A 56,673-nucleotide genomic window follows, 5' to 3' on the forward strand; every position below is an offset into this window, starting at 1 on the left:
CCAGCATGCGCTGATGAACATGCCGCATGCGCCGAGGGTGCTGGCGGAGTGGCAGCGACTGCTCGTTCCCGCTGGCCGAATACTGCTGCACGAGCTGGTAGCCGGCGACAATCGCGAGCCGCTGGCGCTGCCGGTACCCTGGGCGCGTACCCAGGCCACCAGTCACCTGCGTAGCCGGGAGCAGCTCGAGCGCGTCATGGAGCTGGCCGGCTTTGAGCGACTCGAGGTGGAAGACGTTACCGACACTGCCTTGGCCTGGCGACAGGAGCACAGCCGACGCGAGAGCCAACCCGACGGGATGACTCAGGAATCGACGCCACTGCCGGGGCCGGCGTTGATCTTCGGCAGCGCGTTTGTCCGCATGGGGCGTAATCTGCGCGACAACCTGGCCGCCGGCAAAGTACGTGTGCTTGCCGGGAGCTGGCAGCGAAGGCAACGATAAATTCGAATCGGCTAGACGAAATGCTTCGCTTTTCTTGGTCGCGCTCCTTCCTATGCTGTAGTCACTTGCCGGCTGGGCCGGCGTTCGGATGGCAACGACGAAAGGAGGCGCAAGATGATCAAGGTACTCGTGCTCTACCACTCCATGTATGGCCATATCGACACCCTGGCCAAGGCCGTGGCCAAAGGCGTGCGCCAAGTGGAGGGCGCCGAAGCCTGGGTGAAGCGCGTGCCCGAGACCATGGATCCCGAGGCCTTCGCCAAGGCAGGCGGCAAGACGTTCGATACCCCCGAGGCCAAGCCTAAGGAGCTGGCCGACTACGATGCGGTGATCTTCGGTACGCCTACGCGCTACGGCAACATGACCGGGCAGATGCGCACCTTCCTCGACCAGACCGGCGGCCTGTGGGCCAAGGGGGCGCTACGCGGCAAGGTGGGCAGCGTATTCACTTCGACCGGTACCGGTGGCGGCAACGAGACCACCATCCTCACCTCGTGGACTACCCTGGCGCACCATGGCATGTTGATTCTGCCGATCGGTTATGGCCTGGAGTCGCAGTTCGACATATCGAGCGTGCAGGGCGGCTCGCCTTATGGAGCCTCGACGCTTGCCGGCCCCGATGGCTCACGCCAGCCCACCGAGCATGAACTGGAACTGGCAAGGATGCAGGGGCGCAGTGTCGCCGAGGTGGCAGTCAAGCTGGCGGCCTGACAGCCCTACTTCCGCTGGATCGCAGGAGAACGGCGAGAAGCTTCCGTTTCATCCATCGTCGTGTGCGCACTGATGGAAGACGAGTCATACCAAGGCCGGCCCTGGCTAACCAGGGCCGGCCTTGGCAGGGAAACATTGCGCAGGAGAGCGTGAGCCTGATCAGGCGAGGCGCTGCGCAACTGCCTGGCCTAGCGTCCCGGTGCTTCCCTTGCCGCCGACATCCGGCGTCAGAACGTTCGGGTCGGCCTCTTCCAGCACCGCTTCGAAGGCATCGACGATAGCCTTGGCGGCTTCCTTGTGGCCCAGATGCTCCAGCATCATCGCGCCGGACCAGATCTGGCCGATGGGGTTGGCGATGCCCTTGCCGGCGATGTCCGGGGCGCTGCCATGGACCGGCTCGAACAGGCTGGGGAAGGTGCCCTCGGGATTGATGTTGGCCGAGGGAGCTACGCCGATGGTGCCGGTGCAGGCCGGGCCCAGGTCGGAGAGGATGTCGCCGAACAGGTTGCTCGCCACCACCACGTCGAACCAGTCGGGGTGCATGACGAAGTTGGCGGTGAGGATGTCGATGTGGAACTTGTCGACGTTGACCTCGGGGTAGTTGCCCGACATGGCCACGACACGCTCGTCCCACCACGGCATGGTGATGGCGATGCCGTTGGACTTGGTGGCCGAGGTGAGCTTCTTGCGCGGCCGGCTCTGGGCCAGGTCGAAGGCGAACTTCAGCACCCGATCGGTGCCGTAGCGGGTCATTACCGTCTCCTGGATCACCACTTCGCGCTCGGTGCCCTCGAACATCTTGCCGCCGACGCTGGAGTACTCGCCCTCGGTGTTTTCGCGCACCACATAGAAATCGATGTCTCCGGGCTTGCGGCCGGCCAGCGGGCTCTTGATGCCGGGCAGCAGCTTGCACGGGCGCAGGTTGATGTACTGGTCGAACTGGCGGCGGAACTGCAGCAGTGAGCCCCACAGCGAGATGTGGTCCGGCACCGTGTCAGGCCAGCCCACGGCACCGTAGAAGATGGCGTCGAAGTCCTTGAGCTGGTCGAACCAGTCGTCGGGCATCATCTGGCCATGCTTCTCGTAGTAGTCGCAGCAAGCGAAGTCGAAGTGAGTCAGCTCCAGGTCGATACCGAAGCGCTTGGCGGCGGCTTCGAGTACGCGCACCCCTTCGGGCATCACTTCGTTGCCGATACCGTCGCCGGGGATGACGGCGATGCGATGGGTCATGGTCGAATCCTCAGGTGGTGGTCGTGAATTGGGCGACGCGAGTTCTTGCCTCCCGGTTTACCTGCTCGCAGTCTAGCCCTTGGCATTTCAGGAATAATCAGGCTGAATGGAAAGGTATTGTTGATTCTAAGTGGAGAGTGCCTTGGCTCAGCTCGACGATCTCGCCTTCTTCCAGCAGTTGGCCCAGGCGGGCAGCCTGACGGCCACGGCGCGCGAACTGGGTCTGTCGCTGTCGGCGGTGAGCAAGCGGCTCAAGCAGCTCGAGGCACGCCTGGGGGTGGAACTGGCCAGCCGCACGACCCGGCGCCTCTCGCTGACGGCGGAAGGCGAGCGCTATTTGGAGAGAGGGGCGGCCATCCTCGAGGAACTGGCCGAACTGGAGGAGGCGTTGGGCGAGCAACAGGCGGCGCTTTCGGGGCCGCTGCGGGTCAACGCCACCTTCGGTTTCGGGCGGCGCCACGTGGCACCGTTGCTGTCAGCCTTCTGCGCCCGGCACCCCGGCCTCGAAGGCGTGCTCGAGCTCTCCAACTATCCCCTCAGCCTGGGTGAGCAGGGCTTCGATATCGGCATTCGCATCGGAGAGCCGCCGGACTCCCGTCTGATAGCCCGTCGCATTCTCTCCAATCGCCGGCTGCTGTGCGCTTCCCCCGGCTACCTGGCGCAAATGGCGCCGCTCGTCTCACCGGCGGACCTCGCCGCCCACGCCTGTCTGATACTGCGCGAAAACGACAGCGACTATGGTGTCTGGCGCTTCTGCCGCCGTGACGACACCTCGACCGAGCAGGCGGTGAAGGTGGCCGGCCCTCTGGCCAGCAACGACGGAGAAGTGATCGTGCAGTTGGCTCTCGATGGCCACGGTATTGCGCTGCGCTCCTGGTGGGACGTTCACCCGCACCTGATGGAGGGGAGGTTGGTCGAGCTGCTGCCCGAATGGCAGGGCGTGCGCGCGGATTTCCATGCCGTGTACCAGCAGCGGCGTCACGTGCCGGCGCGTATTCGAGCCTTCGTGGCGTTCCTCGAGGAACAGATGCCGGGCCGAGTGCCGTCCATGACGGGCGGAGCCTGATGGCCGGCGCGTTCAGCCTCGGTGTCGACGCCGCTGGCGAGCGTCGGCATAGCGCTTGAGCCCGTACAGCAAGGCCAAGCCCACGACGATACCGCCGCCCGCCAAGGCCAGCTCCCGGCGGTCCTCGGCGGTCAGCAGCGTGCCGAGCTGGCTGCTCAGCAGGATGATGCCAGCCAGCCCCGGCGTGGCGCCGATCAGGGTTCCCAGCATGTAGTCGCGAAAGCGGATGTGAAAGGCGCCGGCGAGCAGGTTGGTCAACGTGTAGGGCGCCAGGGGCAAGAGGTTGAGTATGGTCATGGTGCGCACGCCGCGCCCGGCGAGGAAGCGCGAGAGCTTTTGCAGCCGCGTGCCGCCGTAGCGCAGCAGGGCGTCGCGCCCCAGCCAGCGCCCCAGCCAGAAGGTGGCGACCGCACCTACCAGCGTGCCGATGAAGGAATAGATGAACCCCCACACCGGGCCGAAGATCAGGCCTGCCAGCACCACCAGCACGCTCAACGGGAACAGCACCAGCGAGGCAGCCACGAAGGCCGCGACCACCACGGCGCCGGCCCAGGGCTGGTCACGCCAGGCCAGCGAACCCTGTAGCAGGGAAAACAGGGTGTTGGCATCGAACAGGTCGCGTGCGGCCAGCCAGTGCACCAGGAAACCCACAAAAGCGAGCGCCGTGAGGAGAGCGAGCACGAGGAGGACCTTGCGGGACATGCGGGCGGCCTGCGCAGGAACGTGGCTTCAGCATAGGAGGGTCGCGCGCCGGGGCCAAATATGCCGAAGCCGGTATCAGGTGCTCTCGCCGATCAGCAGCTCGAAGCCGACATCGTGCTGGCGGTGTCGCACGCGCTTGCCTTCGAGCTTTCGGATCACTTCAGTCGCGGCGAGCTGCCCCATGTGCTGGCGTGGTGAACGAATGGTGGTCAGGCGGGGCGTCACGTGCTGTCCGAGAGGCAGGCCGTTGAAGCCGGCGATGGCGATGTCATGGGGCACGCTGAGGCCTAACCGCTGTGCGTGCAGCAGCGCCCCGGTGGCCAGGTCGTCATTGGCGAAGTGGATCGCGCTGACGCCGGGATGGTCGGCAAGCGCCCGTTCCAGCCCGGCGGCGCCAGCGTCCAGGCTGCCGAGCCGGTCGAGTTCGAGCAGTGGCGCCTCGAGCCCGGCTCGTTCCAGCACCTCGCGGTGGCCCTGGTAGCGCATGCCGGCGCGGTAGTCGCTGGTCAGACGAGCACCGACGAAGAGCAACCGGCGGTGGCCTCGCTCCAGCAGGTGGCGAGCCATGCAGCGGCCGGCTTCGGTATGGTCCAGCCCGACATTGAGATCCAGTGCCTCGCCCAATTCCATGACTTCCATGATCGGCTTGTCCCAGTTGTCGAGCAGGGTATGGCAGGCAGAACTGTGGCGCAGGCCGGCGGTCACCAGTGCCGAGCAGGACCAGCCGAGAAAGGTGCGGATCAGCTGATACTCGCGTTCGATGTCGTAGTCGGTATTGCCCAGCAGGATCTGGTAGCCCTGAGCCTCGAAGGTTTCCTGCAGCCCCTGGATCACCTCGATGAACACGGCATTGGCCAGCGAGGGCACGATGACGGCGATGAATCGCGAGCGTGCGGAAGCCAGGCTGCCCGCCACCAGGTTCGGCACGTAGCCCAGTTGCTCCACGGCTTCGAGCACTCGCGCGCGGGTCCGTTCGTTGACCTGGTCCGGATTGTTCAGGGCACGCGAGACGGTGATCGGCGAGACCCCGGCGGCATCCGCCACTTCCTTGAGCGTAAGCTGCTCCGAGCTGCGACGTCGGCGGGGCGGTTGGGCTTCGTTAGACATTGGTCGCGTCCTGTTGGCGGCTCCTTGCTGGAGCCCATTGAATCATCTACAACGATGATAGCGCTATCATGATAGCGCTATCATGCCAATGAATTTACCGCGGGAAGACAGGCGCTGTAGCCATCATTCAGCCGCAGGCAGGTCAGGGGAGGCTCAGGTGAGCGACGACACGGCAACACCGCGAGTGGGCGTCATCGGCCTTGGGGCGATGGGATTGGGGACGGCAACGACACTGCACGAGCGTGGCCTGCCGGTGATCGGCTGCGACGTCTCCGAGTCGGCCTGCCGTGCCTTCGAAAGCGTCGGCGGGCGCTGCGTGGCAAGCCCTGCCGAGCTGGCCGGCCAGTGCGACGTGGCGCTGCTCGTGGTGGTCAATGCCGAGCAGGTCGAGCAGGTGCTGTTCGGTGAGCATGGTCTCGTCGACACCTTCGCTCCGGGTGGACTGGTGATGCAGTGCGCCACCGTGGCGCCGAGCCTGGCCGAGCGGTTGGGTGAGCGCCTGGCCGAACGTGGCATCGCCATGCTCGATGCGCCGATCAGCGGTGGGGCAGCCAAGGCGCGGGCGGGGCAGCTCTCGGTGATGGCCTCGGGTAACGCAGATGCCTTCGCCAAGGCGGGCCCGGTGCTCGATGCCATGGCGGCCACCGTCTATCGCCTGGGCGATGCGCCGGGCATCGGCTCGAGCATGAAACTGGTCAATCAGCTGTTGGCCGGGGTGCATATCGCCGCGGCGGCTGAGGCCATGGCGCTGGGCATCCGCATGGGGCTCGAACCGCGCACCGTCTACGAGGTGATCACCCACTCCGCCGGCAACTCCTGGATGTTCGAGAATCGTGTGCCGCACATCGTCGATGGCGACTATACCCCGCTCTCGGCGGTGGACATCTTCGTCAAGGACCTCAACATCGTGCACGAGACCGGGCGCGAGCTGGCCATGCCCACACCGATTGCCGCCAGTGCCTTGCAGCAATTCACTGCCGCCAAGGGGGCGGGCTTCGGCCGCCAGGACGACGCGGCGGTGATCAAGGTCTACCAGCGACTCTCCGGCATCGCCCTGCCAGAGGCTGCCAACGACGGAGGAGAGTGAACATGCCGATCGTGTTGGGCGCCATCGCCGACGACTTCACCGGGGCCACCGATCTGGCCAACAACCTGGTGCGTGGCGGCATGCGCTGCGTGCAGTTGATCGGCGTACCCGAGCATGGTCTGGATGAGCTGATCGAAGGTGCGGACGAGATCGACGCGGTGGTGATTGCGCTGAAGTCGCGTTCGTGCCCGGTACGGGAGGCCATGCGCGATTCCATGCATGCCCTCGAGTGGCTTCGCGAGGCGGGGGCGCGCCAGCTCTTCTTCAAGTACTGCTCCACCTTCGATTCCACCGCCGAAGGCAATATCGGCCCCGTCAGCGACACCTTGCTGCAGCGCCTGTCGGCGCCCTTTACGGTGATGGTGCCGGCGTTTCCGGTGAACGGCCGCACCGTCTACCAGGGACATCTGTTCGTTGGTGATCGCCTGCTCAACGAGAGCGGTATGCAGCACCATCCGCTGACCCCCATGCGCGATGCCGATCTGGTACGAGTGCTGGCGCGGCAGAGCGAGCATCCGGTTGGCCTGCTGGCCTGGCACGAGCTGCAGAGGGGCGCGCAGGCGGTTCGAGCTCGGCTCGATGCGCTGGCCTCACGGGGCATGCGCCAGGTGATTTGCGATACCTTGACCGAGTCTGACCTCGATGTCCTTGCCGAAGCGGTGGTCGACCTGCCGTTGGTCACTGGCGGCTCGGGACTGGGGCAGGCCTTGCCGGTACAGTACCGCCGCCTTGGCTGGCTTGCCACGGAAGCCGAGGCGGGCGCCCTGGCGCCGGCCTCGGGCGGTGCCCTGGTACTGTCGGGCAGCTGTTCGCGGACCACCCTGGCCCAGGTCGGCGCCTTCCTCGGCCAACATCCCGGCTTTCGTCTCGACCCGCTGGCTCTGGCCGATGGCGAAGATCATCTGGAAGAGGCGCTGGCCTTTGCCCGCGACCGTCTTGCCGCAGGGGAGCCGGTGTTGATCTATGCCTCGGCTGCCGCTGAGCGCGTCCGGCGTTTTCAGGAAGCGCTCGGTCGCGACCACGCCGGGGAACTGGTGGAGCAGGCGCTGGGCTGGCTGGCTGTCGCCCTGGTCGAGGAGGGCGTGGGGCGGCTGATCGTGGCCGGCGGCGAGAGTTCCGGTGCGGTGGTGTCGGCGCTGGGCGTGCGGGCCATGCGTATCGGCGCACAGATCGACCCCGGCGTGCCCTGGACCCAGGCCACGCTGGCCGGTCGCGAGGCGCCGCTGTCGCTGGCACTGAAGTCGGGCAACTTCGGCGGCGAGGATTTCTTCCTGCGCGCCTTCGATACCTTGCCGACCGTGGACGATGCCGGAGCTGGAGCATGAGCACGGCCGACCGTAACCGCCTGCGCGAGCAGATCGCCACGCTCGGCAAGTCGCTGTTCGACCGCGGCTTGACCATGGGGTCGAGCGGCAACATCAGCGTGCGCCTGGACGACGGTGGTTGGCTGATGACGCCGACCAATGCTTGCCTGGGCCGGCTCGATCCGGCACGCATCTCGCGACTCGACCGTGATGGCCGCCTGCTCGACGGCGATGCACCGACCAAGGAGAGCTTCCTGCATCGGGCAATGTACGCCGAGCGGCCCCAGTCCGGCGCCATCGTGCATCTACACTCGACCCACTCCGTGGCGGTGTCGTGCCTGCCCGATATCGACCCCTGCGACTGCATTCCGCCGCTCACCGCCTATTATGTGATGCGGGTAGGACGCCTGCCCCTGGTGCCCTACCACGTACCGGGCGATCCCAGGCTGGGGGATGCCGTACGCGGGCTGGCCGGCAAGCACAGCGCCGTGCTATTGGCCAACCACGGCCCGGTAGTAGCGGGCAGAAGCCTTGAGGCAGCGGTCTACGCCACCGAGGAACTGGAGGAAACCGCCAAGCTCTACCTGCTGCTGCGTGGCCACAATCCGCGTGGGCTGACGCCCGAGCAGGTGGCCGAGCTCGAAGCGCGCTTTCCCCGCGATTGACCCGAATGGATGCGACCCGACATGAGAAACGAACGATGATCCAACTGGCCGCCAATCTTTCCATGCTGTTTACCGAGCATGACTTCATCGACCGTATCCCGGCGGCTGCCGAGGCGGGCTTTCGCGGCGTCGAGTACCTGTTCCCCTACGATCACGATCCCCAAGTGCTGGCAAACGCACTGCGCGAAGCGGGTGTTGAGCAGGTGCTGTTCAATATGCCACCCGGGGACTGGGAGGCGGGTGAGCGCGGCCTGGCCAGTCTACCGGGGCGCGAAGCCGAGTTTCGCGACAGCGTGATCGAGGCGCTGCGCTATGCCGAGGCCCTCGGCTGCCCGTGTGTGCATGCCATGGCCGGGCTGCTGCCGGTGGGTGCCGACGCCGATACGCTGGCGGCCCATCGTGCCACCTATGTGGCCAACCTGCGCTTTGCCGCCGCCGAAGCAGCCAAGGTGGGTCGCCAGGTGCTGATTGAGCCGATCAATACTCGCGACATGCCGGGATTCTTCCTCTCACGCCAGGGCCAGGCCATGGCGGTGCTGGATGAGGTCGGGGCCGGCAACCTCAAGTTGCAGTTCGATCTCTACCACTGCCAGGTCATGGAGGGCGACCTGATCCGCCATCTGGAGCGACAGTTCACCGCCATTGCCCACATTCAGATCGCCGGGGTGCCGGAGCGTCACGAGCCGAATGTCGGGGAAGTGCACTACCCGGCGCTGTTCGAACGACTCGGGCGGCTTGGCTATAGGGGCTGGATCGGCTGTGAATACCGCCCCGCGGCGGGTACTCGTGAAGGCCTGGGCTGGGGGAGCGGCTACGGGCTCATGACCTGAGCGAATCGCAGCTGGCGACCCTGGTACCAAGCGAATGTCTGCCAGATGATCGTCCGCCAACAATGACAACAGGAACGAGAACGCCATGCATATCGTCATTACCGGCGCCGCCGGTTTCCTCGGCCAGCGTCTCCTCGCCCGCCTGCTGGCGCGCGGCGAACTCAGGGGGCAGGCCATCCAGCGCCTGACGCTGGTCGATCAGGTCGAACCTGCGGTTCCCTCCAGCGGCGAGATCGAAGTCGAAGCACTGGCACTGGATATCGCCGAATACGGCGCGCTCGACGCAGTGCTCGATGCGCGTCCAGAGGTGATCTACCACCTTGCTGCGGTAGTCAGCTCCGCCGCCGAAGCCGACCTGGACCTCGGCATGGAGGTCAATTTCGACGCCACGCGCCTGTTGCTCGATGGTTGCCGCGAGCGTGGGCTGGCCGCCACCCGGCTGGTCATGGCCAGTTCGGTAGCGGCCTACGGTGGCGAGCTGCCCGCGGTGCTCGACGACATGACTGCGCTGCAGCCGCAGAACTCCTACGGCACCCAGAAGGCCATGTGTGAACTGCTGATCAACGACTACAGCCGCCGTGGCCTGGTCGACGGCTGTGTGCTGCGCCTGCCGACCATCATCGTGCGCCCGGGGCGGCCTAATGCCGCTGCCTCGAGCTTCGCCTCGAGCATCCTGCGCGAACCCTTGAACGGCGAGGAGGCCGTCTGCCCCGTGCCGACCGAGCTGGCCATGTTCGTGATGTCGCCGGGCAAGGTGGTCGAGGCACTGGTGCACGGTGCCGAGGTGCCGGGAGAGGCGCTGGCCCCGTTTCGAGCTTTCATGCTGCCCGGGATCACCGTCACCGTTGCCGAGATGCTGGAGACCCTGCGCCAGGTGGCGGGGGAGGAAGCCCTGGCCTTGGTGCGCCACGAGCCTGACCCCGCCGTCGAGGCGATCGTCGCCGGCTGGCCGGCGCGCTTCGATACTCGTCGCGCGCAGGAGCTGGGCTTCAGTGGTGATCGGGACCTGCACGCGATCGTGGCGGCTTTCATCGAGGAACGCAGCCAATAAAAAAGCAGACAAGGCGGCCGGGGAACGGCCGCCAGTAAACCGAAGGTGTTTCACGACCAAGAGGACACAACAATGAAAACTCAGTTCGTACGCCACGCCCTCAGCACCGCCATCGGTGGCATCACAGCCGTTACACTGGTCGCCAATGTGCAGGCCGCCCAGGAGGTGAGCCTGGGGCACACGCTCTCTTCCACCTCCCACTATGCCGTGGGTGCCCGGGCCTTCAAGGAGACGCTGGAAGCGCTGAGCGACGGCGCCTTCATGGTCAACGAGCACACCTCCGGGGCGCTGGGTGGCGAGCGGGAGATGATCGAGGGGCTGCAGATCGGCACCGTGGACATCGTCATCACCTCTACCGGCCCGCTCGGCAACTTCGTGCCGGAAACCTACGTACTCGACCTGCCGTTCCTGTTCGAGAACTACGATCAGGCGCGCTGCGTGCTGGACAGCGAGCTCGGCGACGAGCTGCTGGAGAAGATGAGCGCCCATGACCTGGTCGGCCTGGCCTGGTCGGAGAACGGCTTTCGCCACCTCACCAACAGTCGCCGTGAGGTGACCAGCCCCGTCGATACCGAAGGGCTGCGGGTGCGCACCATGGAGAACGAGGTACACCAGGAGGCGTTCCGCCAGTTGGGCGCACGGCCCACGCCGATGGCCTTCCCGGAGCTGTTCACGGCGCTGCAGCAAGGGGTAGTGGACGGACAGGAGAATCCCATCACGGTGATTGTCGCGACCAACTTCTGGGAAGTGCAGGACCACCTGTCGCTCACTGGTCACGTCTATTCCCCGGCAGCGGTGCTGGGCTCCCCGATCCTGCTCGACGGCCTCAGTGACGAGGAGCGCGAATGGTTCCACGAGGCTGCACGTGCCTCCGCCGAAGCCACCCGCGCCGAGGTCTCGCGGCTCGAGGAGGAGGGCGTGGCGCTGCTGCGCGAGAACGGCATGACGGTGAATACCGACATCGACATCGGCCCGTTCCAGCAAGCCGTGGAACCGGCCTACGAGATCTTCACCAACCAGTACGGCTCCGAGATGCTGGAGAGGGTGCAGGAGAAGGCCAGTAGCTGTTAACGGCGGAAGCTGACTCTCTCCGCTCAACTTGTCCCCGGCGCTTGCCGGGGACATGCCTGAGGAATCGTGCGCTCATGGTGGATCTGTTTCTTCGTTTCGAGCGTCAGTTGACGCGCCTGGCCATGGTCGTCGCCGTGGCCATGCTGGTGATATCGGTTTCGTTCAGCTTCTATCAAGTGCTGACCCGCTTCATCTTCAATGCGCCCTCCACCTGGTCGGAGGTGGCTGCGCGCACGGCAATGATCTGGTGCGTGTTCATGGCGGCGGCAGCGACCTTCCGCGGCGGCTACATGATGGCCGTGGAGGCAATCTACAAGGTGGTGCCGCAGCGCCTGGTGCTGGTGCTGGAAGTCGCCATCGTGCTGTGTTGCCTGCTGGTGCTGGCGGTGTTGATCCACTTCGGCATCCAGATGACCCAACGGGTCAGCAACCAGACCATGTCGGGCATGAACATCTCCATGGCCTATGCCTATGCGGCCATCCCCACCGGCGCCGCTTTCGCCATGGTAGCGGTGCTGGCCCGTATCCTGGCGCAGCTCACCGGGCGTGAGCCGCTCGGGCCCGACCTCGGCGAGGCCTCTCCCGAGGTGCAGATGCACGACCTGAGAGAGACGATGCCCGAAAGCGACGCTACCTCCAGTAGAGGAGGGCCGCGTCAATGAATCTGGTCATCGGTCTGTCGCTGATCATCCTGTTCGCCTTCGGCGTGCCGATTGCCGTATCGATCATGCTGGCCTCGATCATCGGCATCGAATTCTTCACCCGGCTGCCGCTGCTACTGGTGCCGCAGCAGATGTTCATCGGTATCGACAAGTTTCCGCTGATGGCGATCCCGTTCTTCATTCTCGCCGGTAACCTGATGGCGGCGGGGGGGATCTCCCAGCGCCTGGTGGACCTGGCCAAGTCCATCGTCGGTGGCGTGCAGGGCGGCCTGGCGATGACCTGCGTGCTGACCTGCATGATGTTCGCCGCCGTGTCCGGCTCCAGCGTGGCGACCACCTTCGCCATCGGCGCCATCCTGATCCCGGCTATGGTGCGCCACGGCTATCCCAAGCCGCTGGCGGCCTCGATCCAGGCTTCCTCGGCGGAGCTCGGGGTGCTGATCCCGCCTTCCATTCCGCTGATCCTGTTCGGCGTCAGCACCGATACCTCCATCGGTCAGCTGTTCCTGGCCGGAGTGGGGCCGGGACTGCTGATCGGCACTGCGTTGATCGTGTTCCTTTATCTGTTCTGCAAGATGCGTGGCTATGGACTCGAGGATCACAAGGACAGCACGAGCTTCGTGATCTCGTTCAAGCGGGCGTGGGCGGCGCTGCTGATGCCGGTGGTGGTGATCGGCGGCATCTACGGTGGCATATTCACTCCCACCGAGGCCTCGGCAGTGGCGGTGTTTTACGCGTTGGTGGTCGGCGGGTTCTACTATCGCGAGCTGAAGGTCGCCGACCTGTGGCCGATCATGCGTCAGAGCGTGATCTCAACGGCGGCGGTCATGCTGATCATTGCTGCCGCATCGCTGTTCAGCTTCCTGATCAGCCGCACCGGCCTGCCAGGCCATATTGCCGGCTGGGTCACCGAGGTGTTCGACAGCCCCATGATGTTCCTGCTGGCAGTCAACGTGTTGCTGCTTATCGTCGGCATGTTCATCGAGACCTCCGCGGCGATTCTGGTGCTGGCGCCGATCCTGACGCCGATCGCCATGCAGTTCGGTGTTCATCCTGTGCACTTCGGTCTGATCATGGTGGTCAACCTGGCGCTGGGCATGATCACGCCACCGCTGGGCGTCAACCTGTTCGCCGCCTGCGCGGTGGCGCGAATATCCATCGATCAGATGTTGCCCTGGCTTGCGCGCTTCGTGCTGGTGGTACTCGTCTGCCTGGTGGCGATCACCTATATGCCGTGGATCTCCATGGGACTGGTATGGCTGGTGTACTGAAGATTTTGCACCGGGGATAAGGAATGGCGATGCAATGGCGTGCCCTGCGTTACTTCGATACCGTTGCCCGTTGCCGGTCGCTGCGTCAGGCGGCGACGTTGTTGCATATCGCGCCGACGGCGGTCAGTCGCCAGATCGACCTGCTTGAGCACCACCTCGGGACCCCTTTGATCGAGCGCGGCCCGGACGGCATCCGTCTCACCGCGGCCGGCGAATTGCTGGCCGCCCAGGCGCAGCGGACCCTGCGTGATTTCGAGCGGGTCGAGGCGCACATCGCCGACCTGCGGGGTCTACGCACCGGACGGATCGGCATCCAGGCGGCCGAAGGCATTGTGTCCGGATTGCTGGCCCCGGCATTGGCGAGCCTGAGCCGCGAACACCCCCGGCTACGCTTCGACATTTCGATCGCCAGTGCCAATGGGGTCATCGAGGCGTTGCGCCGTGGCGAGGCCGATATCGGCCTGGCCTTCTTCATGCCACAGCGCGACGACATCGTCAGTGTGGCGAGCGCGGAACTGACCCACTATGCAGTCATGGCCCCCGGCCATCCCTTGGCGAAAGCCGAGTCGTTGACGCTGGCAGATATCGCTGAGCATGCCTTGGCCCTGCCGGATGACTCCTTCGGGGTGCGCCAGGCGCTCGATCGTGCTGCCCGGGAACAGGGGGTGCGCCTGGCCCCCAGTTTCCATACTTCCTCGCTGGAAACCCAGAAGTCCCTGGCCATGGCCGGGGGTGCGATCCTGGTGCTGCCGCGGATGGCCGTGGCACGAGAGTGCACTGCTGGGCAACTGCGTGCCGTACCTCTGAAGCAGACCGAACTGGCTGGGGCAAGGGTCGACCTCTGCCTCTATCGGCACCGCCAGCGCAGCTTCGCCATGGAGGCGTGCCTGTCGCTCCTCGTCGATGCCCTGGAAGACTTGTCCCCTGATGAGCGGGAGGTGCCCTGAACCGGTCTGAGGTTACGACCCGCCTAGGTGCGCACAAACAGTGGACACCCTGACGCCTGGATTGATGTGGTCAGGCGCGCCGGGCCGCACCATGCTGAGGAATACCAACAACAAGACCAAGTGATGCCCATGGACGATGGCTTGATGCTGACTGCGACGGAACTGCTCGATGCCTACCGTCACAAACGACTTTCACCGAGCGAGTATGTCGAGGCGCTGACGCGGCATATCGGGCAGTGGGAACCGGCGCTGAACGCGCTCTATGCCTATGACCCCGATGGCCTGGCTCGGGCTGCCGAGGCCTCCACCGCACGCTGGTTTCGCGACGAACCGCGAGGCGCTCTGGACGGCGTGCCGGTGACGCTCAAGGAGCTGATCGCGACCCGCGGCCTGCCGGTGCCCCATGGCACCCTTGCCGGCGAGCATCCGCCGGCCACCGAGGACGCCCCGCCGGCGGCCCGCTTGGCCGAGGACGGTGCCCTGCGAGTGGCCAAGACCACCTGCCCCGACTACGGGATGCTCTCGTCCGGGCGCTCCTCCTTCCACGGCCTGACCCGCAACCCCTGGAACCTGGAGTGGAATCCCGGCGGGTCGAGCTCCGGTGCGGCCGCAGCCGCGGCCGCAGGGTACGGCCCGCTGCACCTGGGTACCGATATCGGCGGCTCGATTCGTTTGCCGGCGGCCTGGTGCGGTATCGTCGGCTTCAAGCCGACCCTCGGCCGGATTCCCATCGATCCCTACTATGTCGGCCGCTGTGCCGGGCCGATGACCCGCAGCGTGGCGGATGCCGCGCTGATGATGACGACCCTGGCGCGTACCGACCGCCGCGATGCCATGCGCTTGCCGCCCGAGACCATCGACTGGCAGGACCTTGCCATCGAGGTGCGCGGCCTGCGCCTGGGGGTGATGCTGGAGGCCGGCTGCGGCCTGCCGTTGGATGACGAGATACGGGCCGCGGTCGAGGCCGCCGCCCGGGCATTCGAGGCCGCCGGTGCCACCCTGGTGCCGCTGGCTCCGGTGCTGACCCGCGAAATGCTCGATGGTCTGGATCGCTTCTGGCAGGCCCGGCAGTGGAGCGAGCTGGAGCCGCTGAGCGCCGACGAGCGCGCCCGGGTGCTGCCCGAGATCCTCGCCTGGGCGGAAAACGGGGCGCGACTCACCGGCGTCGAGGTGGTGCGCGGCTTCCAGCAGACCCTGGCCATGCGCCGGGCGACCGAGGCGGTATTCGACGAGGTCGACGCGCTGCTGTCGCCAACGACGCCGAACCTGGCCTTTCCCGCCGACTGGCCCTCGCCGACCAATGACCCACAGCGACCCTTCGAGCATATCGTCTACACCGTGCCATGGAACATGGGCGAGCAGCCGGCCATCTCGCTGAACGCCGGCTTCAGCCGCGCCGGGATGCCTATCGGGCTGCAGATCGTCGCGCCGCGCTTCGAGGACCACCGAGTGTTGAAACTGGCTGGGGTCTTCGAGACGTGGCGCGGGCCGATGACATGGCCGTTACCGCCGGGGTGAAGTCCCTCGGAGGAACAAGACCCTGAGCACGCATTGCGGAGCGATTCCGTACTGCCGGCCAGTGACCCGACTGACACCAACCGCGAGACGAGGAATAAGCGCCATGCGCCATCATGCACTGTCTGCTCTTCCCCCAACCGGCGCCCTGATCGGCGGTGAATGGGTGCCGACCCAGGCATTGATCGAAGTCGAGACCCCCTCCAGTGGCCAGGCCATTGCCCAGATCGCCCGCTGTCAGACCGAGGAGGTGATGGTGGCGGTGGATGTTGCACGCCGTGCCTTCGCCGGCAGCATGGGTGACTGGGCACGCTGGCCGGCCCGGCGTCGCGGCGAGTGGCTGCTGGCCTTCGCCGACGCCATCGACGCCGACCGCGACAACCTGGCGGCGCTGGAGTGCGCCGACACCGGTAAGCCGATGACCCAGGCCCGTGGCGACATCGCCGCCTGCGCCCGCTATTTCCGCTTCTACGGCGGCGGTGCCGACAAGCTACACGGCGAGACGATTCCCTTTGACGAAGGCTTCGCCGTGCTGACCCTGCGCGAGCCCTACGGCGTCTGCGCACAGATCATCCCCTGGAACTATCCGGCGCAGATTTTCGGTCGCTGCGTGGCCGCTGCCCTGGCCGCCGGCAACACCGTGGTGCTCAAGCCCGCGGAGGATGCCTGTTTGAGCGTGCTGCGCCTGTCCCAACTGGCGCAGGAGAATGGCCTGCCCTTCGGCGTGCTCAACGTGGTTCCGGGGCTGGGCCGGGAGGCAGGGGCGGCGCTTGCAGCGCATCCCGGCATCGACCATCTCTCCTTCACCGGCTCACCGGAGACCGGCACCCAGGTGGCCCAGGCGGCGGCGGTACATCATGTGCCGGTGACCCTGGAGCTGGGCGGCAAGTCGCCGCAGATTGTCTTCGCCGATGCCGACCTCGATGCCGCTCTTGAAGCCGTGGTACGCGGCATCGTGCAGAACGCGGGGCAGACCTGCTCGGCGGGAAGCCGGCTGCTGGTTGAGGCGGGCTGCGCCGAGCAGGTGCTGGGCCAACTGGCCGAGCGTTTCTCGGCGCTGCGCTGCGATGCCGGTGAGGCGGATGCCGACTGTGGGCCGCTGATCAATGCGCGCCAGAAGGCCAGGCTGGAGGCGCGCCTGGAAGCCGCCCAGGCCGATGGTGTGCGGGTAATGGCCAAGGGGCAACTGGCACAAGGGGCACCGGAGGGAGGCCACTTCGTGGTACCCCACCTGCTCACCGACATCCCTGCCGGTCATGCCGTGCTGCGTGAGGAACTGTTCGGCCCGGTGCTGGCAGTTCAGGTCTTTCGCGGCGAGGCCGAGGCGCTGCGCTTGGCCAACGCCACCGACTTCGGCCTGTGTGCGGGAGTGTGGACCCGCGACGGCGGGCGCCAGCTGCGCCTGGCCAAGGGCATTCGCAGCGGCCAGGTATTCATCAACAACTATGGCGCTGGCGGCGGCATCGAGCTGCCCTTCGGCGGCGTGGGGCGTTCCGGCCATGGCCGAGAGAAGGGCTTCGAGGGGCTGCGCAGCTATACACGGTTGAAGACCGTGGCGATCAAGCACGGCTGAGCCCTCACTCGGCAGCCAGGAATTGCCAGCAAGGAGAAGGTCATGAAAGAGTTACGCAAGGTCGGCCTGGTCGGGGTTGGTCTGATGGGGCATGGCATCGCCGCCAACCTCCTGCGCGGCGGGCATACGCTCTGCTTCCTGGAGCACCCGGGCAACCAGCCGGTGGAGGACCTGGTGGCGGCGGGTGCGGTGGCCAAGGGCAGCGCTCGCGAGGTGACCGAGGCCGCCGAGGTGGTGTTCCTCTGCGTTACCGGCTCGCCACAGGTGGAGGCGGTGCTGTTCGAGCCCGGTGGGGTGCTAGAGGGGCTGGCGCCGGGGACCGTGGTGATCGACTGCTCCACGGCGCTGCCGAGCTCCACCGAGCGTGTTGCGGCCCGGGTGGAGGCGGCAGGTGGACGTTTCCTCGACGCGGCCATGACGCGTACGCCGAAGGAGGCCGAGGAGGGGCGCTTGAACCTGATCGTCGGCGCGCCCGAAGCGCTGTTCGCCGAGGTACGCCCGCTGCTCGAATGCTTTGCCGAGAACATCGCCCACGCCGGGCCGGTGGGGGCGGGCCACACCCTGAAGCTGCTGCACAACTTCGTCTCGCTCGGTTTCACCGCGGTATTGGCCGAGGCCGCGGCGGCCTCGCGCCGGGCCGGCATCGACGATGCGGCCTTGCTCGAGGTGCTGGGCAAAGGCGGCGGCGGTGGGGTGGTGCTGGAACGACTGCGCCCCTTCATCGAATCCGGCGACCCGTCGGGGTTCCGCTTCAGCGTGGCCAATGCACTCAAGGACATCGGTTACTACCGCACCATGACCGAGGACCTTGCCGCCGAGGGTGGGGTAGCCGAGGCGGTAATGGCGCTTTACCGCCAGGCCAGCGATTCAGGCTACGCCGAACGGCCGGTGCCGGAGCTGGTCAGGCTTCTGGAAGGTAAATGAACTCAGGCCTGCGCGGTGGCGTCGGCCTCGGGCAGGCGGCGTAACGGTTCCTGACGGAAGTAGCGCGTAAGCAGGGCGTAGAGGTCGGGGTAGGCGCCGCTGAGTACGTCAGGGGCGGTGAAGAAGGCCTCGCAGCATACCGCGAAGCACTCGCCGGGGTGGGTGGCGGCGTAGTCGTCGATCGGCGGTTCCTCGCCACGTTCGAGGTACGCCTGCAGGTCGTCCCACACTGCCGTGAACACGCGGTGCCACTCCTTGGGGTCCATGTCGCGTGGCAGCGGGGGGAAGCCGTCGACATCCAGCGAGTTGCCCATGTCGAGCTTGTGGGCGAGTTCGTGGATGACCACGTTGAAGCCGCTGAAATCGCCGCTTTCCATCAGATCGGGAAAGGCCACTACCACCGGGCCCTGGTGCGAGGTCTCGCCGGCACGTTCGTCCTCGTAGGCGTGCATCACGCCGAACTCGTCCATCTCCTCCACCTGGCGGTGGAAGGCGTCGGGCAGGATCAGGATCTCGTGGAAGCCGGAGAAGGCTTCGTCGTGGTCGTCATCCGACCAGCCCAAAGTGAGCAGGCAGGCCTGGGCGGCCAGAGCCAACTGCGCGGCTTCGTCGAAGGGCGTGCTCTGGGCCAGCTCCGGGTGCATGCTCAGGCGCTTGCTGTGCAGGAAGTGCCAGGCGCGCCGCCCCAACCGTTCGGCCTCCTCATCGCCGAGAAAGGTCAGCAGTGGCAGGCGCGAGCGGGCCTCGGCCCAGGCCTCCTCGGGGAAGGGGTGGCGGGCCTCGAAGCGCTCGGCCCGCCACTGGCGTAGACGGCGAAACACGGCTCAGGCCTCATCCTGCCTGGCGCCGGACTTCCACGACCAGTCGCGCCAGCGCAGGTCGAAGAGATCCTTGCGCCGGTCCTTGAGGTTGGTCACCGAGCCCTCGGCGCGCACCACGGTGAGCCGGGTGAGGTCCAGGTCGGAGAAGATCACCATCTCGGTGTTGGGCGTGGTCTCGGAGAGCACCGCGTCGTGGGGGAAGGCGAAGTCCGAGGGCGAGAACACCGCCGACTGGGCGTACTGGATGTCGAGGTTGCGGATCGACGGCACGTTGCCCACGCTGCCGCACAGCACCACGTAGCACTCGTTCTCGATCGCCCGCGCCTGGGCACAGTGGCGCACCCGCAGGTAGCCGTTCTTGGTATCGGTCCAGAACGGTACGAAGAGGATGTCCATGTCCTGGTCGGCCAGGAGCCGGCCGAGCTCGGGAAACTCCACGTCGTAGCAGATCAGGATGCCGACGCGCCCGGCGTCGGTCTCGAACACGCGCAGCTCGTCGCCACCTTCGATCACCCATTCGCGGCGCTCCTGGGGCGTGATGTGCAGCTTCGACTGGCGCTCGACGTCGCCGTCGCGGTGGCACAGGTAGCTGACGTTGTAGAGCCGGCCGTCCTCACCCTCCTCGATCATCGAGCCGGCGATGATGTTGATGTTGTAGGAGACCGCCATGCGCGAGATTTCGGTCTTGAACTGCTCGGTGAAGCCCGCCAGGTAGCGAATGGCGGCGATCTGGTCCTGCTGGGTGGCGCGATCCTGCAGCCCCATCAGCGGCGCGTTGAACAGTTCGGGCAAGACGGCGAAATCGCTCTGGTAGCTGGAGATGGCATCGACGAAGTACTCCACTTGCTGCAGCACCGACTCCACCGATGCGCACTCGCGCATCTGCCACTGCACGGCGCCGATGCGTACCTGGGTGGGGCGATTCTCCAGCACCCGCTCGGCGGGCTCATAAAGAATGTTGTTCCACTCCAGCAGGGTGGCGAAGCCCTGGGATTTCTCGTCCTCGGGAAGGTACTTGCGCAGCAGCCGCTTGACCTGAAAGTCGTTGGCCAACTGGAACGAGAGGATCGGGTCGTGGAGCTCCTTGCGTGCCACCCGGTCGATGTACTCGGTGGGCGAGAGCTCCCCGGCGTGTTCGTGGTAGTTGGGGATACGCCCCCCGGCCAGGATCGCGCGCAGGTTGAGCGAGCGGCACAGCTCCTTGCGCGCTTCGTAGAGGCGCCGGCCCAGGCGATAGCCGCGATAGTCGGGATGGATCAGCACGTCCAGCCCGTACATGGCATCGCCTTCGGGATCGTTGAGGATGATCTCGCGGTTGCCGACCAGGTCGTCATACTTGTGTGGGTTGGAGAACTCGTCGTAGTCGACCCGCACGGTCAGCGCCACGCCTATCAGCCGTTCGTCGTCCTCGATGGCGATCTGTCCGTCGGGGAACTCCTGGATCAACCGGTCGATGGAGTGCTGCGGCCAGGCGCCGCCGATGTCGTCGTAGACGGCGTCCATCAGCTTCTTGAGCTGAGGGTAATCGTCCTGCGTCAGGTTGCGGAGATTGAGGTGCAGGTCGTCAAGGGACATTGCGCTCGGTTCCTGATCAGGGTGAAGACCGAATTCTAGCACGCCGGGTGGAGGGCCTGATTGTTACCGTTCGGTCGCTATTTCGTCATCGCACCGTCATCGAAAGGCGCCAGGATGGCCGCATTTCGTCGAATTTGCGGCTACGCTGAGTTCGGGAGAGTCAATGACAGCCATGCCACGCCTTCACGGGCAACGCGGACGCAGCATGAATCCAGACAACAATAATCAGACCCCGCACAGCCAGCCATCCGGCCCACAGCTAGGCTCGAGGGAGCGTCAGCGCATCCGGCTCGAGGCCGTGAGCAAGCGCTGGGGCGGTACCACCGCCGTGGACGCCATCTCGTTCGATGTCGCACCGGGCGAGTTCGTCATCCTGCTCGGCCCCTCGGGCTGCGGCAAGTCGACCACGCTGCGCATGATCGCCGGCCTAGAGCAGGCCAGCGACGGGCGCATCCATATCGGCGAGCGCGACGTCACCTTCCTGCCGCCGGGCGACCGCGGCTTGAGCATGGTGTTCCAGTCCTACGCGCTGTTCCCCCATCTCAGCGTGGCCGATAACATCGTTTTCGGCCTGCGTAGCCGCAAGGTGCCCAAGGCTGAACGCGACGAGCGCCTGGCGCGAGTCGCGGAACTGGTCGATCTCCAAGCCTATCTACAGCGCAAGCCGGCCCAGCTCTCCGGCGGCCAGCGTCAGCGGGTCGCGCTGGCCCGGTCGATCATCTCCGAACACCCCATCTGCCTGATGGACGAGCCGCTGTCCAATCTCGATGCCCGCCTGCGCGGTGAGATGCGCCGAGAGATCAAGGCGTTGCAGCGGCGCCTCGGCATGACGGTGATCTACGTCACCCACGACCAGGTCGAGGCGATGAGCATGGGCGACCGGGTGATCCTGATGCAGGACGGCCGCATCGTGCAGGACGGCTCGCCCGACGAACTCTACGACCGGCCGGCGACGGCTTTCGCCGCCAGCTTCATCGGCAGCCCGGCAATGAACCTGGTGCCGCTTGCCGCCGCCGCCGATGGGGCGGTGATCGAAGGCGAGCCCCACTGCAGCGTGGCCGCACATGAGGCCAAGGGGCACTGGCTCGGCGTTCGTCCCGAGGACATCCGCCTGCTACCGGCCGACGCCCCCGGTGTGCCCGCCGAGGTGATCGATGCCGAATACCTGGGTGCCGACAGCATCGTGAGGCTGCAGGTCGGCAGCCACCAGCTGCGTGCACGGATCGAAGGCAAGCCGGCCATGACGGCCGGCGCTGCCTGCTGCCTGCAGTGGCAATGTGGGGCGGCCCACTTCTTCGCCGCTGATGATGGTCGTCGCCTGGCGATCGTCGGGCACGACCTGGCCGCACCGCCTGGTCGACATCGTTTCGAGCCGAATCTTTCCTCTTCGCTGATGCAAGACAGCGAGGCCCAGGCCTCGTCCCACCCCGCAGGGAACGACTCTTCAGGAGTGAACCGATGAACGCACGCTTCATGTTGACCAGGGGCAGCAGAATGGGAACCACGGCCTTGGCCGGCCTGATCGCTGCCAGCGCACTGAATGCCCAGGCCCAGACCGAGCTGACCATGTACTACCCGGTGGCCGTAGGTGGCGCTCTGACCGATGTGATCGACGGCCTGGTGGCCGAGTTCGAGAACGAGCACCCGGACATCTCGGTGAATGCCATCTACGCCGGTAACTACGACGATACCCGCGTGCGGGCCATGTCGGCCATCGAGGCGGGTAATGCCCCGCAACTCTCGGTGCTGTTCTCCATCGACCTGTTCGATCTGCTGGAGCAGGACGCCATCGTTGCCTTCGACTCGGTGGTCGAGACCGACGAAGAGCGCGAGTGGCTCGCCAGTTTTTACCCCGGTCTGATGGAAAACGGCCAGATCGACGGCCAGACCTATGGTATTCCCTTTCAGCGCTCGACCATCGTGCTCTACTGGAACAAGGACGCCTTCGAGGCGGCCGGACTCGACCCGGAGATGCCCCCCGAGAACTGGGAAGAAATGGCCGAAATGGCCGCCGCGGTGCGCGAGGCCAGCAACGGCCAGCAGTGGGGGGTGATGGTGCCTTCCACCGGTTATCCCTACTGGATGTTCCAGGCCTTCGCCTTCCAGAACGGTCATCGACTGATGAACGAGGAGGGTACCGAGATCTATTTCGACGACCCCGCCGCCATCGAAGCGCTGGAGTACTGGGTCGCGCTTTCCCGCGATCACCAGGCCATGCCCGACGGCACCATCGAGTGGGGCACCCTGCGCCAGAATTTCATCGAGCAGTCCACTGCCATGATGTGGCACACCACGGGTAATCTCACCGCGGTGCGCAACGAGGCTTCCTTCGACTTCGGCGTGGCCATGCTGCCCATGAACACCCAGCGCGGCAGTCCCACCGGCGGCGGCAACTTCTACTTGTTCAAGGACAGCACCGAGGAAGAGCAGCGCGCCGCGATGACCTTCATCCGCTGGATGACCGACCCGGAGCGTGCCGCGGCCTGGTCGATCGAGACCGGCTACATGGGCGTAAGCCCCGCCTCCTACGAGACCGAGGCGCTGCGCAACTACGTCGAGGAGTTCCCGCCCGCGGCAGTGGCTCGCGACCAGCTCGAGCACGCCACGGCGGAACTGGCTACCTACCAGGGCGGACGCGTGCGCCGGGCGCTGGACAACGCCGTTCAAGCGGCGCTGACCGGCCAGATGTCGCCCGAGGAGGCGCTCAAGCAGGCCCAGGCGGAAGCTGACGTGGCACTGCGCCGCTACGCACGCTCACGTTGAGGCTTCAAGACGACGTAACAGCGAATCTTAGAACCGATGCAAGCAGGGCGCCGGGGCAAGGCCGAAGAGGAGGTCATTTGCCATGGATGGCAAATGTAGCGTCCAGGGAAGGATTCACAGCGCCTCCTCGTAGGCCTTGCCCCGGACAGCCCATCCCGGGAAAGGGCCATGATGATCCACAACGCCGACCGACGCATGCAGATCTACGGCGCGCTGTTGCTGCTGCCGGCGGCGGTGCTGCTCGGCACCTTCGCCTACCTGCCTACCGTGGCGACGCTGATCAACAGCTTCTTCCTGCCCGGCTTTCGCGGTGCGCCGCCGGAGTTCGTCGGGCTGGAGAACTACGCCATGCTGGTGGAGGACCGTACCTTCTGGCGAGTGGCGCGCAACAACCTGGTCTATGCGCTCGGCACCATCCCCACCTCCATTGCCTTGGCACTGGGCATGGCGCTGTTGGTCAATGCCCGCCTGCCTGGGCGCGGCTTCGTGCGTATGGCCTATTTCACGCCGACGATCCTGCCGATGATCGCCGCGGCCAATATCTGGATGTTTTTCTACGCCCCGCAGATCGGCCTGTTCAACAAGCTGCTCGGCGCGCTGGGGATATCCGGGGTCAACTGGCTGGGCGACCCCGGCGTGGCGCTGACCTCGGTGATCGTGATGACGGTGTGGAAGGAGGCCGGCTTCTTCATGATCTTCTACCTGGCGGCGCTGCAGAGCATCCCGCCGGAACTGAAGGAGGCCTCGGACCTTGAAGGCACCAGCCGCTGGAGCTTCTTCTGGCGGGTGACCTTCCCGCTGCTGATGCCGACCACGCTGTTCGTGCTGATCAATGCGCTGATCAACGCCGTGCGGGTGGTCGACCACCTGTTCATCCTGACCAAGGGCGGGCCCAACAACGCCACCAACCTGTTGCTCTATTACGTCTACGAGAACGCCTTCTCGTTCTTCGACCGCACCTACGCTGCCACCATCACGGTGGTGATCCTGCTGGTGCTGGCGGTGGTGGCCACGCTCAAGTTCACCGTGCTCGACCGCAGGACGCACTACCAATGAATCGAACCCTGAGCCCCGCCGCCAGCCGCTTCGCCCTGCGCGTGCCGAGCCTCGAGACCACGGCCGCCTGGCTGCTGGCCATCATCTGGATCTTCCCGCTGATCTACGCGATATGGGCCGCCTTTCACCCACCGGCCTACATGGTGCGCTTCGATCTGTTTGCGCCGCTGACGCTGGACAACTTCGTCAATGCCTGGGCCCAGGCGCCGTTCGCCCGCTACTATCTCAATACCTTCCTGCTGGTCACCGGCGTGGTGCTGGCGCAGTTCGTGGTGTGCACCCTGGCGGCCTTTGCCTTCGCCCGCTTCCCCATTCCCGGGAAGGATATCCTGTTCATGCTGGTGCTGATCCAGCTGTTCGTCTTTCCCGAGGTGCTGATCGTCGAGAACTACCGCATCGCCAGCGGCCTTGGCCTGGTCGACACCATCACCGGCATCGGCCTGCCGTACGTGGCCAGTGCCTTCGGCATTTTCCTGCTACGGCAGACCTTCAAGACCATTCCCCGCGAGCTGGAGGAAGCGGCCCGGGTGGAGGGCTGCGGCTGGATGGCGATCCTGCTCAAGGTCTACGTGCCCTTGGCCAAGCCCACCTACCTGGCCTACGGCCTGGTCTCGATCAGCCACCACTGGAACAACTTCCTGTGGCCGCTGGTGGTCACCAACTCGGTGGAGAGCCGCCCGCTCACCGTGGGGCTCGGCATCTTCTCGGCGCCGGAAACCGGCGTCAACTGGGCCACCGTCAGCGCTGCCACGCTGCTCAGCATCGCGCCGCTGCTGGTCGCCTTCCTGCTGTTCCAGCGCCAGTTCGTGCAGTCGTTCCTGCGAGCGGGGATTCGGTAGGAACCATGGTAGGCACGAGTCACGGGCTGGGGCAGTGCCAGTAGGTCAGCGACGGGTGGGCGCTATCAGCGCTTCCAGCTCAAGTTCGGGGTAATGCTTGGCCACTTTGGCGACGTCGTTACGGGTTTCTTCGATGATCCAGTCGCGTATTTCGGCGGCAGCAGGGCTCAGCGGCTTCTTGCGTGAGTGGATGAGGTGACAGAGGCGTTCTGTCGCGATGGCGGTTGGCTTGGTGGTGGCCGGCACCAGCGCGCCGGTGTCCAGCCAGTACGAGACGACGTTCATCCAACCCACGGCAATGCCCTGGCCGAGCAGGGCAGCCTGCAACACAACGGCATAATCCGAGAAGATCAGCGAGTGCGTACTGCCCAGCGTTTCGCTCTGGAAGCTGGGGAACAGTTCGAACCAGTCGATGCGGCTGTCACTCAGGCTGATGAGCGTGACGCCTGAGTCGTGGTGTTCGCCAACCACATGCTGCTTGCGGTAGGCCGGGCTGCACACGGGCACCAGGATCTCGGGCAGAATCAGTGCCGCCTGGTGATGGACGTCCTCTCCGCTGACGAACCTCACGCCCAGGTCGACATCCTCCACCGAACCGCCCACCGAGCCGGAGATCAATTGGAAGCGCAGGTCGATGGAAGGAAACTCGGCTTGGAGCTTGTGCATGCGCGGCATCAGCCAATGGGTGGTAAAGGCAGTCGACACCGATAGCGTGACCGTCTCGAGCCCCGTGCTGCGGGCTCTGATCTCCTGAATTGCCCTCTCGATGTCCTGAAACCCATCGGTGATGCCCTGATACAGAATCTGGCCGTTCTCTGTCAGCACGGTGCCGTTCGGCGTGCGCAGGAAGAGCTGCACCTCCAGATGTTCCTCCAGCAGCGACAGCATGCGGCTGACTGCCGGCTGGGTGACGCCCAGCTCGGCGGCCGCCTTGGTGAAGTTGCCGCAGCGGGCGGCAGACTCGAAGACGAACAGGGCGTTGGCGCTGGGCAGTTGGCGGCGTAAGGTCGGCATGACTTCAAGTTATGCCAAGCCAAAGAATTTCGCAATTGCCGCCTATCTTTCGATCTGCTGTACTCAATTCCAATAGTGGTTTACACAATAATAAGACGGGATTTTCCATGAAAAAACGAGACAGTGTCGGCGTCTCTATCCGCTCGGTCAGTAAGCGCTATGGCGGAACGACAGCCCTAGACGATATAACCTTAGATATTGAGCCAGGAGAGTTCGTCTCGCTTCTGGGCCCTTCGGGTTCGGGCAAGACCACACTGCTTGGTGCCCTCGGTGGCTTCGTGTTGCCCTCGTCCGGCTCGGTGTGGGTCGGCGACCAGGACATGACCTACATGCCGCCCCACAAGCGCAATATTGGCGTTGTCTTCCAGAGCTATGCGCTGTTCCCACACATGACGGTCGGCGAGAACGTCGCGTTTCCTCTACGTGCCCGACGGCTGCCCAAATCCACCTGGCCGGAGCGAGTGCGTCAGGCTCTGGCGATGGTGGAGCTCGACGGTTACCAGGAGCGTGGTATTTCGCAGCTCTCGGGCGGGCAGCGCCAGCGGGTGGCCCTGGCGCGTGCCATGGTTTTCGAACCTCGCTTGATCCTGATGGATGAGCCGCTGTCGGCGCTGGACAAGCAGCTGCGCGAGACGATGCAGATCGAGCTGCGCCAACTGCACCGCAAGTTGGGCGCGACCATCGTCTACGTGACCCATGACCAGCGTGAGGCGCTGACCATGAGCGATCGAGTGGCGGTCCTCAAGGATGGTCGGCTGGAACAGATCGGTACCCCTGAAACGCTGCACAACGACCCCCAGAATGCCTTCGTGGCGAGCTTCATCGGCGACGCCACCTTGCTGCCGGTGACGCGTGTTGACGCACACTGCGTCAAGCTCGGCAAGCTCACCCTGCACTCGTCAAAGCTGTTGCCCCCGCATCCGGAACTGCTCCTCGCCATACAGACCGAGAAGCTGCTGATCGATGACGGGCGCCACGAAGCCGGGGTCAACCGCCTGCACTGCCGCGTGCGCGAGGTCGTGTATCAGGGTGACAGCCTGCGGCTCTTTCTCGAAATGGACGATGGCACCGCCATCAGCCTGCGCCAACCCAGCCATCACCTGGGCCAGAAGAAGATTCCACCGATCGGCGAAAGCCTGACAGTGGTCCTGCATCCGGAGGACACCATCGTCGTGCCCCGTACCGGATGTCGACACCCGGCGGCACAAGTCGCCTGACTTTACCTCGAAGCACAAGAAACAGGAGTCATTGACGATCATGGAACTTTCCAACTTCAAAGTTCTGACTTTCGATGTCGTGGGTACGCTGATCGATTTCGAAACGGGTGTGCTGGAGGCGGTTCGTCGGCTGGGTGGAAGCGCGACCCTGGACCTGAGCGACACCGTTATCTTCGACGCCTACAAGCGTGGGCGCGACCGCTTCCCGGGACGCTCGAGCAGCGCCATGGCCGACGTCTACCGCTCGCTGGCCGAGGAGCTGAAATTGCCCGCTGATCCGGCAACCGCGGAAGCCTTCCAGATGGCGGTATTTCGCTGGCCGGCGTTCGAGGATTCGGTGGATGCCCTCAAGCGTCTGCGCAAGCACTATTGGTTGGTGGCCATGACCAATGCCGATCGCACCGCTTTCTCCTGCTATTCCCATACACTCGACGACCCATTCGACGACAGCGTCACCTGCGACGATACCGGGGTGGCCAAGCCCAATCCTCAGTTCTTTGCCTATAACCGGGGCCGCCAGGCGGCTCATGGCTACAAGTTTTCGGAAATCCTGCACGTCGCCCAGAGCCAATACCATGATATCGGCATTGCCAGGGAACTCGGCTACACCACTTGCTGGATCGAGCGGCGCCAGGGTCAGCAGGGCTTCGGCGGCACGCCCGAGCCCAAGCAGGTGATCCAGCCAGACTTCCACTTCGCCACGCTCAAGGAACTGGCCGACGCGGTGGAGGGAGTGTGACATGAGTGGGCCGCGGCCGGACGCCGGCATTGCCTCGCTATGGCGCGACACGGCGGAAAAAAAGTCCGATCTGCCATGCCTGCGGGGTGATGCACAGGCCGATGTTGTCATCATCGGCGCGGGCTATACCGGCCTGGCAGCGGCCCATCGCCTGGCACAACGCGGCGTCGCTCCCCTGGTGTTGGATGCCAAGCCGATCGGCTGGGGAGCCAGTGGTCGCAATGGTGGCGTGGTTTCGGCCAAGTTCCGCCTGGCGTTTCCCACCATTGCCCAGGGCCATGGCATGGAGGTGGCGCGGCGCATGCATCGCCTCGCTCTTCAATCGGTGGACGAGGTGGAAGCCCTGGTCGAGGAATATGGCCTGTCAGGCGCTCGCTTCACTCGCTGCGGCAACTTGCGTTGTGCCCATACCGAGCGGGCGTTTGGCTACATCGCCGAGGAGGCGGAGTGGATGCGCCACGAACTGGGCGATGACTCGCTGCGCAGCCTGTCGGCTGGCGAGGTGGCGGAGGAGACGGGATCCCGTGCGTTCTTCGGCGGTGTCCTGAGTCGTGGTGTCGGCACCTTGCACCCCTTGAACTACGTGTGCGGCCTGGCCGAGGGCCTGACGAGACGCCATGGCGCCATCCTCTTCGAGCGCACGCCGGTAACCGGCATCCATCGCGACGCTGACGGGGTTCGTGTCGTTACCACCCAAGGCGAGATACGTGCGCGCCAGGCCATCATGGCAACCAACGCCTACTCCGACCTTACCCCGGCCAGTGCCATGGTCAAGTCGCGATTGGTGCCGTTTCGCAGCTCGATCATTGCCACCGAGGCGCTGCCGACGGCATTGCAGGAGCGGCTGTTGGTCAATGCCAGGAGCTATGGAGAGACGCGCCGCATGATGCGCTGGTTCCGCAAGGTAGACGGTCGCTTCGTGTTCGGAGGGCGCGGTGCCTTCGGCAAGCGTGATTCGAAAGCGGCTTTCGATGCGCTGCAGCGAGCGATGGTCTCGATGTTTCCCGATCTGGCGGGAGTCGCGATTACCCATCGCTGGTCGGGGCACGTCGGCATGACGATGGATGCACTACCCCATGTGGGGCGTTTCGACGATCGACTGAGCTATGCGGCCGGCTACAACGGCGCAGGCGTGGCGATGTCCACCCTGCTCGGTCGATTGGCGGCGGATTTCGCCATTGGCGAGTCGCCGGACGTGGCTCTCCTGGAGGCGGGACGTCTCAAGGCCGTACCGCTCTATCCCTTACGTGAAGTGGCGGTTCGACTGGTAGCTGGGTGGTATCAATTTCTCGACGCGATCGGGCGCTAAGCGCACACGGATCGCAAATGTCATCAGCAGCGGAGACAACAAGATGAAACAGACGCATTGCTTGAAGACTTTGGTAACCAGCGTGGCCTTGGCAGGAGCGATGGGAGCTTCCCATGCCATGGCCGCGGGACAGATCACTTTCGTTTCTCAGGGGGGCGCCTACCAGGAGGCCCAGACGGTGGCCATCCTTGACCCCGTCGCCGAGGCGTTGGGTATCACCATTCACCAGGAGAGCGCCCCGGATGCCTGGCCGATGATCCGCACCCAGGGAACTACCGGCCAGGCTGTGTGGGATGTGGTCGACACCCCGCCACTGAACTGCGTACGCGGAGGCAACCAGGATCTGATCGAAACGCTCGATTACAGCCGGATCCCCAATGCGGAGTCGATGCCGGAGGAGTACAAGACGCCTTACTCCGTCGCCTATGAGTTCTACTCCAGTGTGCTGGCTTACAACCCTGATGCGTTCAATGGCAATCCGCCCGAGACGTGGGAGGATTTCTGGAACGTCGAGGAGTTTCCCGGCAACCGCGCCTTGCGCAACCATCCCCTGGGAACGCTGGAAGCGGCACTCCTGGCCGACGGGGTGGCGCCGGAAGAGCTGTATCCGCTGGACGTCGATCGCGCCTTCGAGAAACTGGAGGAGTTGAAGCCGCACATTGCCACCTGGTGGACGTCGGGTGGCCAGTCTGCCCAACTGCTCTACGATGGCGAAGTCGACATGCTGATGATGTGGAACGGACGCGTCAGCGCCATCATGGGTGAGGGAGCGAAAGCCGATTTCACCTATAACGATGGCATCCTCCAGAATACGCACCTCTGCATCATCAAGGGCGCGCCCAACCTCGATACGGCGCTCGAGTTCGTCAACGCGGCCATCGATCCGCAATACCAGGCCAACCTACCGCTTCACATCGACTATGGCCCGGGCAATCCGGCCGCTTTCGACACCGGCAAGATCCCTGAAGAGCGCGCCAGGGAACTGCCGAGCTACCCGGAGAACGCCGAGCGCCAGGTGCTGATGTCCTACGAGTGGTGGTCCTCTTCGGAAGGCGAGCTGGCCGAGCGCCGCTGGCTCGAGTTCATGCAGCGATGAGAGCGCCGATGCCGCACACCCGGCGTGTGTGGCATCGGTTGTGTCGCCTCCGATTTCACGTCAGGAGAAGCGCCTTGAAAGCCACCGCGATTCATGACCGCTACGTTGCCGCAAGCGGTATCGATCCATCGCTACGCCATCGGCGCCGTGAGCATACGCTGATGATGCTCTTGATGACGCCGGCCATGCTGGTGGTCTTTGCATTGCTCGTCGTGCCCTTGAGCTGGTTGATCGTCCAGTCCTTCTATGCCGATGGAGGGCTCAGCCTGGAGCACTATCGGCGGATCTTCACCGAAGGCATTTACTGGAACACTTTCCTTCTTACGTTTCGTATCAGTGTCATCGTAACCCTGCTGGCATTGCTGATGGGGTATCCGATTGCCTATGCCGCTTCGAGATTGCCGCAACGCTGGGCAATGCTGGTTCTGGCTCTCGTCATCCTGCCGTTCTGGACCAGTGTGCTGGTCAGGGCCTATGCCTGGCTGATCCTGCTGCAGCGTTCGGGCGTGGTCAATCAGACCCTGATGGCCAGCGGCATCACGGATTCTCCGCTGGCGCTGATGCATAACGAGCTCGGCACCATTATCGCCACCGTGCACATTCTGCTGCCGTTCATGGTCCTGCCGCTTTACGCCACCATGCAGAAGATCCCCCAGGATCTCGTGCAGGCGGGTGCCAGCCTTGGTGGAAGCCCGCTGCATGTCTTCATGCGGGTTTTCTTCCCCTTGTCCCTGAGCGGCGTACTGGCCGGCATGACGCTCGTCTTCGTGCTGTGCCTCGGTTTCTACATCACACCGGAGCTGGTGGGAGGGGGGCGCACGGTCATGGCCTCGATGCTGGTCAGCCGGAACATCCAGCTCTATAGCGACTGGGGCGCCGCCAGTGCCGTCAGCGTCGTGCTGCTGATCTGTGTACTGATCATCTTCTATGTGGTCAGCCGCCTGGTCCCCCTTGAGAAAATACTCGGTGAGAAATGAATAAATTATCCCTGGGTCGGATCGTCTTCATTGGCTACGTGGCATTGGTGCTGGTATTCCTGATCCTGCCGGTACTCATCGTGCTGCCCATGTCGTTCTCGGATAGCCGCTTCCTCTCCTTTCCGCCTTCCAGCTACTCGTTTCGCTGGTACGAGGCCTTCTTCGGCAATCCTGGCTGGATGGCGGCGGCAAAGACCAGCCTGATCGTGGCGTTTTCCACGGCGCTGATCGCCACGCCGATCGGTGTGGCGGCGGCCTATGCCATCAATTGCTCGACGCACCGGATGATGCGCTATCTGAAGGTTGTGCTGCTGCTACCGCTGATCGTGCCGATCATCATCGTCGCCACGGGCGTATTCTTCATCTATGCCCTGTCGGGGATGCTGTACACCATCCCCGGCCTGATCATGGCCGATGTGATGCTGGCGCTACCCTATGTGATCACGGCGGTTACTGCAGGGCTGCATGGCTTCGATCAAACGCAAGAAATGGTGGCGAGAAGTCTGGGCATGAATCGCTTCCGCAGTTTCATGGTCGTCACCCTGCCGCAGATCATGCCCAGTGTGGTGACCGGGGGGATCTTCGCTTTCATCCAGGCGCTGGATGAAACCATGGTGGCGTTGTTCATCTCCGGCGGTCAGAACCAGACCCTGACGGTGCGCATGTTCACCGCGCTGCGTGACGAGATAGACCCGACCATTGCCGCCATCAGCACGCTGCTGACTGCCACGTCATTCGCGCTGGTGATGTTGATGGTCATGGCACGTAAGCGCTCGTCGGCCTGACACCGGAGAAGTCGTCATGAGCTTCGTCTACAACGCCGACCCCGAACGCGGTCGAGAGTGGCAGCGCCTGTTTGCGCAGCGTGCACCGGATATCGATTTTCGCTCGTGGCCGGATATCGGCAGTGCCGAAGAGGTGCGCTATCTCGGTACCTGGGCACCGATGGAAGATCTGGCTCGTTTCCCCAACCTCGAAGTCATTTTCTCGCTCGGCGCCGGCGTCGATCAGTTCGATCTGGGCAGCATTCCCGGCCATGTGCCGTTGGTGCGTATGCAGGAGCCGGGCATCGTCGCCACCATGCAGGAATACGTGGCCATGGCGGTGCTGGCGCTGCACCGCAATCTGATCGACTACATCGGCCAGCAGCGCGAAGCGACCTGGCGGGCCTTGCGTGTGCGCCCCGTCTCGCAGTGCCGCGTGGGCATCCTCGGCCTGGGGCAGTTGGGAAGCGCCGTAGCGCAGCGCCTGACCGGCCTGGGGTTTGCCTGCCAGGGATGGAGCCGCACACGCCGCCAGCTCGAAGGCGTGGCATGTTTTGCCGGTGACGACGAGTTGGCGAGCTTCCTGGCCAGTAGCCAAGTGCTGGTCTGCCTGCTGCCGCTGACCGTCGAGACCCGCGGCATTCTCAATGCCAAGTTGTTCGCGCAGCTACCACGCGGTGCTTCACTGATCAATGTCGGCCGCGGTCCACACCTGGTCGCGGCAGATCTGCTCGCGGCGCTGGACAGCGGGCAGCTGTCGGCAGCAGTGCTGGACGTTTTCGATCCCGAACCGCCACCAGTGGATCATCCCCTCTGGCACCACCCGAGTGTATTGATGACACCTCACGTGGCCAGCATGACCCAGCCCGAGAGTGCGATCGAGAGGGTGCTGGATAACATTGCCCGACACCGCGCAGGGCAGGAGATGATCGGTACCGTAGATCGAAGGCGTGGATATTGAACGGTGCTAACGCTATGTCAATCGGCAATAGATGCGCGCGAGCTGACAGGTGCCAAGTGATCTTCCTCTTGTGCCACCTGCCGCAGGCACTCGATCGCCTGCTGGCAGGTCGGCGTCTTCATCCGAGCGCGCAGGGTAATGATCCCCACCGGCGGCAGTTCGATGGGGATCTCGAGTGGCAAGACCTTGAGTAAACCCTGTGCTTCGAAGTGGCGTGCCACGCCGTGGGCCAGGTAACCGAGGGCGGGGCGTTGCTGAACGAAGGTCAAGGTGGCGAGGAACGAGGCCGTTTCGATCAGGTCGGCAGGCGGGTTGAGTCCATGCTTGTAGAACATCTGGTTGAGCTTGACCCGCGACGACGCCCACGGGGGTGGCACGACCCAAGGCAGCTCGGCGAGATCGGCCCACTGCGGTGAAGGATGTTCAGCGACGGGGTGAGCCGGGGCGGCGACCACGCACATCGCTTCGTCGTATAGGGCCTCCGTCTCCAGGTCCGGTGCTGCATAGCCGGGTTCGAGGCGGCCGACCAGCAGGTCGAGCTCACCCGTACGCAGGCGGGGCAGCAGGCGCTTGAGGTCGCCCTCCTCGACGAGTGCCGTGCTGTTGGGGGAGCGCGACTTGAGCAACTGCATGGCGTGGGCGAGCAGGCCCGGCGTTGCCACCACCATGGCGCCGATGCTGACGCGCCCGGCGGCGCCGCTCTCGACTGCGGCGATCTCGTCTTGGGTGCGGCTGTAGTCGGCCAGCACCGAGCGGGCGAAGCGCACCACCGTATCGCCATAGGCGGTGGGCTCGGTGCCGCGGGTCGAGCGCAGGAACAGCTTGAGGTCGAACATGCGCTCGATCTCGGCCAGCATCTTCGACACGGCGGGCTGGGTCAGTGACAGGAACTCGGCGACGCGGCCGATATGGCGGAATTCGTCCAGCGCGACCAGCAGCTGCAAATGACGCAGCTTCAGGTTGGAACGCAGGACGCGATCGATATCGCTCATGGTGAGGCTCTCCCGCTCTTCATTCCTTTTGGGTTATGAAGAGAGTCTATTGTTTTATTTTATCGTCATGAAGAGGCGGCTCATACTCGGCGCAACGATGAATACAACGCCAGATGATGGAGCCAGGCCGCTGACCATGGAAATGTCCCCCCGCACGCTGATTCGGCTGCACGCCAACGACAATGTCCTGATTACCCGTGCCGGCGTCGGTCTCGGCCAGTGGCTGCCCGAGCTGGAGGTTAAGTCCCGGGCCCAGGTGCCGGCAGGGCATAAGATCGCTGCCTGCGCGATTGCTGCCGGTGAAATGGTGAAGAAGTACGACACTGTGATCGGGGCAGCGAGCCGTGACATTGCCCCAGGGGAGCACGTGCACACCCATAACGTCACCTTGATCGAGATCGACCGCGATCCTGCCTTCTGTCAGGACGTGCGGCCTGTGGCGTATGTGCCGGAGGCCGAGCGCGCCACCTTTCAGGGCATCGTGCGTCCGGACGGACGGGTCGGCACGCGCAACTTCATCGGCATCCTCTCCTCGGTGAACTGCTCGGCCACGGTGATCAAGCACATCGCTGACCATTTCACGGCGGAGCGACTCGCTGACTACCCCAACATCGATGGCGTGGTGGCTTTCGCCCAAACCAGTGGTTGCGGGATGTCCTCGCCCAGCTACCACTTCGACCTGCTGAGGCGCACCCTGGCCGGCTATGCGCGACATCCCAACTTCGCCGGGGTGCTGATCGTGGGGCTGGGCTGCGAGCGCAACCAGGTGTCGGGCCTGGTCGAGTCCCAGGGCCTCGAAGTGGGAGCGAACGTGCGCACCCTGGTGATGCAGGAGAGTGGCGGGACCCGTGAATCCATCGCCGCTGGCATCGCCGCCATCGAGGCGATGCTGCCCGAGGCGAATCGTGTCGAGCGCCAACCGGTGAGTGCCAGCCACCTCCGCATTGGACTGCAGTGTGGCGGCTCGGACGGCTTCTCGGGGATCTCGGCCAACCCGGCATTGGGGGCGGCCATGGACATCCTGGTGCGCCATGGCGGCACCGCCATCCTGTCGGAGACACCAGAGATCCACGGCGTCGAGTTCATGCTGACGCGGCGCGCGGTGTCGCCCGATGTGGGCCAGAAGCTGCTCGATCGCTTGGCGTGGTGGAAGGAGTACACCCGCGGCCACAGCGGCCAGTTCAACGGCGTGGTGGGGCCGGGCAATCAGGCCGGTGGCCTGGCCAACATCGTCGAGAAATCTTTGGGCTCAGCGATGAAGGGCGGCACCACGCCACTGCAGGCGGTGTACGAATACGCCGAGCCGATCGATGCCAAGGGCTTCGTGTTCATGGACTCGCCGGGCTACGACCCGGTGTCTGCGACCGGCCAGATCGCCAGCGGCGCCAATCTGATCTGCTTTACCACCGGGCGTGGTTCGATGTTCGGCTCCAAACCGGCCCCCACCATCAAGCTGGCTTCCAACACCGCCATGTACGAGCGCCTGCGCGAGGACATGGACATCAACTGCGGCCAGGTCATCGATGGCAGCGCCACTATCGAGGCCATGGGTGAGCAGATCTTCGCGCATATCCTGCGGGTGGCCTCTGGGGAGCGCAGCTGCAGCGAGCGGCTCGGTCTTGGGGATCACGAATTCGTACCGTGGCACGTCGGTATCGTCAGCTGATGGCAACGTCGGCCTAGAAAACGTTAGCCAACAGAGAGGAGTGCGTAAGCATGACCCTGACGCTGGAACGTGGTGACCTGATCCAGTCCCGTAACCATATCGCCGGGCACTGGTGCGATGCCGCAGATGGAGCCACGTTGACGGTATCCAACCCGGCCGATATGCAGCCCATCGCCGAGGTGCCCGACAGTGGCGCCGAAGAGGCACGAGCAGCGGCCGATGCCGCCCACCACGCCTTTGCCGACTGGCGCACGACGCCGGCCAAACGGCGTGGCGAGCTGCTCAAGCGCTGGCACGCCCTGGTGATGGCCCATCAGCAGGATCTGGGGCGGCTCATATCACTGGAGCAGGGCAAGCCCCTCGCCGAAGGCCGGGGTGAAGTGGGCTATGCAGCCAGCTATATCGAGTGGTTTGCCGAGGAGGCGCCACGCATTGCCGGGGAGGTGATCGCGCCGCCGGTCGCCGGGCGACGCATGCTGGCCGTCAAGGAGCCGGTGGGCGTGGTGGCGGTGATCACGCCCTGGAATTTCCCGGCGGCGATGATCGCGCGCAAGATCGCGCCGGCCCTGGCGGCAGGCTGCACGGTGGTGGCCAAGCCCGCCGAGGATACGCCACTGACCTCGCTGGCACTGGTGCGCCTGGCCGAGGAGGCGGGTATTCCTCCTGGCGTGATCAATATCGTCTGCGCCTCGCGTGAGCGGACACCCGAGGTGGTCGACGCCTGGCTCAAGGATGCCCGGGTACGAAAGATCAGCTTCACCGGCTCCACTCCGGTGGGCAAGCATCTGGCCCGGGCGTCGGCCGATACACTCAAGAAGCTTTCCCTGGAGCTGGGCGGCAACGCCCCCTTCATCGTCTTCGAGGATGCCGATCTCGACGCCGCCGTGGAGGGCCTGATGGCCGCCAAGTTCCGCAACGGCGGCCAGACCTGCGTCTGCCCCAATCGCGTCTACGTGCAAGATGCGGTCTTCGATGCCTTCGCTGACAAGCTGGCCGCGCGGGTTGCCGCCTTGCAGGTGGGGCCGGCCAGCGACCTGGCAAGCCAGATCGGACCGATGATCAATGCTCGAGCCGTCGACAAGATCCTGGCGCATATCGACGATGCCGTGACCCGGGGCGCAAGGCTGCTGGTGGGGGGCGAGCGGGTGCGGCCCGACCTGGGGCCGAACTATGTGGCGCCGACGCTACTTGCCGACGTCTCACCCGACGCGCAGCTGTGCCATGAGGAAACCTTTGGCCCGGTGGTGCCGCTGCTGCGCTTCGCCACGGAAGAGCAAGCGGTGGCGGCCGCCAATGCCACCCCGTTCGGGCTCGCCAGCTACTTCTACTCGGAGAACGTAAGTCGCATCCATCGCGTTGCCGATGGGCTGGAGGCCGGTATCGTCGGCATCAACGAGGGTGCCGTGGCGTCCGAGGCGGCGCCCTTCGGTGGCATCAAGGAGTCGGGCTATGGACGTGAAGGCTCGGTCCATGGCCTCGACGACTATCAGCACATCAAGTACCTCTGCCAGGGCAATCTGCGCTGAGTCGGGGCCAATAGAACAACGATAGGAGCCGCCATGAACGCATCCAGCCACACCGGTCTAGTAGCGGGCAATCCGTTCAAGCAGGCCCTGGCCCAGGGCAGGCCCCAGGTCGGGCTATGGCTATCGATGGGCGATGCCTACAGTGCCGAGCTCTGCGCCACGGCGGGTTTCGATTGGCTGCTGATCGACAACGAACACGCTCCCAATGACGTACGCAGCACGCTTGCCCAACTGCAGGCCGTGGCACCCTATGGCGGCCATCCCGTGGTGCGCGCGCTGCAGGGCGAGGTCGCGTCGATCAAGCAACTGCTCGATATCGGTGCCCAGACCCTGCTGATACCGATGGTCGATACCCCGCAGCAGGCTGCCGCCATGGTCGCCGCGACGCGCTATCCCCCCGAGGGCATTCGCGGCGTCGGTGCCGGGGTCGCAAGGGTGTCACGCTGGAATGGCCGTCCTGACTACGTGCAGCACGCCAATCAGGAGGTCTGCCTGCTTGTGCAGGCCGAGACGACCATCGCACTCGACAATCTCGAGGCGATCTGCGCGGTGGAGGGCGTGAATGGTGTCTTCATCGGCCCGGCAGACCTGGCGGCCTCGATGGGGCATCTCGGCAATCCCAGCCATCCCGAGGTAAAGGCGGCCATCGAGACAGCGATTCGCACCATCGTGTCCTGTGGCAAGGCCGCCGGCACCTTGACCAGTGACGTTGGCCAGGCACGACGCTTCCTCGAGCTTGGTGCGACGTTCGTGGCAGTAGGGCTGGACGTCACGCTATTAGCTCAGGCGGTGCGCCAACGTGCTGCGGATTTCGGACTGAATCGCGGCATGGAACCGTCAGTTGGGCCGTACTGAACCATTCGCCCAAGGTAGTCTGGCCGGCTCCAGACGGCCATTGATTGATTGCATCAATGATTAAAACAACGCACAGGAGCACACGTCATGTTTCACAAGACCGCTAGATTCTCCATTTTCCTCGGTGGCCTGCTGGCTGCAAGTGTCGCAGCTGCGGACTACCCCATCAAGACCATCACCATGGTGATCCCCTACGGAGCCGGTGGGGGAACCGACGTGCTGGCGCGAACGCTGCAACCCGCCTTGGAGGAAGCCCTGGGACAAACCATCGTGGTCTCCAACGTGCCGGGTGGCGGTGGCATTCTCGGTTTCACCCAGGTGGCCAATGCCAGGCCTGACGGCTACACGGTAACCATCCCCAATAACGTGATCTTTGCCACCGAGGGAATGGGCAATGCCACCTACACCTATTCGGACTTCGATTACCTCGGCAACGTCATGACCGAGGACTACGTTGTGGCGATTCGCGCCGACGGCCCCTGGGAGAGCTGGGAAGCGCTGGTCGAGGACATGCAGGCCAACCCAGGCACGGTGAGCTTCGGCTTCTCCGGTGCTGGTGGTTCGACGCACGTGGCGAGTGAGATCCTGGCCGATATGGTGGGCTACCGAGCTCGTCAGATCCCCCATGATGGCTCCTCGGATGCGGTGGCTGCCGCCATGGGCGGACACATCGATGCACTGATGCTCAATCTGGCCGACCTCGCCTCCGGCTTGCGCTCGGGCAGGCTCATACCGCTGATCAGCCTCGGCACCGAGCGCCTAGCTGAGTATCCGGATGTTCCCACTCTCAGCGAACTCGGTCACGACCTGAACTTGACCAACTGGCGGGGTATTGCGGCACCGGCTGGCATAGACGAAGAGGTCAAGGCCGCCTGGGCCGCGGCCCTGGAAGCGGCGACTAGCGATCCCAAGGTGCAGGAGGCGATCGCCAACCAGGGGGCCGAGGTGGATTACATGCCGCCAGGAGAGGAGCTGGATGCGCGCATGGCGGAGCTGGCGGAGTCCTTCATCCGCACCGCACAGCGGCTCAAGCAATAATGACAATGGCCGGCCCCTCTCAGGGGGCCGGGCTCGATGACAACAAGCGGAGCCCGCCATGACGCGAGTGACCGAAAAGCAGATATTCTACCTCTTGCTGATCCTGGGGGCCGGCTACTTCCTCCACCTGGCGAGTACCATCCCGACGATGATGCGAGTGGTCGGCGACCCGGGGCCAGGATTCCTGCCTTTTTGGGTCAGTGCCATCATCATGCTGCTGGTGGGCTACCTGCTGGTCGTGGAAACCCTGATCAAGCGGGAACCCGATGGTGGTGTTCGGCTCGAGCACCATGAAGCCGTCACGTTATTGGTGACGCTGGTGGCGATCGTGCTCTATCTGGTCATGCTGTCGCTCGCCGGTTTCTTCGTGAGCACCTTGGTCTTCCTGTTCGTCTTTCGCCTGATCGTCAATAGGTTCCTCAACGACGCCTGGCCGACACCACGAACGCTGCTGGCCTCCGGGCTATTCGCGCTGGTCTCGACCAGCGCCATCTATCTGGTGTTTTCCGTACTTTTCGGACTGTCCATGCCCTGAGGGAGGGAATCGGTCATGTTTTCCCATTTTGCCGAGGCAGCGACGCTGTTCACCAACGGCTACATCTTCCTGGCGATCGCCGCCGGTACGGTGCTCGGCCTGATTTTCGGCTCGCTACCGGGGCTGACCGCCACCATGGGAATCGCCCTGCTGCTGCCCCTGACTTTCGGCATGGAGCCCGTCACCGGCATGGGCATGCTGCTGGGCGTCTATTGCGGTGCCATCTCCGGCGGCTCGATTCCCGCCGCCCTGCTCAATATCCCCGGCACTCCATCCTCGGTGGCCACCACCTTGGATGCCTTCCCCATGGCGCGCAACGGCGAGCCGGGACGCGCACTGGGGCTGTGCATCGTTGCCTCCATGATCGGTGGCATGATCAGCGTGCTGATCTTCGCTTTCATGTCGCCACTGATCGCAGAGACAGCGTTACGTTTCAGTGCCATCGAGTATGCGACGCTGGGCCTGTTCGGTCTCACAATCATCGCTTCGGTGTCCGACAAGTCATTGATCAAGGGCATCGTGGCAGGCCTGATCGGGGTGCTGATATCGCTGATTGGCATCGACTCGCTGACCGGCGTGGTGCGCTTGACCGCCGGCATTCCCGCTCTGATAGGTGGGGTCGATTTCATGGCGGCGCTGATCGGCCTTTTTGCGCTGTCGCAGATCATTACCGATACCACCACGTCGCGTTCCGATCAGGCGAGCGAAGGGCGAGTGCGTGTCAACAACGCCTACCCGCGCTTCCGCGAGACCTTCCGGCGCTGGAAGATATGGTCGAGCAGTTCGCTGATCGGTTCGCTGGTCGGGGCGATTCCCGGTGCCGGTGGCAGCATCGCCTCCTTTTTGGCCTACGACCAGGCCAAGCGGATTTCGCGCACGCCTGAGAAGTTCGGCAAGGGGCACGATGAAGGCATCATCTCCTGCGAATCGGCCAACAACGGCATGACCGGCGGCGCCCTGATTCCGATGATGACGCTGGGGATTCCTGGTGACGCCTCGGCGGCGATCCTGATGGGCGGGCTCTTGATCCATGGGCTGCAACCGGGGCCCATGCTGTTCGATGAACAGGCCAATATCGCCTACGGCATCATCATCGCCTTTCTGGTCGCCAACGTCTTCATGTTCAGCTTCCAGTCGGTGGGCATCAAGCTCTTCGTCAGGGTGCTGCAGATACCGCGTACTTACCTGCTGCCGTTTATCATGGTGATGTGCATTCTTGGTGCTTACGGCATTACTGGCAGCCTGACCTCGGCCTGGATACTGCTGTTCTTCGGCATATTCGGCTACTTCCTCAATCGCCACGGCTTCAGCGCCGCCCCGGTGGTGCTGGGAATGATCCTGGGCTACATGGTCGAGTCCAACTTCCGGCGCGGCATGACCATGCACGACGGCGATTGGAGCGTCTTCTTTACCCGCCCGATCAGCCTGACCTTCGTTCTGCTCTCTGTGCTGGCTATTGCGCTGCCGTTGTATCGCCATCACCGGAGCAGAAGAGCACGCAAGTATGCCAACTCATGATTGCCGCTCTCTGCTTTCCTAGCGACGAACACGATAAATATCTCACTAATTGTCCGACGGCCGGTGGCTGTCGGACACGACGTGCCAGCGCCATTTCGTGCAGTCGTTCCTCAGGGCGGGATTCGATGACGCCTTCGATTGACTACCCTTGGGGTGGATGCACGACCCGAGGAGAGATGTCATGGCTCAAGGACAGACGACGGGGAAGGGCAAGCAGGCCCAGCTCTACCGTATGGTCATGGAGGGGCACCTGTGCCCCTTCGGCCTCAAGAGCAAGGACCTGCTGAAACGCAAGGGTTTCGAGGTGGAGGATCACCACCTGACCACGCGGGATGAGACGGAGGAATTCAAGCAGACGCATGACGTCGATACGACGCCCCAGGCCTTCATCGACGGCCGTCGCATTGGCGGCTACGACGAGCTGCGCGAGTATTTCGGCAAGGACTCGCCGGGCGAGGACGAAACCACCTACCAGCCGGTGATCGCACTGTTCGCCACGGCGCTACTGATGGGGCTTGCCGTAAGCTGGACCGCGACTGGTTCCTTGCTGAGCGCTAGGATGCCGGAGTACTTCGTGGCCATTGCCATGACCCTGCTGGGATTGCAGAAGCTCAAGGACGTGGAGAGCTTCAGCACGATGTTCCTCAACTACGATCTGCTGGCTCAGCGTCAGGTGTGCTACGGCTACGTCTACCCCTACGCCGAGACGCTGGCGGGCATCCTGATGCTGGCCGGTGCCCTGGTCTGGCTGGCTGCGCCGGTGGCGCTGTTCATCGGTACGGTGGGTGCCGTCTCGGTGTTCAAGGCAGTTTATATCGACAAGCGCGAACTCAAGTGCGCCTGCGTCGGCGGGGACAGCAAGGTACCGCTGGGTTTCGTCTCGTTGACCGAGAACCTGATCATGATCGGCATGGGCGTCTGGATGCCGCTGCGCATGTACCTGCTGTAGCGCTCCGGTGAACCTAAGCTGGCAGCGGTCCGTCCTGCAGTGGCGCCAACACGCTGCGGTTGCGCCCCGCGCGCTTGGCCTGGAAGAGCGCCGCGTCGGCGATAGAGAGCAGTATGGCGGGTTCCATCGACTGGTGAGGTCGCAGGGCGGCCGCGCCGACGCTTACGGTGATCACTCCCGGGCCTGCCTGGGGTATGGCGAGTGCCTCGATGCCCTGCCGGATGCGTTGGGCGGCGCGCATCGTCGAGGAAGCCGAGGCATTCGGCAGCAGCACGACGAACTCCTCACCGCCATAGCGCACCACCAGATCGACTTCCTGCCGAATATGGTTCTGCATCTCCTGGGCGACTTGGCGCAGGCAGGCGTCTCCCTGCAGGTGACCGTAATGGTCGTTGTAATCCTTGAAGTGGTCGATATCGATGACCAGCATGCCAAGCACGGTGTTCTCGGCGAGTGCCTCGTCCCAGCGCTGTTCCAGCATGGTATCGAAATGGCGTCGGTTAGCCACGCCGGTCAGTGGGTCGGTAATGGAAATCTTGGTCAGGGCCTGGTTGTCATGAAATGCAGCATTGGCCCTGAGCTGCTCGCGTAGCAACAGCAGGTAGGCTTGGCGCTCGCTGGCTTCCAGGCGGAAGTTGGCTACCAGCGTGAAGACGGCGCTCGAGGAAAAGACAACCAACGTATTGATTTTTACTGCATTGTCAGTGTAGTCGTAGGGCATGACGAAAGCCGCCATGATGATTCCACAGAGCAGCGAAGAGGCGAGGGCGAAGCCGAAGCGCAGTGAAAAGAGGATGTTGCCCACCACCAGAATCAGGCCGAACGAGAAGGTATCGAGAAACGAATAAAGGGAATCGGACAGGTAGAAGATCAGGCTGGAACACAACATTCCCAAGACCAGGGTGGCGGACATCGCCGCCTCCCGCATGGCCGGTGACAGGCCGTGGCGCACCCAAAAGAGCGCCGCGATACCTACGGGAGTCATCAGGCCGAAGCGGATCCAGGCAGCGGTCTGCATCGACTCTGGACGAATGACGTAGTCGTTGAAAATGTAGAGGTCGTAGATGACCAGCGCCACGATGCCGGCGATCAGCAGGTGACGAGTGCGCCGCGCGGAGGTATCGGCCTCGAAGCGTGCCTCCACGGCGGTGCTGAAGCGCAGACGATACCAAGGCCTCTTCAGGTCCGACTCAACGGCTTGCAGCAAGGTCTCTTTCACAGTCGGCCCCTTACGTAACTGGCACCTTTTTTGGTTGCGGTGCTCTGAAAGGGATATCGGCAGAAAGAAGCCTAACTTTACTTTTTCATGTCTCTTTTATGCTTCTTACCCGCGCCGCCAGGGCGGACACGTGTTCATCCTGTGCACCGAGGTTCTCCAGCGCTTCAGCAAGGTGAAGCAGGTAGTCTCGATTGGCACCACTGGGGCCATGCGCGGTGGCGATCTGCCGGGCCATGGTGTCGAGCGGGGCGTCGCCGAGGAAAGCGGCGTTGTCTTCTGTCGCGAGATAGATCAGTCCCTCGGCGTGGCTGCCGTCGTGGAAGTGCAGCATCACTTTTTCGCGCAGATAGCCGTTTTTCTCGCGCACGTCCAGAGGGGCCAAGGTGTCGGCGTCGATGCGGTAGGCCATGCCTTGACAGACGGAATCGGGCGACTCGACCAGGGTGGCCACGCGGCCCGGTGCCTGCGGCGTGCCGCGATGATCGTGCGACCCCTGCCAGAACCGCCTGGCCCAGCCTTCGATATGGGCGGGGCGGCGCTCGTAGAAGGGAAACTCCGCCTTCCAGATCAATGAGCCATAGCCGAACAGCCACAGTGTCTGGCCGGCGTCGAAGAAGACTCTCTCGCGGTTTAGCTGCGTGGTGTCCAGCGTCATGACGGGTTGGGACTCTTGCGTACCAGAGGCTGGGTCAAGGTCTGGGCCATGACGACGCCAGCCAGCACCAGCGCGCCGCCCAGCAGGTGGAACGCCGCGATGCGTTCGCCAAGGAAGGCCATGGCGATCAGGGCGCTGAACAGCGGCATCAGGTTGATGAAGATACTGGCCTGGCTGGCGCCGATCTGGCGGATGGCGCGCATCCACAGGAAGGTCGTGATGATCGAAGCGGGGATGCCGGCATACAGGATCAGCCATACGTTGTGGCTGTCGATGGGCGTCATGGGACCCATCAGATAGGGCGGTAGCAGGAACAGCACGGCGAACACCACCTGGGCGTAGAGCAGCACCCAAGGGGGGAGGTCCAGCGGCCAGCGCTTGAGCATGACGCCGTAGAGCGCGTAGCAGGTTGCCGCGACGACCATCAGCAGGTCACCGAGCGCGACCTGCAACTCCAGCAACGAAAGCGGGTCGCCGCGGCCTAGCAGCACCAGCACGCCGAACAGGGCGACCAGGCCGCCCACGGTACCGCCAAGACTAGGCGCCTCGCGCAGGATCAGCGCGCTGAGCAGCACCGTCAGCAGCGGCACCATGGCGGCGAGAATGCCCATGTTGGTGGCTGAGGTGGTCTCGGCGGCCACGTAGGCAAGCCCTTGCCACAGCCCCATGCCGAGCAGGCCCAGAATGGCAAGCTTGGGCCACTCGCGGCGGATCGCGTGGCGGTGATGCCAGGCGGCCGGCAGAAGAAAGGGCGTGAGCACCGCCAAGGCCAGCACCCAGCGCAGAAAGGCGATGCTGCTGGGCGCGATGGCGCCCACGGTCAGCTGGTTGGTGGTCATGTTGCCCGACCAGATCAGCACGGCACCCAGCGGGGGCAGGAAATAGAGCAACGGCATGGCGGTCTCTCGAACGGGTTTGGCCCCGCTGCGCCGGGGCTCATGAAAGGCCACATGATATCGGGCTGGAAGAGTGGTGCAAATCATGAGGAGGCTAACGTACCCGGCTTCAGCATGCAGCCGACTGGAATCCGCCAGCGGTGGTCTACCCTGATAGGTGCGAAATCTAACGAATAACGCTAGCACCGAGGTGAACCATGGAGCTACGACACTACGGATGGATGGCACTGTGTGCCGCACTGGGCCTGGTCGGCTGTGGCAATGAGGCACAGGCACAGGATGACCCCGCGCTCGAGGATGCCGTTGCCTATGCAGGTCGCTGGGCGACCGAGCCGGCGCTGTGTGGGCAAGACGGGGAGGAGGATCGTGCCATTACCATTGGCCCTTCTCACTTCGAAGGGACCGAGGCTTCCTGCGACATGGAGGTCACGGAGGAGGGGGAGAATGCTTGGATGGCCCAGCTCGATTGCCCACCCGATGACATGGCCACTGACGAGCGAATGCATCTATCCCTCGAAGAGGAGAGCGAAGGGGGTGAGGGCGAAGTGCTGACGCTGACCTACCTCGACCGTGAGGACCACGAAGTCACGCTGATGCGCTGTCCCGGACCGGGAGAGTGAGCCGGAGACGAGCCCCACCGCGGTGGGGCTCGTCATTCAGTGAAATACCAAGGTGTGCGGGAGGGCGACGATCAGCGCAGTTGACTGTCTTTGCTGCCGCGTCGGTTGTAGCCGCTGTAGACCGTACGCTGCTTGTCACGCTCGCTTTGGCAGGCGATACACAGGCGTACGCCGGGCATGGCCTCGCGGCGTGCCTGGGGAATAGGTTCGTCGCACTCCGCGCAGTGCGTCAGGCTCTCGCCCCGGGGAAGTTCGCTGCGCGCTCGCTGCAACGCATCTTCTATGGTGCTGTCGATCTGCTCTTGTACCGCTCCGTCTCGCGACCAGCCACCTGCCATGCCTGCCTCCTTCGGCACTTCGCATGCCGACTCTTTTATCAGTTTGGAGTATCTGGCGGGACCTTGCCAACCGGTGGGCCTTGTAAACCGGCGGACCTGGTAATAAGACGAGCCCCACCTTGGTGGGGCTCGTCCTGTCAGGCGATACCGAACGGATCGTCTAGGGCGCGGGTTCGGCCTGTGGAACGAGATCCCCTTCAGTGGGCTGATTGGGAATGGTCTCCAGATACCCTTGCTCGCTGGCGTGGGCCAGGAAGCGCAGGTGGTGCTGGTACTCATTGAGCACGTCGTGCACGACCTGGATGCGCGTATAGCCGTTGAGGTCCTGGCCCAGGCCGCCCTCGGCGAGATGAACGTCGAGGCGCAGGTAGTAGTCGTCATCGGCGGGCAGGAAACTCGGTGGCTGCATGCGCTGTGGACGTATGCCGTAGATGAAGCTGGGAGCGCCTTCGAAATCGACCTGCAGAGTGGGGCAGAGTAACTGCGTGCCCTCCATCTGCTGTTCGCTGACGCTGGCCCGCTGGCCGCGCCGGGTCAGTTCCTCGGCCAGTTCCATCAGTGCCGGACGAATGGCGTGGCGCAGTGTGGCCTCGGCGCCGTTCTGCGTGGTGGCGTCCAGGGTGCGGTCGAGGCGCTCGCGCCAATCGCCCGTGTCGAGGCCGCTGGCGGTCACTTGATGGCGAACATCGGCCTTGCCGGTCTCGACCTTCAATGAGCGGTACATGCCGATCATGGTCAGGAAGATGATCGCCGAGAACGGCAGGGCGGTGATCACCACTGCGCTTTGCAGGGTGCGAAGTCCGCCGGCCATGAGCAGTGCCACGGTGATCAGGCCGATGATAGCCGACCAGAAGATGCGCAGCCGAGCGGGAGCGTCGTGGTTCACATCGCGCAGCACGTAGGTGAAGTTGGACAGCACCAAGGCGCCTGAATCCGCCGAAGTGACGAAGAAGACGATGCTCAGCACCAGCACGACGGTAGCGGTGATGCCGACCAAAGGCAGTTGCTCGAGGAAGGTGTAGATGGTGGCCGGCGGCCTGTTCAGGGCTTGCTCGCCGAGTACCACCAGGCCCTGATCGACCATGTCGATACCGCTGTTGCCGAACACGGACATCATGATCATCACAAAGATCAGTGGAATGAACAGGGCGCCGGCAACGAATTCGCGAATGGTACGTCCGCGCGAGATACGGGCCAGGAACAGGCCGACGAAGGGTGCCCAGGCGATCCACCAGCCCCAGAAGAATACCGTCCAGCCGCTGAACCAGCCCTGTGCCTCGGGCGAGTAGGCATAGGTATCGAAGCTCTTGCCGGTAAGCGCAACCAGGTAGTCGCCAGTGTTCAAGACAAGCATGTTGAGCAGCCCGAGGGTGTCGCCCTGAAGCAGCACGAACAGCACGAGGCCGGCGACCAGCAGCAAATTGAGCTCCGATAGCCGGCGGATGCCACGCTTGACGCCACTCACCACCGACAGGGTGGCCAGGGTGACCACCAGCAGGATCAGCATGATCTGGGCGGGGAGTCCCTCCGGTATGCCGAACAGGTAGGTCAGTCCGTAGTTCATCTGCATTACGCCGATGCCCAGCGCGGTGGCGATGCCGAACACGGTGGCCAGCACGGCGGTGATATCCACGGCGTTGCCAATGGGGCCGTAGATGCGCTTGCCCAGCAGCGGGTAGAGCGTGGAACGAATCGCAAGCGGCAGCCGGTGGCGATAGCTGAAATAGGCCAGGGCCATGCCCATCAGCACGTACAGCCCCCAGCCCGAGATGCCCCAGTGCATGAAGGTCTGCACGATGGCGCGGCGCTGGGCTTCGGCGGTGCTACCTTCGCCAAGCGGCGGATTGAGATAGTGGGTCAGCGGCTCGGAGACCACGAAGAACAGGATGGCGCCGCCAAGCCCGGCGGCGAACAGCATGGCCGACCACGACAGCAGCGAGAATTCGGGGCGCGAATGATCGGGGCCCAGGCGGATCTTGCCGAATCGCGAGAAGCCGACCGCCACCACGAAGACCAGATAGGCGACTACCGCCAGCATGTAGTACCAGCCGAAGGTGTTACCGATCCAGTCCAGCCCGGCATTGAAGAATGCCGTGGCGTGTTCGGTGAAGGCAATGGCATAGATCAGGAAAATCACGATGCCGGCCACCGAGCCGTGGAAGACGGCCGGATTGAGTCGATTGCTCGGCTCGTTGTCGGGGTGTGGGAGTGTCATGGGGGTGTGCCTCTCAAGTTATTATTGCCCTTGGCTTGTTGTGATTCGGATTGTTGTCGTTGTCGTTGTCGTTATCGACGAGGCCGGCTCGTTGCAAGCGAGCCATGACGTCGGGTTTGGTCCAGGCCAGGTACAGCTTCCCGCCCCGTGCATGGCAAAGGCGCGCCTGGCGCTGGAGAAGGTGGATGCCGCTCAGGTCGATGAAGTTGATTCCTGCCGCGAGAATCACCAGGTTCGGTCGGTCGCAGCGCTCGAGTCGCCGTGCGACCGACTCGCAGGCACCGAAGAACAGCGATCCGTCGATCCTGACGACGTTGCAGCTCGGCTCCTCCACCGCCTGCTGGATTGTTGGGGTGGCCTGTGTCAGCTTGCCTTCCACCACTGGCGGGCGGGTGGTGCGACGCAGGTAGAGAGTCAACGAGGCCAGTACGCCGAAGTAGATGGCGAATTCGAGTGCCAACAACAGGGTGCTGAGGAAGGTGACCAGCAGCACGGCCATTTCGGAGCGGCTGGTGGTCAGGGCCTCGCGAATGCTGTGCCAGTCGATCAGCCTGACGGCGACCAGCAGTAGCAGGCCTGCCATGGCCGGCATCGGCACGTGATGCAGCAGCGGTGCCGACACCAGCATGATCGGTATGAGGAACAGCGCTGACAGCACCGCTGCCAATGGCGAGCAGGCCCCGGCGCTGGCGTTGAGTCCCGAACGGGTGAACGACCCCGACGAGACATAGCTGGAGAAGAAGGCCCCGCCGATGTTGGATAGCCCCTGGCCGATGAACTCCTGATTGCCGTTCAGTCGTTCGCCCGTACGTACCGCCATTGCCCGGGCAATCGCTGTGGCTTCGACCAGGCCCAGTAGCCCGAGGGCAATGGCGCCGGGCGTCAGCAGGCGCAACGTGTCGAACGAGAGGCTCGGCATGGAGAGCGGTGGCAGGCCGGCTGGGACTTCGGCAATGCGCGGTATTTCGGCATGCCCAGGGTCGAGCCATGCAGCCAGTAGCGAGGCGACCAGCAGCGCCAACAGCATGCCTGGCCAGCGGGGCAGCCAGCGTCGAAACGCCAAGCAGGCGGCAAGCGTGAAGCCGGCGATCAACACCGCATCTGGGCGGATGTCTCCGAGTCGTTCCAGCAAGCGTGGCCAGAGAGCGAGAAAGCCGCTGTTCTCCAGTGCGCTCAGCCCCAGCGCATAAGGCAACTGGCTGGTAGCGATGATCAGGGCGGCACCGGCAGTAAAGCCCGTGACCACCGAATGCGAGACGAGATCGACCAGTACGCCCAGGCGTGCCAGCCCGAGCAAGAGCTGGAAGACACCGGCAAGAAAGGTCAGCGTCAGTACAAGGACGATGAACTCGCTGCTGCCCGCTTCGGCGAAGGGCCGAAGGGTGGCAAACAGCGCGATCGACAGCGCAGCGGTCGGCCCGCTGACCATTTGCTGCGAGGCACCGAACAGTGCCGCCAGGATGGCCGGAGCGATGGCGGTGTAGAGGCCATATTCCGGGGGCAGCCCGGCCAGCAAGGCGTAAGCCACCCCCTGGGGCACGACCAACACCGCACCGGTCAAGCCGGCAGTGGCGTCGGCACGCAGCGAACGCGCGGTCTGCTGCGGCAGCCAGCCGAGAAACGGCAACCAGCGTAGTCGCCTGGCCGGTTGCCGGTGCATGTCGGTCGGCGACGTCATCATGGCTATTCGACGGAGGCCGCCGGGAAGCGCGCGCGCCGCTCGAGGTCGTCCAGGTCGATGTTGTTGCGCATGTACTGGGTACTGGCATCGAACATCGGCTGGTGATCCCAGCATGTGATCTTGCCTTTCATTAGCGCACGCGAGACCAGCTTGCGGCGCCGCTGGCTGGCAATCACCTCGTCTTGCAACCGCGCATAGTCCCAGCGGCGTGCGACCTCGTCGCGGAACTGCTTGCACAGGTCCAGGTGCGCGGGCTCCTCGGCCAGGTTGTTGAGTTCTAGCGGGTCGGCTTCGAGGTCGAACAGTTGGTCCGGGTCAGGCGCGCTGTGGACGAACTTGTAGCGACCACGGCGGATCATCAGCAGCGGTGCGATGGCACCTTCGCCGAGGTATTCGCCGATCGCCTCGTCGTGCCCGCCGCTTCCGGTCAGGTGCGGCAGCAGGCTGCGACCGTTAATGGGCACGGCGTATTCAGGCGCGGCGCCGTCATTGGCGAGTTCGGCAAAGGTCGGCAGCAGGTCCATGGTCGACACCGACTCGCGCACACGGCCCGGGGTGAAGCGGCCGGGGGCATGGACGATCATCGGTACGCGGGCGGAGTCCTCGAACCAGCTCATCTTGTACCAGAGGCCGCGCTCGCCGAGCATGTCGCCGTGGTCGCCGGAGAACACGATGATGGTGTCTTCGTCGAGACCGGTCTCTTTCAAGGCCTTCAGCACCGCGCCGATCTGGTCGTCGACGTAGCTGAGCGCCCCGTAGTAGGCGTGGCGCGCGCTGCGGATCTGCTCGTCGTTGATGGTGTTCTCATCGAGCTGGTAGACATGACGCAGGCGCTTGGAGTGCGGATCCATCAGCACGCGCGAGTAGGGTACGCGGGGCATGTCGATGGCATCGTGGTCGTAGCGGTCCCAGTACTCCTGCGGAATGGTGTAGGGGTCATGGGGGTGGGTCAGCGACACGGTCAGGCAGAAGGGCCGTTGCTCTCCACTGCGAACATGGTCATAGAGGAAGCGCTTGGCGCGGAAGGTGACTTCGTCGTCGAAATCGAGCTGGTTGGAGCGCACGCAGGGGCCAGCCTGAATCACCGACGACATGTTGTGGTAGTAGCTCGGCCGGGTCTCGAAGTTCTCCCAATCCACGAACCAGCCATAGTCGGCCGGGTAGATGTCGGTGGTCAGGCGCTCCTCGAAGCCATGCAACTGGTCCGGGCCGCAGAAGTGCATCTTGCCCGACAGCGCGGTGGCGTAGCCGGCATCGCGCAGGTAGTGGGCGAAGGTCGGGATGTCGGCGGCGAATTCGGCGGCATTGTCGTAGCCACCGATGCGCGAAGGCAACTGACCGGCCATCAGCGTAAAGCGTGATGGTGCACACAGCGGGCTATTGCAGTAGGCCGAGTCGAAGACCACGCCCTCGGCGGCCAGGCGCGACAGGTTGGGTGTCTTGACCAGCGGGTGGCCGTAAATGGGCAGCGCTGATGCCTTCATCTGATCGGCCATCAGGAACAGGATATTGGGTTGCTTGCGGGTCATGGGGCCTCTCTTTGTCGCTGCGCACTGGAATGCATACTCGAGCCAACCGTGGCTGGCTCTTGCAGCAGTCTCTCTGCTAATCTCAAGGCCTGTAAACTCGCTAATTTTTTATGGGAGGCATTAGTACATCTAATGTCATGGATGGCTAGGTCGGTGTCGCCCAACAGCCTGCGCGTGTTCGAGGCGGCAGCCCGGCACCTGAGCTTCACCGCCGCCGCACGGGAGCTGCGCTCGACCCAATCGGCCGTCAGCCAGCAGGTTCGCGCCCTTGAAGAACAGCTCGGCCTGCTACTGTTCGAGCGCATCTACCGCGGCGTGAAGCTGACCGAGGCGGGGCATGCGCTGTTCGTCAGCGTGCAGGAGGGCTTTGCGACCATCGATCGCACCATCGAACGCCTGCAGCACAAGCATCGTCATCCGCATGTGAACATCCTGACCGACTTCTCATTCGCGGCTTATTGGCTGATGCCGCGGTTGCCAGACTTTCGAGAGCGTCATCCCCATGTCGACGTGCGCATCGTCACCAACCAGGGCGTGCTCGATTGGCGTGCCCAGGAGGTCGACGTGGCGATCGTGTTCTGCGACGAGCACGTGCTCGCCAGTGGCGTTCCACTGCTGTTCCGTGAAGATGTCTTCCCCGTCTGCAGCCCAGGCTTTCTGCAGCAGTACGGGCCGATCTCGGATCTCGAGGCGCTCAGCAGGGCACCGCTACTGACACTGACCGCCGAGCAGGGGCAGCGTTGGCTGGATTGGCCGAGCTACTTCGCGCAACTTGGTGGTATGGCCCATCTCGAATCGTCGGAGTTGACGTTCAACAACTACACCCTGCTGATCCAGGCGGCGATTGCAGGGCAGGGGATCGGGATGGGTTGGCATGGCCTGGTCGACGAGTTGCTGAAGGGCGGCATGCTGGTGGGGTTGCGCGACCTGCGCCTGCGCTCGGCGCGCGGCTATGGATTGGTCGATGCGCGGCCGGATTCTCCCGGCGAGGCAAAGCGGGCGCTGCAAGAGTGGGTGCTGGAATGCGCCGCTCAGGCGCAAGAGGCCTGAGAAGGCCTGGCAGGAAGAGATGCCGGGCGCAGCGAGCACGCCCGGCATAGGTGTTAAACGCCGAGAATCTCCTTGGCCTGGTTCAGAGCTTCTTCGGACTGTTGGTGGTCGCCGTCGTTGTGGTATTGCTCGCCCTGTTCGCGTAGTTCGCGTACCTGAGCGAGTTCGTCCTCGCTGAGCTGGGAAACCTTTTCCTCGTCCTCCAGCGCCTGGTCGATTTCCCCCATGAGCATTGGGCAACTGTTGGCCCAGGCGGGCGAAATGAAGGCCATCAGCACTAGTGCGGCAAACAGCTTCTTGATCATTGTGGGTTCCTCCCATTGGGCGCAGCCCCGTCGACTCCTCCCCGGACTGGCCGTGAATGCCTATTGTCGGGTGCCTCGTCGCGCTCCAGTTGTCATGCTCCAACAGCCGAGCGGCGGTCTGGCGCTGTCAAGTATAGATGGCCGCTGCCCTTCGCACAGAAACGACTACGCCTACGCCGCACTACGTGCGCCGACGGATGCCATTGGTAAGAACGGCCTGTCTGTTATACCCTTTCTAAGAAAAATTATAATTAATTCTTGATATTACAATCAGAGGGAACGTCCCATGAGGACCCCGAGTGATCCGGCTTCGCTTCCCGCGACGAGCGATATGCAAACGGACTACACCGTTGGTCAGGACAATATCGAGGGGCGGCTGGGACCTATCGGCTTCGATATCCACAATCGAGTCTTCGCCGTATCGGCACTGGCTTCGGTCGTGTTCATCATCCTCACCCTGCTGTTTCCGGAGCGAGCGGGAAGCATCTTCCAATCCATCGTCGGCTTTGCTACCGGGACGCTGGACTGGTATTTCATGCTGGTGGTGGACTTCTTCATCCTGTTCTGTGTCGCGCTCGTCGTCCTACCCTATGGCTCGGTGAGGTTGGGTGGTCCCGATGCCAGGCCGGATTACGGTTACCTTTCATGGTTTGCCATGCTATTCGCCGCCGGTATCGGCATCGGGTTGCTGTTCTTCGGCGTGCTGGAACCGGTCTATCACGCCAACGTTTCCCTGCCACTGGGCGTAACATCCCCTTTCGGGGCCGGCGGTGAGCTGAATCCGGCGGCCATTCCCGAAGCGACGGCCCTGGGGCTTGCCGGCACCTACCTCCACTGGGGCATTCATGGCTGGGCCGTGTATGTGGTGATGGCGCTGGCGCTGGCCATCTTTACCTACAACAAGGGGCTGCCGTTCTCCATCCGCTCGGCGTTTTTCCCCATCCTGGGTGAACGGGTATGGGGCTGGTGGGGTCACGTGATCGACATTTTGGCGGTGTTTTCCACCCTGTTTGGCCTGGCCACCTCACTCGGGCTCGGTGCGCAGCAGGCCAACGCGGGGATGAATTTCGTCTTCGGGCTGGAAGTCAGCACCACCGCTCAGGTGATCATCATCCTGCTGGTGACGGCGGTGGCGCTGGTGTCGGTCTGGCGCGGGCTCGAGGGCGGGGTGAAGAAGCTCTCCGAATTCAACATGATCATGGCCGTGCTGTTCTTCTTCTTCGTACTATTCGCCGGTCCGACGCTGGTGGCCCTGAGCGGCTTCTGGACGGGGCTTGTGACCTACGTGGCGGATTTCATCCCGCTATCGGCTCCCTTCGGCCGTGACGACGATGCCTATCGCCAGGACTGGACGATCTTCTACTGGGCCTGGTGGATCAGTTGGGCACCGTTCGTTGGCATGTTCATCGCTCGGGTATCGCGAGGGCGCACGGTGCGAGAGTTCGTGCTCTGCGTATTGTTGATTCCCAGCCTGTTCATCTTCATCTGGATGGGTGTCTTCGGCAGCGTTGCTCTCGATCAGCTCTACGCCGCCCCCGACACCAGCCTGGTCAGGGAGTACGTGATCGACAACTACAGACCGGAGCTGTCGCTGTTCGGCATGCTCAACGAGCTGCCGTTGACGGGCCTGATGTCGACCATTGGCATCGTGCTGGCGCTGATCTTCTTCGTCACCTCGTCGGACTCCGGTTCGCTGGTGATTGATACCATCACCGCCGGCGGCAAGATCGATGCACCCAGGCCTCAGCGCATGTTCTGGGCCGTGGTGGAGGGACTGGTCGCCATCGTGCTGCTGATCGGCGGTGGCTTGGCGGCGCTTCAGGCCGGGGTGACGGCGACGGCGATTCCGTTCTCCATCGTGATGCTGCTGATGTGCTACACCATCATCAAGGCGCTCAACGGTGAGCTGCGACAGCTCCGCTCCAGGAGGGTTTGATCCGTTCGCAACGGCGTCGTAAATAAAGGCCGGCCGCGGCGACTGCTGTTGCAGCGCATTGCGGCCGGCCTTGTGCGTTTCACCTCAAACGACGGCGGCGATACCGGCCTTGGCGATCTGCACGTCCTGGTCGGGCTTGACGCCCGATACGCCGACGGTACCCGCGACCTCACCATCGACCAGCAGCGGTACGCCGCCGGTGAGCAGGCCCGCGAGTGGGGCGGAGAGGAAGGCGTTGCGCCCGCCGTTGATCATCTCCTCGAAGACCTGGGTCTCCTTGCGGCCAAGGGCGGCACTGCGCGCTTTCTGCGTGGCCACGTCCGGCGTCATCGGTGCGGCCCCGTCGAGGCGACGCAGGCCGAGCAGGTGGCCGCCGTCGTCGGCCACGGCGATGGTCACCGCCCAGCCGTTGGTTTCCGCTTCTTTCTGGGCCGCGTCGAGGATGGCGTTGACGTCGGTCAGGGTGAGTACGGGTTTGGTCTTCATGGGGCTCTCCTTGAGTCGCAATGTTGTCGGTGATGAGCTTCCCGGCGACAAAGCCACGCGAGGGCGCTGTGAACCCGTCCCTGGGCGCTACTTTTGCCATCCATGGCAAAAGACCCTCGCTTTGGCTTGTCCCCGGCGCTCATCTGCTGCGTTGCTGAATACTCTCTAAGCGTTGCCCGCCGAGGGGGGCAACGCTTCGTCGACAACCTCTATCCAATGCCTGACCGGCGTGCGCCCCGCGCCGTTGAGGTGCGTCTGGCAGCCGATGTTGGCGGTCACAATGGTTTCCGGGTTGCCGGCCTCCAGGGCGTTGAGTTTGTTGTCGCGCAGCTGCGTGGCCAGCTCCGGCTGGGTGATCGAGTAGGTGCCCGCCGAACCGCAGCAGAGATGGGCGTCCTGGACCGGCGTCAGGGTAAAACCGAGCTTGACCAGCACTCCTTCCACTGCGCCGCCGAGTCTCTGCGCGTGCTGCAGAGTGCAGGGGCAGTGGAAGGCGAGGCGGCGGCCCTCGTTGACCTCGAGGCTCGCCAGCTCCTCGTCGCGCAATACCTCGACGAGATCCTTGGCCAGCTCGCTCACGCGCTTGGCCTTCTCGGCGTAGGCGGGATCGCCCTTGAGGATGTCGCGGTACTCCTTGACGAAGGCGCCGCAGCCGCTGGCCGTTTGCACGATCGCCTCACAGCCGGCCTCGATATGCGGCCACCAGGCGTCGATGTTGGCTCGTGCCCGGGCGCGGCCGTCGTCCTGGGCGTTGAGATGGAAGTCGACGGCGCCGCAGCAGCCGGCTTCGCTGACCGGCGTGAGGCCGATGCCCAGGCGGTCGAGCACCCGCGCCGTGGCGGCATTGGTATTGGGTGAGAGCCCCGGCTGCACGCAGCCCTCGAGGATCAGCATCTGCCGCGCGTGGCGCTTGTGGTCGGGGCGCGTGCCGGCATCCACCGGCTTGGGCGGCAGCTTGTCCTTGAGCTTGCCCGGCACCAGCGGGCGGAAGGTCTGGCCCAGCTTGAGCAGCGCCTGGAAGCGCTTCGGCTCCACCAGGGCCTTGCGCAGGGCGTAGCGCTGGGCGCGCTCAGCGGTGCTGCGCGGCACCCGGCGCTCGATCTCGGCGCGGCCGATGTCGAGCAGCTTATGGTACTCCACGCCGGAAGGGCAGGTGGTCTCGCAGTTGCGACAGGTCAGGCAGCGATCCAGGTGCAGGCGGGTCTGCTCGGTGACGTTCTCGCTGTCATCCGGGTTCTCGAGCATCTGCTTCATCAGGTAGATGCGCCCGCGCGGCCCGTCGCGCTCGTCACCCAGCAGCTGGTAGGTGGGGCAGGTGGCGTTGCAGAAGCCGCAGTGCACGCAGCTGCGCAGGACGCGGTCGGCCTCCTGGATG

Annotated in this window: 53 protein-coding genes (2 of these 53 cut by a window edge); 36 read left to right on the top strand and 17 right to left on the bottom strand. The window is 64.2% G+C overall.

The annotated features are described in order from the left end of the window. Window positions 1-442, top strand: partial view of a class I SAM-dependent methyltransferase gene (locus SPH52_RS15640; RefSeq protein ID WP_411795969.1) — the 3' portion only. 458 nt of this gene lie to the left of the window's left edge; the window shows 442 of its 900 coding nt (coding positions 459-900); the start codon falls outside the window, past its left edge; it ends in the stop codon at window positions 440-442. A gap of 114 nt (window positions 443-556) precedes the next feature. Continuing rightward, window positions 557-1,153: an NAD(P)H:quinone oxidoreductase gene (gene wrbA / locus SPH52_RS15645; RefSeq protein WP_411795970.1), complete on the top strand. Its 597-nt coding sequence runs from the start codon at window positions 557-559 to the stop codon at window positions 1,151-1,153. 159 nt (window positions 1,154-1,312) lie between these two features. Here wrbA and SPH52_RS15650 read toward each other — a convergent pair whose 3' ends face one another. After that, on the bottom strand, window positions 1,313-2,383 hold the full coding sequence (locus SPH52_RS15650; protein WP_411795971.1) for a tartrate dehydrogenase: 1,071 nt from the start codon (window positions 2,381-2,383) through the stop codon (window positions 1,313-1,315). Between the two features lie 142 nt (window positions 2,384-2,525). Here SPH52_RS15650 and SPH52_RS15655 point away from each other — a divergent pair, with 142 nt between their 5' ends. After that, the gene (locus SPH52_RS15655; RefSeq protein WP_411795972.1) at window positions 2,526-3,449 is read left to right on the top strand and encodes a LysR family transcriptional regulator; all 924 of its coding nucleotides are present in this window, start codon (window positions 2,526-2,528) and stop codon (window positions 3,447-3,449) included. 12 nt (window positions 3,450-3,461) lie between these two features. Here the strand turns inward: SPH52_RS15655 and SPH52_RS15660 are convergent, their stop codons facing one another. Continuing rightward, entirely contained in the window at window positions 3,462-4,151 is a 690-nt protein-coding gene (locus tag SPH52_RS15660) for a TVP38/TMEM64 family protein (protein WP_411795973.1), read from the bottom strand. 75 nt (window positions 4,152-4,226) lie between these two features. Then, window positions 4,227-5,258, bottom strand: coding sequence for a LacI family DNA-binding transcriptional regulator (locus SPH52_RS15665; RefSeq protein WP_411795974.1), 1,032 nt, complete (start codon window positions 5,256-5,258; stop codon window positions 4,227-4,229). Between the two features lie 88 nt (window positions 5,259-5,346). Here SPH52_RS15665 and ltnD point away from each other — a divergent pair, with 88 nt between their 5' ends. From ltnD to SPH52_RS15725, 12 genes are all read left to right on the top strand, one after another. Continuing rightward, a complete protein-coding gene (gene ltnD, locus SPH52_RS15670) occupies window positions 5,347-6,345 on the top strand; it encodes an L-threonate dehydrogenase (protein WP_411796063.1) in 999 nt (332 codons plus the stop codon). A gap of 2 nt (window positions 6,346-6,347) precedes the next feature. Continuing rightward, window positions 6,348-7,670, top strand: coding sequence for a 3-oxo-tetronate kinase (otnK, locus tag SPH52_RS15675; protein ID WP_411795975.1), 1,323 nt, complete (start codon window positions 6,348-6,350; stop codon window positions 7,668-7,670). Then, entirely contained in the window at window positions 7,667-8,314 is a 648-nt protein-coding gene (otnC, locus tag SPH52_RS15680) for a 3-oxo-tetronate 4-phosphate decarboxylase (RefSeq protein ID WP_411795976.1), read from the top strand. The genes otnK and otnC overlap by 4 nt, the downstream gene beginning before the upstream one ends. 35 nt (window positions 8,315-8,349) lie before the next feature. Continuing rightward, window positions 8,350-9,144, top strand: a complete 795-nt coding sequence (gene otnI / locus SPH52_RS15685; protein ID WP_411795977.1) for a 2-oxo-tetronate isomerase — start codon at window positions 8,350-8,352, stop codon at window positions 9,142-9,144. Between the two features lie 85 nt (window positions 9,145-9,229). Next, window positions 9,230-10,195, top strand: coding sequence for a D-erythronate dehydrogenase (gene denD, locus SPH52_RS15690; protein WP_411795978.1), 966 nt, complete (start codon window positions 9,230-9,232; stop codon window positions 10,193-10,195). Between the two features lie 72 nt (window positions 10,196-10,267). Then, window positions 10,268-11,266: a TRAP transporter substrate-binding protein gene (locus tag SPH52_RS15695; protein WP_411795979.1), complete on the top strand. Its 999-nt coding sequence runs from the start codon at window positions 10,268-10,270 to the stop codon at window positions 11,264-11,266. A gap of 74 nt (window positions 11,267-11,340) precedes the next feature. Next, window positions 11,341-11,928, top strand: coding sequence for a TRAP transporter small permease (locus SPH52_RS15700; protein ID WP_411795980.1), 588 nt, complete (start codon window positions 11,341-11,343; stop codon window positions 11,926-11,928). Next, window positions 11,925-13,199 carry a TRAP transporter large permease gene (locus SPH52_RS15705; RefSeq protein WP_411795981.1) on the top strand — a complete coding sequence of 425 codons (1,275 nt, stop codon included), beginning with the start codon at window positions 11,925-11,927 and terminating at the stop codon, window positions 13,197-13,199. Before SPH52_RS15700 ends, SPH52_RS15705 begins: the two co-directional genes overlap by 4 nt. 29 nt (window positions 13,200-13,228) lie before the next feature. After that, entirely contained in the window at window positions 13,229-14,146 is a 918-nt protein-coding gene (locus SPH52_RS15710; RefSeq protein WP_411795982.1) for a LysR family transcriptional regulator, read from the top strand. Window positions 14,147-14,290: 144 nt separating this feature from the next. Next, window positions 14,291-15,664, top strand: a complete 1,374-nt coding sequence (locus SPH52_RS15715; RefSeq protein WP_411795983.1) for an amidase — start codon at window positions 14,291-14,293, stop codon at window positions 15,662-15,664. Between the two features lie 103 nt (window positions 15,665-15,767). Further along, entirely contained in the window at window positions 15,768-17,234 is a 1,467-nt protein-coding gene (locus SPH52_RS15720) for an aldehyde dehydrogenase family protein (protein WP_411795984.1), read from the top strand. A 42-nt stretch (window positions 17,235-17,276) separates the two neighbouring features. Continuing rightward, window positions 17,277-18,158, top strand: coding sequence for an NAD(P)-dependent oxidoreductase (locus tag SPH52_RS15725; protein ID WP_411795985.1), 882 nt, complete (start codon window positions 17,277-17,279; stop codon window positions 18,156-18,158). A 2-nt stretch (window positions 18,159-18,160) separates the two neighbouring features. Here SPH52_RS15725 and SPH52_RS15730 read toward each other — a convergent pair whose 3' ends face one another. Beyond that, window positions 18,161-18,979: a zinc-dependent peptidase gene (locus SPH52_RS15730; protein ID WP_411795986.1), complete on the bottom strand. Its 819-nt coding sequence runs from the start codon at window positions 18,977-18,979 to the stop codon at window positions 18,161-18,163. Between the two features lie 3 nt (window positions 18,980-18,982). After that, complete coding sequence (locus tag SPH52_RS15735; RefSeq protein WP_411795987.1) at window positions 18,983-20,554, bottom strand: GNAT family N-acetyltransferase; 1,572 nt, start codon at window positions 20,552-20,554, stop codon at window positions 18,983-18,985. A 205-nt stretch (window positions 20,555-20,759) separates the two neighbouring features. Between SPH52_RS15735 and SPH52_RS15740 the strand changes: the two genes are divergently transcribed. From SPH52_RS15740 to SPH52_RS15755, 4 genes are all read left to right on the top strand, one after another. Beyond that, a complete protein-coding gene (locus SPH52_RS15740; protein ID WP_411795988.1) occupies window positions 20,760-22,016 on the top strand; it encodes an ABC transporter ATP-binding protein in 1,257 nt (418 codons plus the stop codon). Beyond that, window positions 22,013-23,317, top strand: coding sequence for an ABC transporter substrate-binding protein (locus tag SPH52_RS15745; protein WP_411795989.1), 1,305 nt, complete (start codon window positions 22,013-22,015; stop codon window positions 23,315-23,317). Before SPH52_RS15740 ends, SPH52_RS15745 begins: the two co-directional genes overlap by 4 nt. Window positions 23,318-23,485: 168 nt before the next feature. Further along, the gene (locus SPH52_RS15750; protein WP_411795990.1) at window positions 23,486-24,373 is read left to right on the top strand and encodes a carbohydrate ABC transporter permease; all 888 of its coding nucleotides are present in this window, start codon (window positions 23,486-23,488) and stop codon (window positions 24,371-24,373) included. Beyond that, entirely contained in the window at window positions 24,370-25,212 is an 843-nt protein-coding gene (locus tag SPH52_RS15755) for a carbohydrate ABC transporter permease (protein WP_411795991.1), read from the top strand. The genes SPH52_RS15750 and SPH52_RS15755 overlap by 4 nt, the downstream gene beginning before the upstream one ends. Before the next feature lie 45 nt (window positions 25,213-25,257). On the opposite strand, the gene SPH52_RS15760 is transcribed toward SPH52_RS15755, so the two are convergent. Then, window positions 25,258-26,226, bottom strand: a complete 969-nt coding sequence (locus tag SPH52_RS15760) for a LysR family transcriptional regulator (RefSeq protein WP_411795992.1) — start codon at window positions 26,224-26,226, stop codon at window positions 25,258-25,260. Between the two features lie 107 nt (window positions 26,227-26,333). On the opposite strand from SPH52_RS15760, the gene SPH52_RS15765 reads away from it, so the two are divergent. The 7 genes from SPH52_RS15765 (at window position 26,334) to SPH52_RS15795 (ending at window position 33,289) form a co-directional block, all read left to right on the top strand. Continuing rightward, a complete protein-coding gene (locus SPH52_RS15765) occupies window positions 26,334-27,443 on the top strand; it encodes an ABC transporter ATP-binding protein (RefSeq protein ID WP_411795993.1) in 1,110 nt (369 codons plus the stop codon). A gap of 40 nt (window positions 27,444-27,483) precedes the next feature. Next, window positions 27,484-28,182 (top strand): HAD-IA family hydrolase, encoded by a 699-nt coding sequence (locus tag SPH52_RS15770; protein WP_411795994.1) that lies wholly within the window; start codon window positions 27,484-27,486, stop codon window positions 28,180-28,182. 1 nt (window position 28,183) lies between these two features. Continuing rightward, window positions 28,184-29,491 (top strand): NAD(P)/FAD-dependent oxidoreductase, encoded by a 1,308-nt coding sequence (locus SPH52_RS15775; protein ID WP_411795995.1) that lies wholly within the window; start codon window positions 28,184-28,186, stop codon window positions 29,489-29,491. A gap of 43 nt (window positions 29,492-29,534) precedes the next feature. Then, complete coding sequence (locus SPH52_RS15780; protein WP_411795996.1) at window positions 29,535-30,587, top strand: ABC transporter substrate-binding protein; 1,053 nt, start codon at window positions 29,535-29,537, stop codon at window positions 30,585-30,587. A 74-nt stretch (window positions 30,588-30,661) separates the two neighbouring features. Then, window positions 30,662-31,564, top strand: coding sequence for an ABC transporter permease (locus tag SPH52_RS15785; RefSeq protein ID WP_263581021.1), 903 nt, complete (start codon window positions 30,662-30,664; stop codon window positions 31,562-31,564). Then, complete coding sequence (locus tag SPH52_RS15790; RefSeq protein WP_411795997.1) at window positions 31,561-32,349, top strand: ABC transporter permease; 789 nt, start codon at window positions 31,561-31,563, stop codon at window positions 32,347-32,349. Before SPH52_RS15785 ends, SPH52_RS15790 begins: the two co-directional genes overlap by 4 nt. A 16-nt stretch (window positions 32,350-32,365) precedes the next feature. Further along, window positions 32,366-33,289: a 2-hydroxyacid dehydrogenase gene (locus SPH52_RS15795; RefSeq protein ID WP_411795998.1), complete on the top strand. Its 924-nt coding sequence runs from the start codon at window positions 32,366-32,368 to the stop codon at window positions 33,287-33,289. A 17-nt stretch (window positions 33,290-33,306) separates the two neighbouring features. On the opposite strand, the gene SPH52_RS15800 is transcribed toward SPH52_RS15795, so the two are convergent. After that, window positions 33,307-34,281, bottom strand: a complete 975-nt coding sequence (locus tag SPH52_RS15800; protein ID WP_411795999.1) for a LysR substrate-binding domain-containing protein — start codon at window positions 34,279-34,281, stop codon at window positions 33,307-33,309. A 136-nt stretch (window positions 34,282-34,417) separates the two neighbouring features. Here SPH52_RS15800 and SPH52_RS15805 point away from each other — a divergent pair, with 136 nt between their 5' ends. The 7 genes from SPH52_RS15805 (at window position 34,418) to SPH52_RS15835 (ending at window position 42,368) form a co-directional block, all read left to right on the top strand. Continuing rightward, complete coding sequence (locus tag SPH52_RS15805; RefSeq protein ID WP_411796000.1) at window positions 34,418-35,947, top strand: UxaA family hydrolase; 1,530 nt, start codon at window positions 34,418-34,420, stop codon at window positions 35,945-35,947. Between the two features lie 50 nt (window positions 35,948-35,997). Then, on the top strand, window positions 35,998-37,473 hold the full coding sequence (locus SPH52_RS15810) for an NAD-dependent succinate-semialdehyde dehydrogenase (protein WP_411796001.1): 1,476 nt from the start codon (window positions 35,998-36,000) through the stop codon (window positions 37,471-37,473). A 33-nt stretch (window positions 37,474-37,506) separates the two neighbouring features. After that, window positions 37,507-38,328: a 4-hydroxy-2-oxoheptanedioate aldolase gene (gene hpaI / locus SPH52_RS15815; RefSeq protein WP_411796002.1), complete on the top strand. Its 822-nt coding sequence runs from the start codon at window positions 37,507-37,509 to the stop codon at window positions 38,326-38,328. 87 nt (window positions 38,329-38,415) lie between these two features. Continuing rightward, window positions 38,416-39,366, top strand: a complete 951-nt coding sequence (locus SPH52_RS15820) for a tripartite tricarboxylate transporter substrate binding protein (RefSeq protein WP_411796003.1) — start codon at window positions 38,416-38,418, stop codon at window positions 39,364-39,366. 58 nt (window positions 39,367-39,424) lie between these two features. Continuing rightward, window positions 39,425-39,901, top strand: coding sequence for a tripartite tricarboxylate transporter TctB family protein (locus tag SPH52_RS15825; RefSeq protein ID WP_411796004.1), 477 nt, complete (start codon window positions 39,425-39,427; stop codon window positions 39,899-39,901). Window positions 39,902-39,916: 15 nt separating this feature from the next. After that, a complete protein-coding gene (locus SPH52_RS15830; protein WP_411796005.1) occupies window positions 39,917-41,419 on the top strand; it encodes a tripartite tricarboxylate transporter permease in 1,503 nt (500 codons plus the stop codon). Window positions 41,420-41,600: 181 nt separating this feature from the next. Then, window positions 41,601-42,368 (top strand): MauE/DoxX family redox-associated membrane protein, encoded by a 768-nt coding sequence (locus tag SPH52_RS15835; protein ID WP_411796006.1) that lies wholly within the window; start codon window positions 41,601-41,603, stop codon window positions 42,366-42,368. A gap of 13 nt (window positions 42,369-42,381) precedes the next feature. On the opposite strand, the gene SPH52_RS15840 is transcribed toward SPH52_RS15835, so the two are convergent. The 3 genes from SPH52_RS15840 to SPH52_RS15850 form a co-directional block, all read right to left on the bottom strand. Further along, window positions 42,382-43,587: a diguanylate cyclase gene (locus SPH52_RS15840; RefSeq protein WP_411796007.1), complete on the bottom strand. Its 1,206-nt coding sequence runs from the start codon at window positions 43,585-43,587 to the stop codon at window positions 42,382-42,384. Between the two features lie 85 nt (window positions 43,588-43,672). Further along, window positions 43,673-44,242, bottom strand: a complete 570-nt coding sequence (locus SPH52_RS15845; protein WP_411796008.1) for a gamma-glutamylcyclotransferase — start codon at window positions 44,240-44,242, stop codon at window positions 43,673-43,675. After that, entirely contained in the window at window positions 44,239-45,138 is a 900-nt protein-coding gene (locus SPH52_RS15850) for a DMT family transporter (RefSeq protein ID WP_411796009.1), read from the bottom strand. Before SPH52_RS15850 ends, SPH52_RS15845 begins: the two co-directional genes overlap by 4 nt. Window positions 45,139-45,335: 197 nt before the next feature. Here SPH52_RS15850 and SPH52_RS15855 point away from each other — a divergent pair, with 197 nt between their 5' ends. Beyond that, complete coding sequence (locus SPH52_RS15855) at window positions 45,336-45,758, top strand: hypothetical protein (protein ID WP_411796010.1); 423 nt, start codon at window positions 45,336-45,338, stop codon at window positions 45,756-45,758. 71 nt (window positions 45,759-45,829) lie between these two features. On the opposite strand, the gene SPH52_RS15860 is transcribed toward SPH52_RS15855, so the two are convergent. The 4 genes from SPH52_RS15860 to betC all read right to left on the bottom strand — a co-directional run bounded on the left by SPH52_RS15860 (window position 45,830) and on the right by betC (window position 51,521). After that, window positions 45,830-46,096, bottom strand: a complete 267-nt coding sequence (locus SPH52_RS15860; protein ID WP_411796011.1) for a DksA/TraR family C4-type zinc finger protein — start codon at window positions 46,094-46,096, stop codon at window positions 45,830-45,832. A 160-nt stretch (window positions 46,097-46,256) separates the two neighbouring features. After that, window positions 46,257-48,311, bottom strand: coding sequence for a choline BCCT transporter BetT (betT, locus tag SPH52_RS15865; protein WP_411796012.1), 2,055 nt, complete (start codon window positions 48,309-48,311; stop codon window positions 46,257-46,259). A gap of 13 nt (window positions 48,312-48,324) precedes the next feature. Beyond that, a complete protein-coding gene (locus tag SPH52_RS15870) occupies window positions 48,325-49,992 on the bottom strand; it encodes a SulP family inorganic anion transporter (protein WP_411796013.1) in 1,668 nt (555 codons plus the stop codon). A 2-nt stretch (window positions 49,993-49,994) separates the two neighbouring features. After that, window positions 49,995-51,521, bottom strand: a complete 1,527-nt coding sequence (gene betC / locus SPH52_RS15875) for a choline-sulfatase (protein WP_411796014.1) — start codon at window positions 51,519-51,521, stop codon at window positions 49,995-49,997. Window positions 51,522-51,674: 153 nt separating this feature from the next. Here betC and SPH52_RS15880 point away from each other — a divergent pair, with 153 nt between their 5' ends. Beyond that, window positions 51,675-52,571, top strand: coding sequence for a choline sulfate utilization transcriptional regulator (locus SPH52_RS15880; protein WP_411796015.1), 897 nt, complete (start codon window positions 51,675-51,677; stop codon window positions 52,569-52,571). A 53-nt stretch (window positions 52,572-52,624) separates the two neighbouring features. Here the strand turns inward: SPH52_RS15880 and SPH52_RS15885 are convergent, their stop codons facing one another. Beyond that, window positions 52,625-52,876: a hypothetical protein gene (locus SPH52_RS15885; protein WP_411796016.1), complete on the bottom strand. Its 252-nt coding sequence runs from the start codon at window positions 52,874-52,876 to the stop codon at window positions 52,625-52,627. 331 nt (window positions 52,877-53,207) lie between these two features. On the opposite strand from SPH52_RS15885, the gene SPH52_RS15890 reads away from it, so the two are divergent. Continuing rightward, the gene (locus SPH52_RS15890; protein ID WP_411796017.1) at window positions 53,208-54,812 is read left to right on the top strand and encodes a BCCT family transporter; all 1,605 of its coding nucleotides are present in this window, start codon (window positions 53,208-53,210) and stop codon (window positions 54,810-54,812) included. An 84-nt stretch (window positions 54,813-54,896) separates the two neighbouring features. Here SPH52_RS15890 and SPH52_RS15895 read toward each other — a convergent pair whose 3' ends face one another. Further along, window positions 54,897-55,298: a GlcG/HbpS family heme-binding protein gene (locus SPH52_RS15895; protein WP_411796018.1), complete on the bottom strand. Its 402-nt coding sequence runs from the start codon at window positions 55,296-55,298 to the stop codon at window positions 54,897-54,899. A gap of 165 nt (window positions 55,299-55,463) precedes the next feature. Beyond that, window positions 55,464-56,673, bottom strand: partial view of a glycolate oxidase subunit GlcF gene (glcF, locus tag SPH52_RS15900; RefSeq protein ID WP_411796019.1) — the 3' portion only. Its footprint extends 41 nt past the window's final position; the window shows 1,210 of its 1,251 coding nt (coding positions 42-1,251); its start codon lies off the right edge, out of view; the stop codon is at window positions 55,464-55,466.

The sequence above is a fragment of the Halomonas sp. A29 genome (assembly GCF_046723295.1).
Lineage (GTDB): Bacteria > Pseudomonadota > Gammaproteobacteria > Pseudomonadales > Halomonadaceae > Halomonas.

Bases quoted from the DNA above. Each gene is read 5' to 3' on its own strand.
- wrbA (WP_411795970.1), top strand. From the start codon at position 557: ATGATCAAGGTACTCGTGCTCTACCACTCCATGTATGGCCATATCGAC.
- SPH52_RS15650 (WP_411795971.1), bottom strand. From the start codon at position 2,383: ATGACCCATCGCATCGCCGTCATCCCCGGCGACGGTATCGGCAACGAA.
- SPH52_RS15660 (WP_411795973.1), bottom strand. From the start codon at position 4,151: ATGTCCCGCAAGGTCCTCCTCGTGCTCGCTCTCCTCACGGCGCTCGCT.
- SPH52_RS15665 (WP_411795974.1), bottom strand. From the start codon at position 5,258: ATGTCTAACGAAGCCCAACCGCCCCGCCGACGTCGCAGCTCGGAGCAG.
- ltnD (WP_411796063.1), top strand. From the start codon at position 5,347: ATGAATTTACCGCGGGAAGACAGGCGCTGTAGCCATCATTCAGCCGCA.
- otnK (WP_411795975.1), top strand. From the start codon at position 6,348: ATGCCGATCGTGTTGGGCGCCATCGCCGACGACTTCACCGGGGCCACC.
- otnC (WP_411795976.1), top strand. From the start codon at position 7,667: ATGAGCACGGCCGACCGTAACCGCCTGCGCGAGCAGATCGCCACGCTC.
- otnI (WP_411795977.1), top strand. From the start codon at position 8,350: ATGATCCAACTGGCCGCCAATCTTTCCATGCTGTTTACCGAGCATGAC.
- denD (WP_411795978.1), top strand. From the start codon at position 9,230: ATGCATATCGTCATTACCGGCGCCGCCGGTTTCCTCGGCCAGCGTCTC.
- SPH52_RS15695 (WP_411795979.1), top strand. From the start codon at position 10,268: ATGAAAACTCAGTTCGTACGCCACGCCCTCAGCACCGCCATCGGTGGC.
- SPH52_RS15700 (WP_411795980.1), top strand. From the start codon at position 11,341: ATGGTGGATCTGTTTCTTCGTTTCGAGCGTCAGTTGACGCGCCTGGCC.
- SPH52_RS15705 (WP_411795981.1), top strand. From the start codon at position 11,925: ATGAATCTGGTCATCGGTCTGTCGCTGATCATCCTGTTCGCCTTCGGC.
- SPH52_RS15710 (WP_411795982.1), top strand. From the start codon at position 13,229: ATGCAATGGCGTGCCCTGCGTTACTTCGATACCGTTGCCCGTTGCCGG.
- SPH52_RS15715 (WP_411795983.1), top strand. From the start codon at position 14,291: ATGCTGACTGCGACGGAACTGCTCGATGCCTACCGTCACAAACGACTT.
- SPH52_RS15720 (WP_411795984.1), top strand. From the start codon at position 15,768: ATGCGCCATCATGCACTGTCTGCTCTTCCCCCAACCGGCGCCCTGATC.
- SPH52_RS15725 (WP_411795985.1), top strand. From the start codon at position 17,277: ATGAAAGAGTTACGCAAGGTCGGCCTGGTCGGGGTTGGTCTGATGGGG.
- SPH52_RS15735 (WP_411795987.1), bottom strand. From the start codon at position 20,554: ATGTCCCTTGACGACCTGCACCTCAATCTCCGCAACCTGACGCAGGAC.
- SPH52_RS15740 (WP_411795988.1), top strand. From the start codon at position 20,760: ATGAATCCAGACAACAATAATCAGACCCCGCACAGCCAGCCATCCGGC.
- SPH52_RS15745 (WP_411795989.1), top strand. From the start codon at position 22,013: ATGAACGCACGCTTCATGTTGACCAGGGGCAGCAGAATGGGAACCACG.
- SPH52_RS15750 (WP_411795990.1), top strand. From the start codon at position 23,486: ATGATGATCCACAACGCCGACCGACGCATGCAGATCTACGGCGCGCTG.
- SPH52_RS15755 (WP_411795991.1), top strand. From the start codon at position 24,370: ATGAATCGAACCCTGAGCCCCGCCGCCAGCCGCTTCGCCCTGCGCGTG.
- SPH52_RS15760 (WP_411795992.1), bottom strand. From the start codon at position 26,226: ATGCCGACCTTACGCCGCCAACTGCCCAGCGCCAACGCCCTGTTCGTC.
- SPH52_RS15765 (WP_411795993.1), top strand. From the start codon at position 26,334: ATGAAAAAACGAGACAGTGTCGGCGTCTCTATCCGCTCGGTCAGTAAG.
- SPH52_RS15770 (WP_411795994.1), top strand. From the start codon at position 27,484: ATGGAACTTTCCAACTTCAAAGTTCTGACTTTCGATGTCGTGGGTACG.
- SPH52_RS15775 (WP_411795995.1), top strand. From the start codon at position 28,184: ATGAGTGGGCCGCGGCCGGACGCCGGCATTGCCTCGCTATGGCGCGAC.
- SPH52_RS15780 (WP_411795996.1), top strand. From the start codon at position 29,535: ATGAAACAGACGCATTGCTTGAAGACTTTGGTAACCAGCGTGGCCTTG.
- SPH52_RS15790 (WP_411795997.1), top strand. From the start codon at position 31,561: ATGAATAAATTATCCCTGGGTCGGATCGTCTTCATTGGCTACGTGGCA.
- SPH52_RS15795 (WP_411795998.1), top strand. From the start codon at position 32,366: ATGAGCTTCGTCTACAACGCCGACCCCGAACGCGGTCGAGAGTGGCAG.
- SPH52_RS15800 (WP_411795999.1), bottom strand. From the start codon at position 34,281: ATGAGCGATATCGATCGCGTCCTGCGTTCCAACCTGAAGCTGCGTCAT.
- SPH52_RS15805 (WP_411796000.1), top strand. From the start codon at position 34,418: ATGGAAATGTCCCCCCGCACGCTGATTCGGCTGCACGCCAACGACAAT.
- SPH52_RS15810 (WP_411796001.1), top strand. From the start codon at position 35,998: ATGACCCTGACGCTGGAACGTGGTGACCTGATCCAGTCCCGTAACCAT.
- hpaI (WP_411796002.1), top strand. From the start codon at position 37,507: ATGAACGCATCCAGCCACACCGGTCTAGTAGCGGGCAATCCGTTCAAG.
- SPH52_RS15820 (WP_411796003.1), top strand. From the start codon at position 38,416: ATGTTTCACAAGACCGCTAGATTCTCCATTTTCCTCGGTGGCCTGCTG.
- SPH52_RS15825 (WP_411796004.1), top strand. From the start codon at position 39,425: ATGACGCGAGTGACCGAAAAGCAGATATTCTACCTCTTGCTGATCCTG.
- SPH52_RS15830 (WP_411796005.1), top strand. From the start codon at position 39,917: ATGTTTTCCCATTTTGCCGAGGCAGCGACGCTGTTCACCAACGGCTAC.
- SPH52_RS15835 (WP_411796006.1), top strand. From the start codon at position 41,601: ATGGCTCAAGGACAGACGACGGGGAAGGGCAAGCAGGCCCAGCTCTAC.
- SPH52_RS15845 (WP_411796008.1), bottom strand. From the start codon at position 44,242: ATGACGCTGGACACCACGCAGCTAAACCGCGAGAGAGTCTTCTTCGAC.
- SPH52_RS15850 (WP_411796009.1), bottom strand. From the start codon at position 45,138: ATGCCGTTGCTCTATTTCCTGCCCCCGCTGGGTGCCGTGCTGATCTGG.
- SPH52_RS15855 (WP_411796010.1), top strand. From the start codon at position 45,336: ATGGAGCTACGACACTACGGATGGATGGCACTGTGTGCCGCACTGGGC.
- SPH52_RS15860 (WP_411796011.1), bottom strand. From the start codon at position 46,096: ATGGCAGGTGGCTGGTCGCGAGACGGAGCGGTACAAGAGCAGATCGAC.
- betT (WP_411796012.1), bottom strand. From the start codon at position 48,311: ATGACACTCCCACACCCCGACAACGAGCCGAGCAATCGACTCAATCCG.
- SPH52_RS15870 (WP_411796013.1), bottom strand. From the start codon at position 49,992: ATGATGACGTCGCCGACCGACATGCACCGGCAACCGGCCAGGCGACTA.
- betC (WP_411796014.1), bottom strand. From the start codon at position 51,521: ATGACCCGCAAGCAACCCAATATCCTGTTCCTGATGGCCGATCAGATG.
- SPH52_RS15885 (WP_411796016.1), bottom strand. From the start codon at position 52,876: ATGATCAAGAAGCTGTTTGCCGCACTAGTGCTGATGGCCTTCATTTCG.
- SPH52_RS15890 (WP_411796017.1), top strand. From the start codon at position 53,208: ATGCAAACGGACTACACCGTTGGTCAGGACAATATCGAGGGGCGGCTG.
- SPH52_RS15895 (WP_411796018.1), bottom strand. From the start codon at position 55,298: ATGAAGACCAAACCCGTACTCACCCTGACCGACGTCAACGCCATCCTC.